We start from the raw sequence: 57671 nt of genomic DNA on the forward strand, positions 1-57671 counted from the left end.
AAAAAAAAGCCACCCTAGATAGGGTGGCTTTTTTATGACTAATTCATAATCTCATTACTGAGACTTAAGTCTTAGTTCAATACGTTAGCAACAACACCAGCGCCTACAGTACGGCCACCTTCACGAATAGCGAAGCGTAGACCTTTGTCCATAGCAATTGGGTGGATAAGCTCTACGCCCATCTCAACGTTATCACCAGGCATGACCATTTCAGTACCGTCTTGTAATTGGATTGCGCCAGTTACGTCAGTGGTACGGAAGTAGAACTGTGGACGATAGCCGTTTAGGAATGGTGTGTGACGACCACCCTCTTCTTTTGACAGTACATATACTTCAGCGTCAAATTTGGTGTGAGGCGTGATTGAACCTGGCTTCGCTAGTACTTGGCCACGTTGTACGTCTTCACGCTTAGTACCACGTAGTAGTACGCCACAGTTTTCGCCAGCACGACCTTCGTCAAGCATTTTACGGAACATCTCTACACCAGTACAGGTGGTTTTTTGAGTGTCACGGATACCAACGATTTCGATTTCGTCACCAACTTTTACGATACCAGATTCAACACGGCCAGTTACTACGGTACCACGACCTGAGATTGAGAATACGTCTTCGATTGGCATTAGGAATGCTTTGTCAACGTCACGCTCTGGCTCTGGTATGTAGGTGTCTAGTACGTTTAGTAGTTCTACAACGGCTGGTTGGCCGTATTTTTCTTGTGAGCCTTTTAGGGCTTCAGTAGCAGAACCGTGGATGATTGGGGTGTCATCACCTGGGAAGTCATAGTCGTTCAATAGTTCACGAACTTCCATTTCTACTAGTTCTAGTAGTTCTTCGTCATCTACCATGTCACATTTGTTCATGAATACGATGATGTATGGTACGCCAACCTGACGTGATAGCAAGATGTGCTCACGAGTCTGTGGCATTGGGCCGTCAGTTGCTGATACAACTAAGATTGCGCCGTCCATCTGAGCGGCACCTGTGATCATGTTTTTAACATAATCGGCGTGACCTGGGCAGTCTACGTGTGCGTAGTGACGTGTGTCTGTGTCATATTCTACGTGTGAGGTGTTGATGGTGATACCACGTGCTTTTTCTTCTGGTGCTGAGTCAATAGACGCGTAGTCTTTTGCTTCGCCACCAGAGGTGATTGCAGCTACGGTTGCGATTGCAGCGGTAAGGGTGGTTTTACCATGGTCAACGTGTCCGATGGTACCGACGTTGACGTGTGGCTTGCTACGTTCAAACTTGGCCTTTGCCATGGGTATTTCCTCTTTTTTTAGCTACGGTTGCGATTGCAGCGGTAAGGGTGGTTTTACCATGGTCAACGTGTCCGATGGTACCGACGTTGACGTGTGGCTTGCTACGTTCAAACTTGGCCTTTGCCATGGGTATTTCCTCTTTTTTTGGTGAATGATCAATAAAAAGCTGTTTAATGGCTCATAATAAAACTAACTCATCATAAACCTAGCTATCAACCGCACGAACCACTGCTTCTTATCAAACAGCACTTCGAACTAATTTTTGTATCCGTTATTATACGCCGGCTTATCCTCAATAGTCATACATCTCTTGCTCGAAACCTATTTTTCTATTATCTAAAGAGGTCTTAAATATGCTACTGCTTATAACCGTTTAACGGCTCGATGTGCAAAGCTATTATATCAGCTAGATGACATCATCAAACAATCCGTAAAATCCGTTAACATATGAAAAAGCAATCCAATCCCAATGATGTTAAAAGGCTTACGAAAAAAGAGCAAAGCAACATATACCAGCATCGCATAATACGTATGTAGCGGATGAAAATTAATGCTACATCTATTAGCCTGAAAGATCGGGTCTGCTACTAAGTGATCCAAATCAACTAACATAGTCGCAAGCAATATCAGATATGCTTTTTTCCACTCTTTCTTAAAAAATACAACTGCGATAACGAGAGGGAAACCAAAATGCAAAAAGTAATGTATAAACGTTTGCATACTCGTTTACCAGTTTTAATTCTGTTGATATCGAATCATCAAAAGCAATATTTATTAATATGCTGACAGCACTAAAAGGCAACACCTCAGTGTCACCTTTAAATCGTTACCTGTCGTACTAATTTTATATGTTTCAATATTTTATATTTTCGATATCGACGCAAAGCTATATATAAATAGCAAAACAAGCATAGAGGATTTACATAATAAATGGAGCTCATATCGAGAATTGAACTCGAGACCTCTCCCTTACCAAGGGAGTGCTCTACCGCTGAGCTATATGAGCGTATAGTGTAAACCTTTGAGCTGCACTAAAAAAAATATCACGATACAGTAGTAATAACTGATGTCGTGATGAATAATTAATAGGCTTTGCGATGGTGTATATATGGAGCGGGTGGCGGGAATCGAACCCGCGTCATTAGCTTGGAAGGCTAAGGTGTTACCATTATACCACACCCGCATTTACTCTAATCTTAATAACTCTAGTTGAGAGTTAGAAACTATATAGAGCATGCTTGGCGCTATAACAAACTTTTAAAAAAATATGGTGGTGGGAGAAGGATTCGAACCTTCGAAGCTTTCGCGACAGATTTACAGTCTGTTGGGTTTGACCGCTCCCCAATCCCACCTAAGGGTGCTTTGAACAAAAATGACTCTCATTTAAGACAAATTCATAAAAAGCTACTTTAAAAGAGATGGTGCCGACTGCCGGGATCGAACTGGCGACCTACTGATTACAAGTCAGTTGCTCTACCAACTGAGCTAAGTCGGCTTGTTCTCTCTAAAGTGGTGGCTATTCTATCAAATATTTTGAGATGCGCAAGCCCTTTTTTATCTTTTTTTTTATTATTTTAATAATAATATTCAAGCTACTGATTACGTTGTTATTTTTTTGATAGAAAAATAACAACGTAATTGCTCTTCTGATCTGTTGTGATTATATGCGCTGCATAGCTGGCTATATAACTAGCGAATGCGTAGTCCATTACAGGCCATTTTTACCGCTTTGACCAACGCCAATGCTTTTTTATTGGTTTCATCCCACTCCGCTTCTGGCACAGAATCAGCAACAACACCTGCGCCTGCTTGGATATGGATTTCACCGCGGCGCATCACTGCTGTACGAATAGCAATGGCGGTATCCATATTGCCATTCCAACCTAGATAGCCCACTGAACCACCAAATACTGTCCGACGTACTGGCTCTATCTCATCAATGATTTGCATCGCGCGAATCTTGGGCGCGCCTGATAGTGTACCCGCTGGAAACGTGGCACAAAATACATCTAGCGCGTCTTTATCAGACCTTATCATACCCTCCACATTGGACGCGATGTGCATGACTTGTGAGTAGCGCTCAATAAACATCTTGTCTGTAACTTTGACACTGCCATATTCACAAACACGGCCGATATCATTGCGACCCAAATCAATAAGCATTAAGTGCTCGGCAGTCTCTTTTTCATCAGTGAGCAGCTCTTGTTCAAGTGCCAGATCCTCCGCTTCATTCTGACCACGCTTGCGCGTCCCTGCTAGTGGCCGTACGGTGACTTTACCGTTTTCGATACGGGACAGGATTTCAGGAGAAGCGCCAATGATATCAAAGCGTTTGTGATCATCAAGCGTATAGCCATGCACCAAAAACAGATACGGCGATGGATTTAGATAGCGTAATGCACGATAGACGGCTAGAGAGTCGCCTGTGTAATCTGCCGTCAACCGCTGTGCTGGAACCACCTGCATGACGTCGCCTGCTGCGATATAGTCTTTTATTTTCTTAACGTCGCTGCAGTACTTTTCCATACCGGTTTGCGAGATAAATTTTGGTGTGGGCATCACTGGCGCGGACAAATTGGACGGTTCTGCCAACTTCTCTTCGATTTTTTCCAACTCACGGATAGCTAAGCTGTAGCCCTCCTCGGTTTGACAGTCAGCATAGACGATGATCGATAAGGTATTTTCTAAATTATCAAAAACAATGACACTCATGGAAAGCATCAGCCACATATCTGGCATTGACATTGGATTGGGTGCGTCAGATAGGCCCACACTAGGCTCAATGATACGTACCATGTCGTAACCAAAGTAACCGACTAGGCCGCCGCTAAAACTTGGCATGGTGGGCACATCTTCAGAAGTCGGCATTCGATACTGCACCATCAACTGACGGATATAATCAAAAGGATTCTCTACTGCTGCTGTATCGATATGATCGTTCCGCTTGGTAGTCATATTGCCATCAGCGTACTGTAAAATAAGATCACTACCCAAGCCGATCATCGAGTATCTTGCCCAGCGCTCACCGCCTACCACAGACTCAAACAAATATGCAGAGCCGTTTAAATCACGTACTTTGGAAAACACAGACACTGGCGTCTGTGCATCCATCAAACGTTTTTTGACTAAGGGTGCATGACTAAAACCCCGATCTTTAAACGCTTGATATTCTTGGAAAGTCATCATAGTAACGCTCTCTTAGCAGCAGAATGGCAAAAAATAAAACAGTGGACTGAACCATAAAATATAGCGCCAACACCGTATTTGAATGTTAGCGCTATAAAAAGCAGTTTGTCTGAATGACGATTCATACAGCAGTTAAGTTCAGGCCTCAACCTTCATAAACTAACTGAGCTAACGGACTGCTTATCAATCAGGATAGCTATGGATAAACGCTCGTATTCAAACTACGGATCGATGTCCCTACATAACGCCCATGTTAAATAGCCATAATGCCAAGCCAATAATCAAAATGACAGCAAATACCCATATAAACCAACCACCGCTAGATTTTTTCTCTACTTGTCCTGTATGAGCTGGATTACTGATTTCTTGATCCATGGCATTATTGCCTTGGGTGCCAAGATCATGATCCCGCCCTAAATTTGCCGTACCCGAAAACTGCGCGGTCGCTGCTTGCTTGGCTTTTAAGACATCAGGATCGGCTTCTTCTTGTAATTCAGTCTTTGTCGTTTTGTCGTGCTCTTCACTTACTACTGGTTTTTCATTTACTACAGGTTCTTCACTTACTGTTGGCTGCGATACTGATGGTTCATCATCAGTAGATACTGTTGGGGTCAACGGCTCTGCAGTCGTCACAGCTTCTGACTCCGTTACAGTTGACTCAGTCGCCGCTGATACAGGCGTTTCAGATACAGGCGTTTCAGATACAGGCGTTTCAGATACAGGCTCTGACTCTTCTGGTGCTGTTTCAATCGATGCAGGCGTAGCACTTTGTGCAGCCGACAAGACATCCTCAATACCAGTCTCTTTAACTACTGGCTCTTGAGGCACTGGTTCAGCCACTTCCGCTCTGTCAACTACAGGCGCACTTGCTGAATCTACTACGGTGTTTGAAGTAGTATCGACAGATGGACTCTCTGCATCCTCTGCAGTGGGTAAAATCTCTTCAATATTCGTTTGCTTTACGATTGGCTCGCTGACGATATGCTCTTCGATGATATATTCATCATGCAAATTCTCAGTAGTTTCTGCTGGGGCAGTCTCATCACTGACACTACTTACTGTATCGTCCTTTATGACTGGCTCTAGTGTCCCATCTGCTGTAGCAGCGACAGGCGCTTGTACCTGAAAGCTAAAGCTTGCAAATCCAAGCGTATCCTCAGCCTGTAGAAGGTTTGATTCGTTGCCCGCGATACGTCGATCATTGATAAAGGTACCGTTAGAAGAGTCTAAGTCTTTTACGTATAACTGACCATCAAGTATGCTTAGAATGGCATGATTGCGAGATACTTGCTTGCTGCCGAGTACCACATCATTGTCACCGCCGCGACCTACAGACAAGCTATCCTCGACTGTCAGTGTCAGATCGCCCAGTGCCTCTGTTAATGCATTTAATTGCCATGTGCTGGCTTGTGCTGCCGTGCTCACACTATCTGTATTATCCGTCATCTTGTTACTCCTTATTTTTTCTATTAATTTTCAAACGATTTTAAGCAAATTACTGTCAATTTTTATTCACTGATCACTCTATGATAGAGAGCATAATTAGTGGTCATGTGCTTGATCTATTTTGGTATAAAGTGAGGCTTGATGACCTTATCAAGCTGGCTATACGGAATGCTCAATACCGGCATACCGTAGGCGTATGGACCGATAGAATAGTGCTGATACCGAATGTTAATCCCTGTCTCTGTCAAGGTCACATTGTCGCTCAACATAAACGGCCAGCTTTTCTCATAGCTACTGACATCATCAGCGACGGTCTTTACCCATGCTTTATACGCATCATGCGCGAGTGCTTCAAAACGAGGCTTTTTGCCTTTGATCAGCATGTCATCAAGAGTGACTTGTTTTTTGGTGGTCAGATCAAACGTTAGATACTCGCTATAAGGCATGCCGTGTGCACCACCAGTAAAGACGTAGGAGTTGATTTCGAACAGCTCAAAGTTATTGACGTGACCCAAGTAATCAGGCGTCACCATCAAGCTATAAGCCCACGAAACCTCTTCAGGCATATCTTGAAACTGCGATGTCGCAAAGTCATTAATCGCAGCAGTTACGTCTTCCTGGCTGCTTTTCGTCTTAATAGGTGCTGACTCAGTTGGCTTGCTATTCACCACCAAATTATCAATACGTGCATTGACTGTCTTATCTATCCAACCATGATTTGTCTTAAGGTATTTAATCTCAATTTCTGGGCAATTATCACGCTCAGTACACATCTTTTGAATTTTTTCTGGTAACTGATAATCGAGATACTCTGCTGAGCTGATAAGGCTACCTGCATTTGCGGACAGACTAGCGGCACCCATCAGTAAACCGCTTGCTAAGAGACCAATTCGCCGTGTACGCCCTACTCTGCCTAAAGAAATATGCGTCAGCGTGAACCTATTAAGATGAGATTGAACCATAGCTTTCATGCATCCTCTTTTATAAATATAAAATGTTGTAATACATTCTACCGTAACAATGACGCTGTATTGTAGGAACACTGTTTGTGTTTTTGAAGTGTTGCTATAGTCGGTTCACTATAAAATCGATACAATAAGATTACACGCTATTTTGCGCAGCCTCTGGAGACGTAGTCACAGCAAGCAAGAAAAATAGCGTTTAATCAAATGAATTTATTATCCTGTATCGTTTTTATTTAGACTTAACTATAATCACTCAAAACCTCTCTTGACTCATTTGCCGCATAAATAACGGACAATAAAAAAGACACGGCTAGCGTGTCTTAATCATTGAACAATAAGCGATGCAGGTATATTTGATACAAATAATCTTAATGCTCACGCGTGCTGCTAAAGGTGATCTCTGGATAACGATCTTGCATCAATTGTAAGTTGACCCGTGATGGCGCAAGATAAGTCAGATAACCACCACCATCGATTGATAACTGGTCATGGGCTTTTTTCTTGAACTTTGCCAAAGCCACGTCATCATCGCAGTGAATCCAGCGTACAGTGGCAATCGATACTGGCTCAAAGGTACATTGCACTTTGTATTCTTCTTTGAGACGATGCGCGACCACTTCAAACTGTAGCACCCCAACCGCGCCCAAGACCAAATCATTATTGATTTGCGGCATAAATACCTGCGTGGCACCCTCTTCACTTAATTGCTGTAGTCCTTTTTGCAGGGCTTTTGATTTAAGCGGATCTTTTAGTACCACGCGGCGGAACAATTCAGGAGCAAAATGAGGAATACCGGTAAAGCTCAGCTCCTCGCCTTCAGTGAAGCTATCACCGATAGAGATCGTTCCGTGGTTATGCAAACCAATAATATCGCCCGGATACGCCTCTTCTAATGCTTCACGGTCGCCTGCCAAAAAGGTCAAGGCATCGGCAATACGAACGTCTTTACCCAGACGCACGTGCTTCATTTTCATGCCCTTCTCGTACTTGCCAGAGCACACGCGCAAGAAGGCGATGCGGTCACGGTGACGTGGATCCATATTTGCCTGGATCTTAAAAACAAAACCTGTGAAATCGGTCTCGGTTGCTGATACTTTACGCTCAGTCGTTGGATGGGCTTTTGGTGGTGGCGCGTATTTGACCAAGGTATCGAGTACCATATTGACACCAAAGTTACCCAATGCCGTGCCAAATAAAACTGGCGTCATCTCACCTGCCAAAAACGCCTCTACATCGAACTCTTCTAGCGCCATCTGTACCAGCTCGAGTGACTCCTCAAAAGCATCAAACATCAGCTGACCTAGACGCTCGCGTATATCAGGATAATCATAGCCTTCGCGGGTCTCAGAGACGGTCATCTTGCCGCCATTGCCTTTCTCGTATAAGTAGGTTTTGTTTTCTGCAAGGTGATACACTCCAACAAAATCCTGTCCCATACCAATCGGCCACGTGACGGGCACGCATTTAATCTTTAGTACCGCTTCGATTTCACTCAGTAGCTCAAGCGGCTCACGAATCTGGCGATCGAGCTTGTTGACGAACGAAATGATTGGCGTATCGCGCATGCGACAAACTTCCATCAGCTTGATGGTTCGTTCTTCGACACCTTTTGCGCCATCGACCATCATCAGTGCGCTATCCACGGCAGTCAACGTACGATAGGTATCTTCACTAAAGTCGGCGTGACCTGGGGTGTCTAGTAGGTTGACCATGTGGTCTTTGTACGGAAACTGCATGACAGACGTGGTGATTGAGATACCACGCTCTTGCTCCATACTCATCCAATCTGAGGTGGCATGACGATCGGTCTTACGGCCTTTGACTTCGCCTACGACCTGAATCGCTTGTCCCCATAACAACAGCTTTTCAGTCATGGTGGTTTTACCAGCATCGGGATGCGAGATAATGGCAAAGGTGCGGCGCTTGGCCACTTCTTTGGTTAGTTTTTTTGGATCTACGCTCATAGTTTTCAGCTTCAACAGTTGTGTCATTTAGAAGTTAATCTAAATAAATAAAATCAATAATGAGCGTATTGTAGCCGATTTCGCGTTAGGGTGCAGAGTTCACGCACAAAAAACACGCTCTATCAGTCAGACAAAGCGTGTTAACAAAATTTTTAACCGTCAGCGTAGGGCTTGCTTGATTTTAATAATAGCGCTTGATTTGCTCCGTTATAAAGTCTCCTGCGACCTCATTGACAAGCGTACAATCTACCACGCCAAAGCGGCTATCTATATTTGGATCGGTGCTACCTTTGGCAACATAATTTGCCTCATAAATATCCTTCCCATATTCAACACCACTATATTCATAGGCAGGTTGATTTTTGTATTCAAAGAACATCACTTGCGCCGCTTTTTGCTTATTTGCTATACCAACACCAAACTGAGAGGTCATATGATCTCTGTCGTCACTAAAGCGTTGTTTAGCAGCTTCGATCCATTTCTCCAATGACGAATAGCCTGTCTTATTTTTGTCATTGAAAGCCAAAAATGAGCGCTCGCTTGTCACGACTGGAATGTAACAAACGGAGCCTTCAGGGAAAGCAACATCGGATGGAATTTCTGAGTAGTTGCTCAAATCGGTGAGAATACCGCGGCGCTCTTCAATACTCGTGCCCGCGCTATAACTGCGGGTCGTTAAGCCCGACAAGTTCAGTGTTTGATAGGTGGTTTGATAGTCCAGTTTGTTATTACTGTTTTTTTCATAAATAGGACGCTTGACCGTGCGACCATTGACTTCGATGTCTTTGTTTTCGAGTCGACCTTCGAAATTATCTGCCAATATGGTTCTGTCTAAATCATTGAGACTCTGGTTGCTATAACTGTTGATGAGATTGGTGGTTTTGATCTCGCGTGCGCCTGTACGATAGGTCTCATCGATGCGTGCAATGGCAGTATCGTTGGCCTTACTATCGTAACTATTGGCAAAGCTCGTCAACGTAATATTGTCGCTATCAGAACCATAACTGGCGTCATCTACTTCACAGCCTATGAGCGCAAGCATTGTCCAGAAGAAAACACCAGATATCGCAACCACTCTATTCATCGAACAATGTCCTTATGATTTAGATTTTTTATCACCCAATTTGATGATATTAATATGACCAACCACATGGCTTTGGTCATTTTGTTTATTAGCACCAGCAGGTATTGCTACTGTAGAGAGCTCCAAAAGTCATATTTACAAACTTGTCGTAAAGATTTACTACCGACTTACTGAGCTGTTTTAATGATTTGTTATCCTAGGTTGGTTATTTGGCTTTACCACGAAAATCTAAAAACCAAAACAAAGGATGTGTTATGAAAACTTTATATTCAACCAAAGCGACTGTTACTGGCGGCCGTGCAGGTTCAGCAAGCTTAAGTGACAATGACCTGACTATAAACATGGTACCACCAGGCTCTGGAAAAGAGGGCAATAACCCAGAACAGCTATTTGCCATGGGATACAGTGCCTGCTTTGATGGCGCCCTTGCAGCTGTTAAGCAAATGGAAAAAGCAAAGTTTGATTCAACCACTTCAATTGAAGTAGATTTGCTTCAAGGCGAAGGCCATGACTATAAACTGGCTGCTAAAATTCATGTCATTGGTGAAAATACAGAATTGTCAGCTGACGAGTTTCAACAGTTGGTCGAGAAAGCGCACCAAGTGTGCCCATATTCTAAAGCCACACGCGGCAATATCGATGTTGAAGTCACCTCAGAAGTAAAGTAACGCATTATGAGACTCATTATCAATGATTAATTAAGAAAGTAGTTAATTAAAAATACGTTAATTATAGAAGAACTCAGCTGGTCTGGGTTCTTTTTTTGTTTGAAATTTTGGTGTAAAAATAAAACTGCCAGAACATCTCGTAACGGTTAAGCAGTTCGGCACGCACTGTTTTTATCGTTATAATAAGGACATATTTTTATCTAATAGCTGATAAGTGACTTTTATGACTGATAATATAGCTGACAATACCGCCGATCACGACCACAACTCCCATCAAGCACTCGATCCTAAAACCTTACCGAATTTTGACGACATGCCTAACGTCGCGCTGATGGATACCAGTCATGTAGACAAAGATCAGCCGCCCTTTATCTTAGTCGACGGCTCGTATTATCTGTTTCGCACCTATCATGCCCTCCCAAAGACCATGCAAAACTCGCAGGGTCTAATCACCAATGCGATTCGCGGTACCTTGAATGCGCTGCTAAAACTGATGCGTCGTTATCACCCTACTCATATGGCTGTATGCTTCGATACCAAGTCACCGACTTTTCGCCATCATATGTCGTCTGACTATAAGGCCGCTCGTCCGCCTATCGATATAGAACTGGTAGAGCAAATTCCTTATATTCATCGTTTGGTTAGCGCCTTGGGTATTCCGCTATTACGTATTGAGGGTGCAGAGGCCGATGATATCATCGGTACACTTGCCTATCGTGCTGTCGAGCAAGGTCACCATGTGGTCATCTCAACGGGTGATAAAGACATGATGCAGTTGGTTAATGATTGCGTCATCTTAGAAGACAGCTTTACTGGTAAAGTCACGGATACACCAGCGGTAATCGATAAGTTCGGCATTAACCCAAACCAAATGATTGATTTTTTGACGCTTATGGGCGACAGCTCTGACGGTATCAAAGGCGTGCCAGGTATCGGTAAAAAGACCGCCAAAGACTTGTTGGTTGAGTATGGTGACATCGACAACATGCTCAAGCACATTGGCTTTATCAAAGGCCGCGGCGCAAAAGGTTTGATCGAACATGCCGATGACATTCCTTTTAACAGAAAGCTTGCTACCATCGTCACCAATTTGGAAATCGGCCAAGACTGGAACGACTTAAAAATAAATACCGACCCTTGTGCGCATATAGAGGAGCTTCGCGCCCTATATACCGAGCTTGAATTTAGAAATGAGCTGGCATCTCTTGATCATCCAAACCACCCTGCGAATGGCGCGCAAAGTGTCGCTGATAGCCAAGCCAATGCTGAGTCACAAGCGCAAGTTGCCAAATCACTGCAATCGACCAACACTGATAATATGACGGGCAGTAACCATCAAGATAAAGCGTGGCACACTGTGCTCGATGAGCCAGCATTTGATAGCTTGGTCGAATTATTAGAAGCAGCGCCGCACTTTGTCATTGATACCGAAACCACCAGTGTTCATTGGCGCGAGGCGCAAATCGTCGGGCTGTCTTTTGCGGTGCAAGCGCATGAAGCCTATTATATTCCGCTCACCCACCGCTTAGAAGGTGATGAGCTAACAGCGAAACAACTCGACCGCGATACCGTACTGGCGCGCTTAAAGCCTGTGTTAGAGAATCCAAATATCGGTAAAATCGGACAGCATCTAAAGTATGATGCGCATATCCTTGCTCACTATGATATTGACTTAGTCGGTGCGATACATGAGCAGCCAAATAACTGGGCGATGGATACCATGCTGGCAAGCTACGTCATCAATGCGGCAGCGACTCGACACGGTATGGACGATTTGGCACGCCATTATCTGCAAACGCAGACCATTAGCTTTGAGGAAGTCGCAGGTAAAGGCGCGAAGCAAGTCACCTTTGACCAAGTGGCTATCGATATCGCCAGTGACTATGCTTGTGAAGACGCTGATATTACTTATCAGTTATTTGACGTGTTCAGCGTTGAGCTGGCAAATGATACCAATAATGCCAAATTGCTACACGAGCTCGAGATTCCAACGGCAGAGATACTTTGCCAAATGGAGGCACATGGTATTCTCATCAAACGCTCTTTCTTAAACGAGCTATCAAAACGCTTTGATGAAGAAATCATCGCCCTAGAAAAACGTGCTTATGAAGTGGCTGGCGAAGAGTTTAACTTAGGATCACCGAAGCAGCTTGGTGAGATGCTGTTTGACAAGCTTGGCGTGCCGGGCGGCAAAAAAACCAAATCTGGTCAATACTCGACTGGTGAAGCGGTTCTATCAAAAATCGATCACCCATTAGTCGATATCACCTTAGAGTATCGCGGGCTGTCTAAGCTAAAAAGCACCTATACCGATGCACTCGATAATGTTGCAGATGCTGAGACCGACCGCGTGCATACCAGTTACCATCAAGCACTGACCAGTACTGGCCGTCTGTCATCAACTGATCCTAACTTACAAAATATTCCCATTCGTACGGCGACGGGCCGCCTGATTCGCCAAGCCTTTATCGCCCCAGAAGGTCGCGTGATCTTGGCCGCGGATTATTCACAAATCGAGCTTCGTCTCATGGCGCATTTCTCAGGTGATAAGAACTTGACGCATGCCTTTAACGAAGGCCTAGATATTCATGCTTCGACTGCTGCTGAAGTGCTTGGCAAGGATGTTGCGGACGTTACCCCAACTGAACGCCGTAATGCCAAAGCCATTAACTTTGGTCTGCTATACGGGATGAGTGCCTTTGGACTTGCCAAGCAATTACAGATGAGCCGCGGTGAAGCGCAAGACTATATCGATATGTACTTTGAGCGCTATCCGGGTGTCAAAAACTATATGATTAATACGCGTGCTAGCGCGTACGAGCAAGGCTATGTCGAGACGATATTAGGCCGTAAACTCTATACCCCTGATATCAATCATAGCAATCGTATGGTCAAGCAAGGCGCTGAGCGTGCCGCAATCAACGCGCCGCTACAAGGATCTGCCGCTGATTTGATTAAGCTTGCCATGATTGCCGTTGATAAGGTATTGCCAAAAGATCAAGCCAAAATGCTGCTGCAAGTCCATGATGAACTGGTGTTTGAAGTGGATGCCGATAAGGTAGACGCGGTTAGCCAATTGATTACCGATGCCATGCAAGATGTCTTGACGACTACGGCCGTAGATAAAGGCTGGCATGTCGACTTTGCTGTACCGTTACTGGTTGAGACTGATAGCGGTCAAAACTGGGATGAGGCGCATTAATCATTGATTTGGTCAACTTAGAACGCTAGCGAGCTTAAAGATATTATGGGTTATGATGGGTTTTGAAACCCACTGTATCATCTATATAAACAACCACTTATGACTACTTGGTTATATTCTATGACGTTATTATTACCATATTGGGTTATAATAGCGTCATAGTAGATTATGCATATTTCGTTAGATGTTTTTTGGTTTAGAGTGAGCCTACGGGCTCACTTTTTTGTTTTTGACACATTTTTTTGATACGCAGGAGCCAGTTATTTTGAGTTCAGATGGCATTATTGAAATTCCTGGTATGATCCTATTGTTCGTCTGTTTGCTGCGTTGCATGCAGTACATTGCACAAAGTCACGTTAAACAAATTCGGGCCTTTTGGCTGGCAGGGCTACTTGTGTTTGTCGCTGTGATTCGTCGCGAGCTGAATTATTTACCAGACTTATTAGTGCCAAGTAATTTTTCTTTCTTAAATCAGTCTTATGATTGGTGGGAAGACAGTGTACTGACTGTCATTTATCTCGTCGCGCTTGGTTTATTGGTTTATTCAAGACATTACCTATGGGCAGTGTTAAAACACGTGCCTGTCTCACTCTATCTCATCGTTACCGCGCTGGCAATCATACAGTATATGGGAGAGAACGCCATTATGTTCCCGCATACCTTTGGAGAGATTGTAGAAGAGCTATCTGAAACTGCGATTTACGCGATTGCCTTGACCTACCTATGGCGATTTAAGCTGGCTGATTATGAATCGTGTCTGACACAGAAGTTCAATTATGAGCTCAAGCATGTCAATCATTAGTACAATCATTATCATGCTCTCTCTTTACTGACATCATAAGAAAACTATAAACGACCCTATAATGACAAGCGGCTGCTCCATATGAGTGGCCGTTTTACTTTTTGGCAATCGCCTTACATTTTTTGAACATCCTGTGACACCTTACTACTAGTGAAAAACGTCATAAGCGTACACACTGATAAACATATTAATAACATCGCAACGCACAATATTATAAACAGTTGGTGCGATACTCTCACTTCTAATAAATACAATAAAGGATCAACTATGGAAAACTCAAAGAACCCATTACCAGAAGAGATGGATCATATCGATGGCAATCGCCGCGACAATAATGACAGCAGGGATAACCAAGACAATCAGTTGGTTGATTTAGACAACCAAATGCTACACACAATCGATAACGATGATGTCATCGACAATAGTGCAGGATTTGACAATTCAGAAGTCGGTAGTGCTGCTACGCAAGGACTAACGCCTATGCATCGCCAAAACATAGATGAATCACGTGTCGATGAGATTTTGGTGCAAGACAATCTTGATGACAACGATTATCCAGATCCGGCAGATATCGCTGATAGGGACGCTGCAGAACGTAGCAATGATGACGATTTTTAGAAATTAGCACCGCGGTTGATATAGCCCTTTAGAGCGAAAAAGCACGCTTAATATCGTTAAGCGTGCTTTTTTATGACTTATCATTTAACTAACAGTAATAGATATTCTCAGCTGATTATACCCATCCATCAAGTGTGCCAGCCCAGCCTTTTACAAGAGGCAAGCTCAACGCTTCGAGCAATTCAATGTGTGTCTCATCAAGGTTTAGCGCAGGAATATAGTGATACTCTTGCCCGCCTGCGTTTAGAAAATTATCACGGTTTTCAATGGCCAACTCCTCTAACGTCTCAAGACAATCCGCTGAGAACGCAGGACTAATGACTTGTACTGAGCGCACACCAGATTTGCCCCAATCTTCTAATACCACATCGGTATATGGCTTCACCCACTCTTGCTTACCAAAGCGTGACTGAAAACTAATAATCCATTCATCGTCTTTTAAACCAAGTGCATGTGCCACTTGCGCCGCTGTACATTTGCAACGCTTAGGATACGGGTCGCCTTTATCTGCATAAGGCTGCGGAATGCCGTGAAAGCTGAACATTAACTTCTCAGGCTTGCCATGTTTCTCTTGGAAACGGCGTATCGAGTTAGCCAATGCCTGAATATATAAAGGATGCGCAAAGTAGTCTTTGACAATGGTATAGTTTGGCAAGTTACGTTGCTTGAGTGTCCATTTTGTCAGCGCATCATATACCGCACCGCCTGAAGAGGCTGAGTACTGCGGAAATAATGGCAAGATGACAAAATGATCCACGCCTTCTGCGCGCAGTGCATCCATCACATCAGGCAGTCCAGGATTACCATAGCTCATCGCAGGATGCACAGAGACGCGAAATGGCGCTACGCTATTGGCCAGACGCGGCTCTAGTAGCTCCACTTGGCTCTTTAGGATTTTACGAATCGGTGAATCCCCTTCCCAAATGCTCGCGTAAGCCTTTGCGACACGCTTAGGACGGCTTGGTAGGACAAACAAATTCAAGATAATGGCCCACAAAAACTTGGGAATCTCGATCACTCGTGGATCTGACAAAAACTGTTTAAGATAGCGTCGTACGGCAGGTGCCGTTGGCTCATCTGGCGTACCAAGGTTGACTAACAGGACAGCAATACGTGGAGGCAATTCAGGTTTCATAGCAGCACTATTTATCAGCAGTAAGTTATTAGAAGTCGTGTCATCATAAAGGTACCAGATTGCTCATACACCTTTGTGCAAACACCGCATTAGTGTAGCATTTTATCCCTTCATAACGCATGGCAAAAGCGCACTTGTACAATTTGCTACGCAGTCGCCAGCCTTCTATCATTTACCCTTTACTATTTAACGCGATAAAACGGCGTTTAAAAGACTTGCTCGGCGGTTGTACTCCTACGCGCATCACCATACAATAGGCAAGCCCAGTTTATAAAAACGGTGTAAGTAAAGTAGTCTGTCAACACCTTCCTATTTTGCTCTTATTTTATTGATGATTGTTGTCTTGCGAGGTAGCTTTGAACGCACGCTCTGATAATACCAGTGACCAGTCCCCTAATTCTCAAACTCACGTAAACAGCTCAGCCAATACTACTGCTGGATCTGTGGGTGTGATTACGCCACAAAAATTCCATTTTGCTGAGCCATTGACCTTGGAATGTAACCGTACTCTGCCCTCATTCGATTTAATGGTAGAGACTTACGGCACGCTCAATAGCGATAAATCAAATGCGATTTTGATTTGTCATGCGTTATCGGGCAACCATCACGCGGCAGGATTTCATAGCGTTGATGACAAAAAAGCGGGCTGGTGGGACAATATGATTGGCCCCAACAAAGCCATCGATACCAATCAGTTTTATGTGGTGTGCGTCAACAACATCGGTAGCTGTTTTGGCTCAACAGGCCCAACAACTATTAATCCCGATAGCGTTAGTTCAATTGACAGTATCGATTCAAGCGATAGCAGGGGAAATAACAGCAATGAGCCACAAGTCTACGGCCCTGACTTTCCGCTCATCACGATTAAAGACTGGGTAAAAACCCAAGCCATGCTCTCAGATCGTCTTGGCATCGATGTCTGGCATGCCATCGTCGGTGGTTCGATGGGCGGGATGCAAGCGCTGCAATGGTCCGTCGACTATCCCGATAGGCTAAAACGCTGCGTGGTCATTGCCAGTACGCCGAAACTGTCTGCTCAGAACATCGCCTTTAACGAAGTCGCCCGTCAGTCTATATTATCCGATCCTGATTTTAAGGATGGACGCTACATACAAGCTGGTACCTACCCTCGTCGCGGCCTGATTTTGGCACGGATGGTTGGTCATATCACTTATTTGACTGATGACGCGATGAAAGCCAAGTTTGGTCGTGACTTAAAATCTGGCAAGTTTATGTATGGCTACGATGTCGAGTTTCAGGTTGAGAGCTATCTGCGCTATCAAGGTGAGCGCTTTAGTGAAAACTTTGATGCCAATACCTATCTACTTATGACCAAGGCATTAGATTATTTCGACCCGACACGTGACTATTCATCAGCGGTAGCAAAAGACAATACAGAGTCGGCCGTCCCATTAGAAAACTCTATCGCGGCGTCAGTCGAGTCTAGCAAAGCCAATGCGCAGAATGAGTTAGAAGATGCGGTAGCGACGATTGAAGACATTGAGTCTGATCGACAGCAAGAGCTTTCTGCGTTCAAAGCGGCATTCGCCCATACACAATGCCAGTACTTGGTTGTGTCATTCACCACCGATTGGCGCTTTGCACCAGAACGCTCGCAAGAAATTGTCGATGCGCTGATGGCTACTGGCAAACCTGTTAGCTATATTAATATTGATGCGCCGCATGGCCATGACTCTTTTTTATTTGACATTCCTCGCTACATGGGTGCTGTTAGAGGATTTTTGACAGCGCCATTTATTAACCCTAGCCGCCCAGCCACAGGAGAGCGCTCATGAGAATGGATCACCAACTGGCAGAGCGCTGGATCGCACCGCAAGCACATGTACTTGATTTGGGCTGCGGTAATGGCGAGCTGCTCGCGCACTTACAGCAGAAGTTAGGCGTCACTGGATACGGGCTTGAAATTGATGAAGACAAAATCAACGAAGCCATTGGCAACGGCTTATCGATTGTTGAGCAAGACCTAAACGATGGCTTAGCACGCTTTGCCGATAACAGCTTTGATACCGTGGTTATGGCGCGTGCGCTACAAGCGGTAAAAGCGCCTGATGTGCTGCTGCTCGATATGCTACGCGTCGCCCGAGAGGCGATCATCACATTCCCTAACTTTGCCCATTGGCAAAACCGTCTTCATTTAGGGCTTAAAGGGATGATGCCGGTGTCTGAAGCACTGCCTTATGAATGGTACAACACCCCCAATATTCATCTATGTACGTTTAAAGACTTTGAGCAACTGTGTGCGCAGCATGATATTCATATCGTTAATCGCTTTGCGGTAAGCGACTCTGATAAAGGTCATTCCCCACTGATGACGGCATTAATTAGACAGGCACCCAATCTACTCGCAGATGTCGCTATCTATCGAGTGACAAAGAAAAAAACGAAGTAATGTCAGATATTTAATTTTTGCTCAAAAGGATAAAATGACCGTTATTGCTGAACCTTTTATCTTAGCAAATTGTTAACTAATGATTGTCTTATAGTAACTCTATGATTTTACTGAGGACAATCAGGTACAAGCAGCTATTAAATCTTGTAATTAGTATTTGAGTTTCGTAAGTTTGGGTGTTAAGCTAGCAAAATGTTGTCAGTTATCCCACTATTACGACCGTTTGTCTAATTAGTTGGGTTAAATCGATGATACAAAATTAAAAACTCTATTGCTGATGATTAGGTAATTCATCTCGCAAGATGTCACCTAATTGTTATCGCCGTCTAACTGTCTTTAGCGAGACGATGTTTAGCGGTACAATTTTCTTGCGTATTAACTGCCTAATTTTGGAGCTGCTATGAAATTATTAAAAGCCGCATTGTTTACTGCCTTATTTTCTTGTGCTGGTTTGGCCAATGCTGAGTTAATATCAAACGTACCGCTTGATACTTCACGCTTTGAGCTGATGCCTGTGAGCGAGCTGTCTAGTCGTGCTGCCCAAGGTAACGATCATGCTCAGTTTTATCTAGCCAAGCGCTTGCAAAAAGGCGAAGGTATTGCTCAAAACACCCAGCAAGCTATCCAGTGGTACACCAAAGCCGCTCAGCAAGGCGTTGCTCCTGCTCAGTTAAACCTTGCTATCATGTATTTACGCGGTGAAGGCGTACAACCTAACTTGCAGCAAGCGCGTCTTTGGCTAGAGAAAGCCGCGATGCGTGGCGACAACCGTGCCAGCTATACACTTGCATTGTTAGATGAAAAACAAAAAAATCTGGTAGATGCCTATAAATGGTATGACTTGGCTGCCCGTGATGGCATGCTCGACGAAAAAGTCCGTAACAAAGCGCGCGGCAAAATTGGACAGTTGGCATTGAACTTATCAAGCTCAGACATCGCCAATGCACGTAACCAAGCGGATCGCTGGTTCCAGAGTAAGTAAACTCTAAACGAACCTCAAAAAAGATTAAGTTGATAATAAGAAATCCAGCCTTTGAGCTGGATTTTTTGTTTTTATCTTATAATCAAAACATTTATTATTTCAGCTCCTATCAAGCTGAGCGACCTAAACTATTCAAAACCCTGCCAAAATTTGCTACACTACGCGCGCATTCATCAATCCCACAATTTTGTTAATGCTTTAAATTGAAAAGATACTTTAAACCCAACGCACTAGGTTTGCGACCTAGCCAGCAGGAGAAACACATGAGCACCACTCAAGATAGTAATATCAAAGAAACCGTGGTAACTGACAATCAATCAGCCCCCGCCTACGATAGCCTCACTAACAATATCGTTGTTGCCGCACTTTATAAATTCACACGCTTTACTGACTTTGAGCAGTATCGCGAGCCGATTTTGAATACCATGCTAGATAACGATGTCAAAGGCACTTTATTGCTGGCAAGCGAAGGCATTAACGGTACGATTTCTGGTACGCGTCAGGGTATCGATACCATCCTTGACTATCTGCGCAATATCGAAGCGATTGGTACGTTTACTTTCAAAGAGTCTTATACCGATGCGCAGCCGTTTTATCGCACTAAGGTAAAGCTCAAAAAAGAAATCGTCACCATGGGCGTAGAAAACATCGACCCACTACAATCGGTCGGTCGCTATGTAAAGCCTAGCGAATGGAATGCACTGATCTCAGATCCTGAAGTGACTCTCATCGATACACGTAACGATTATGAAGTGCAAATCGGTACGTTCCAAAATGCCGTCAATCCAAACACTGAAACCTTCCGCGAGTTTCCAGAATACGTATCAAAAGAGCTCGATCCAGCCAAGCATAAAAAAGTGGCCATGTTTTGTACAGGTGGTATCCGCTGCGAGAAGTCAACTGCCTATTTGCGAGAGCAAGGGTTTGAAGAGGTCTACCATTTAGAAGGTGGTATCCTAAAATACCTAGAAGAAATCCCAGCCAGTGACTCTATGTGGCAAGGTGATTGCTTTGTCTTTGACAACCGTGTATCGGTCAATCACAACTTAAAAAAAGGTAATTATGAGCAGTGTTTTGCCTGCCGTATGCCCATCACTAGCGATGACATGCAGAGCCCAGCCTATATCAAAGGCGAGTCATGCCCGCATTGTATTGACAAAGCCACAGATGAGCAAAAAGCGCGTTTCCGTGAGCGCGAGCACCAAATGCAACTGGCCAAAAAACGCGGTGAAGCCCATATCGGTAGTGACGTGATGGATGTCATAGAAAAACGCAAAGCGGCCAAGATTGAAGCGCGTCTGCAAGCAGAAGCGGTAAACAACGCTAAAGCCAATTAAACCTAGCATTAGTACAATAAAACAGAAGTAAAAAAGAGAGGCTCTAATCAATAGAGCCTCTCTTTTTTTGTGATAAATCTTCAATGCGTATCAAAACTATTAGCACTGATATAGTTAATCCAATTTAAAAGCAGATTGACTATATTAGAATAAGATACGTACGCGGATAGTCTCTTCTACATCTTTTAATTGATCGAGTGCAGCAGTCGAATCGTTGTAGTCAACGTCCATGACTAGATAACCGACATCGCCTTCTGTCATCAGGCTCTGTGCTAGGATGTTGATACCTGCTTCAGCAAACAGACGGTTGATCTGAGACAGTACGCCTGGCACGTTTCTATGAATGTGTAGCAGACGATGCGAGTTTTCTTTGAACGGAATAGAAACTTCTGGGAAGTTCACCGCCGTCGCCGTATCACCTTGGTCAGAATATCTGACAAACTTATCAGCGACTTCAAGGCCGATATTAGCTTGCGCTTCTTGTGTTGACCCACCGATATGCGGCGTCAAAATCACATTATCAAACTTACGTAGTGGTGATTCAAACTCTTCGTCAGCTGATTTTGGCTCTTTTGGGAACACATCGATAGCCGCGCCCAAAATTTTACCAGACTCAATTGCTGCCGCCAGATCATCAATCTCAACACACGTACCGCGAGCCGCATTGATAAAGTAGCTGCCTTCTTTCATCTGAGCGAACTGCTCAGCTTTCATCATATAGCGCGTGCTTGGCACATCAGGCACATGCAATGTCACGATATCAGCCATTGATAGTAACTCTTCTAGGCTACCAACTTGTACCGCATTACCTAGTGGCAATTTGGTCACAGCATCATGATAGATGACTTTCATACCAAAGCTTTCTGCTAGCACAGACAACTGCGAGCCGATAGAACCATAACCGACGATACCGATAGTCTTGCCGCGCACTTCATGTGAGTTAGTCGCAGACTTACCCCAGCCGCCGCGATGTACGGTTGCGTTCTTTTCAGGAATACCGCGATACAGCATAATCGCTTCAGCCAATACCAGCTCAGCTACCGAACGGGTGTTCGAGAATGGCGCGTTAAAGACAGGAATACCTAAGTCACGAGCGGCATCTAGATCGACTTGGTTGGTACCAATACAAAAGCACCCAATGCCGATAAGTTTGTTTGCATGCTCAAGTACATCGCGCGTCAATTGAGTACGCGAACGAATACCGATAAAGTGAGCATCTTTGATCTTTTCGATCAGCTCTTCTTTGTCTAACGCGTGACTGATATTCTCGATGTTGTGATAACCAGCACCCTCCAATACTTTTAGGGCATTGTCATGTAGACCTTCAAGCAATAAAAACCGGATTTTGTCTTTTTGTAGTGATAACGCCATATGAGAACTGTCCTATATTTGTTTTATAAGATTATCTGTCGGATAATCTGTGATGGATGAAACGAAAACAGTCCCGATATCTTACACAAAATTTGACGCCGATGTTAGCAGATTAGATGAATTATTGATTATCAAGCCTGAAAAATTTTTATGCTATAGTGAATCATTCGGTTTGAAATCAAACAAACCACTTTTTATTATTTGTCTCATTTTTTATTTAGAAACTATCACCCACTTATTGCCATCACGAGCCGACTCCTCACTGAATTTATAGTCATTTCGCTATATAATAAACAGTCCCAACATCGTGCTTACGCTAATATTGAGATTTGACCATGACGCTAACTACCGAACAGTCCACCTCCCAAGCCCATACCAACGCTGTGCAAACGATCCTAAGCTCACTGACTGACACCCATCAATTCGACCCCAGCCAAATAAAGACCGACGCAGAGAGCTTAGAGCACTGGGGCAAAGACTGGACCAAACACTTCGCCCCCGCCGCCGCCGCCATCGCCTTCCCAAAGACCACCGAACAAGTCCAAGCCATCGTCCTACTGGCTAATGAGCATAACGTCGTCCTCACCCCTAGTGGTGGTCGTACCGGACTCTCAGCAGGCGCCGTCGCCGCCAATGGCGAGATCGTTGTCAGCATGGATAAAATGAACCAGATTGGACAGTTCTATCCAGCGGACCGCATGGTCGAGATTGAAGCGGGCGTTGTCACCGAACAGCTACAACAGTTCGCCGAATCAAAAGATCTCTACTATCCTGTCGACTTTGCCTCAGCAGGCTCTAGTCAAATGGGTGGTAACATCGGTACCAATGCGGGCGGCATCAAAGTCATCCGCTATGGCATGACCCGTCAATGGATCATGGGACTAACGGTTGTTACGGGTAAAGGGGATATCTTGCACCTCAACCGAGGCATGGTGAAAAACGCCACTGGTTACGACTTGCGTCAACTGTTTATCGGTGCTGAAGGTACCCTTGGTCTTGTCACTCACGCGCAAATCAAACTTGAGCGTCAGCCACAAGACTTAAATGTCATGGTTCTGGGTATGGACAACTTTAGTGACGTCATGAATGTGCTCTCTGCCTTTCAAGCCCAGATTGATTTGACTGCGTTTGAATTCTTTGATGATGTAGCGGTTGATAAGCTCATGGCACATGGTCAAGTACAAGAGCCGTTTGAATCACGTACCAAGTTTTATACTTTATTAGAGTTTGAAGCCCCCTATGAGCCAATCATGGAAAAAGCCATGGCCATCTTTGAGCAGTGCATGGAAGAGGGCTGGGTGGTTGATGGGGTGATGAGTCAAAGCCTTAGTCAGGCGGCAGAGCTGTGGAAGCTGCGCGAATATATCTCTGAGACGATCTCTGTGTTCACCCCTTATAAGAACGACGTGTCGGTACTCATCAGCTATGTACCGGAGTTTATCGCTGAGATTGATCATATCGTCGCCAGCAACTATCCAGACTTTGAGGTGTGCTGGTTTGGTCATATCGGTGATGGTAATTTGCATTTGAATATCTTAAAGCCTGATAACATGAGTAAGGATGATTTTTTTAGTGAGTGTCAAATTGTCAATAAATACGTGTTTGAGACGGTACAAAAATATGGCGGGTCGGTCTCTGCTGAGCATGGCGTGGGTATGACGAAGAAGCCGTATCTGCAATACAGCCGCAGCGAGACTGAGATTGATTATTTGCGTAAGGTGAAAAAGGTGTTTGATCCAAACAACATCATGAATCGTGGTAAGATTTTTGATATGTGATTGGTAGGCCAACGATTTATCTCAAAAAAAAAGACGCTAACCCATAGGCTAGCGTCTTTTTTTATTCATCAGATCATCGTTTGTAAAGGTACATGGTTTACCAGTATAGCAACATCAACCCCACTACCAGCAAGATACTAAGAAACCCTTGGACAATCAAAAAGGCTTGATGCGGTGCCGCCATATGGCGGAACATATTGCCTAGCGCATTGTAAGTAATGCCCGCTGCCTTGATATGTGGCTGGGTATCGAAATTTTTGATAATTTGCAAAAATTGCTCAGTACGATCAGGTGACCAACCGTGCGGCGCAAATGGTAGAAATGGTGACAACTGCGCTGCTTGCTCTTTGGTTGCAGGCGACCATAGCCAGCGCTCCAAAAACAGCAGACGCATGCGCCAGTCTGAGAAGCTGCGATGATTAATCTCTTGTAGTAAAAGCACTTCGATATTTTTGTGACGACTATCAGCAAAGATACGTTCTTGTAGCGCAAAGACATGTCTTTTTTCGCCTTCGATGCACTGCAAAAACTGACCATTGCCATAACATAATGTACCAGTAATACCATGCTGCTCATTATAATCGCGAGCATGGGCCTCTATATCCTCAAATATAGAGGTATTTAGGCGTGAACCGAGCGTTAGCGTACTGACATAGACCAATTGAACCAGTACTGATTCTTGTATTGCATCCCATTGCTTGATTCTATTGCTACGAGTTAAGGGCATAATAAAATAATCCTAAAAGCCGATAACGCCGGCCAAATGAAACAAGCAAAACGATACTATGCCTGAAGTAGATAAAGCTGCAGACTCACAAAAACGTAGCAAATAGTTACTACGTGAGACTATTATTACTTATATAGCTTGCTATCATAGCAAGCAAAATGAATGATACTGATAGATATTACTTAGATTTTATATTTAGATAATAAATAGCAAAACAGTCGCCGTTGTAAAGGCATTGGACAACCCTGTATTTCGTTATTAACAATCCAATAAAAAACCAAGTGATACGGCAGGCAATGATTACTAAGGTTTATTCCTCTATATCAGTCAGAATAAACCTCAAATACACTGAGCAACATGTCATAAAATATTGCTATAACCCATTGTAAATAGGGTAATAATTATTGTAAAGGCTATATCTGACTACTGGAATATTCTTATTGGTTTTTTTCATAAAAATTGACAAAATCGAGTGCTTAGGATCATTGCATTACGCATACTCAAATTTAGTAGAGATTTAATATAGGAATATCATGAGTAAAATCGAAAAAACAGATGACTTTCATCTCACGATCGCTGAGATCAAGAAAAAAGACTACCCCCAACTAAAAGCCTTGATGGATCGCGTCTACGTCAACCTAGGCGGCGCGTGGTCAAAAAACACCATTCATACGCTCATAGACGCCTTTCCTGAAGGGCAGATTGCGCTGTTTGACCATGATCAATTAATTGGTATTGTACTGTCCATGCGTGTTGATTATGCCAAATTTTCTAACCCGCATACCTATGATGATTTGATCGGGCAAAAAGAAATCATTAGAGACAACCCTGAGGGTGATGCTATTTATGGTTTGGATGCGCTGATTGACCCTGATTATCGTGGCTACCGTCTCGGTCGCCGTCTCTATGACGCACGCAAAGAGCTGTGTCGTCAGCTCAACTTCCGCGCTATTTTGGCGGGTGGCCGCATTCCTAACTACCATAACCACCAAGACTTAAGCCCAGGCGAATATATTGACGCTGTTGAGAGCCGCGAAATTCACGACCCTGCATTGTCTTTTCAGTTGTCAAACGGGTTTATCGTCAAGCGTATCTTGACCGCTTACCTACCAGATGACAAACAATCGAAAGGGTTTGCCACCTTGCTTGAGTGGTCAAATATCTATTATGAGCCAAAAGATTATAAGCCCAATACGCGTAAATCTGAGGTGCGTATCGGTGGTATTCAGTGGCAGATGCGTGAGGTCGAGTCGCCAGAAGAACTGCTCCAGCAAGTGGAGTTCTTTGTCGATGTGATGGCCGATTATAACTCTGACTTTGCTTGTTTGCCTGAGTTCTTTAATGCGCCGCTGATGGGCTTGTGCGAGTCTACTGACCAAAACATCGCCATTCGCTTTTTGGCCGATTATACCGAATGGTTTAAAAATGAAATTTCGCATTTGGCCGTCAGTTACAACGTCAATGTCATTACAGGCTCTATGCCTTTATTAGACGAAGACGATACCTTGTACAATGTCAGTTATCTGTGCCGCCGTGATGGTACGGTTGAAGAGCAACGCAAAATTCATATCACCCCGCATGAGCGTAGCGCGTGGGTCATTGAAGGTGGCGATAAAGTACAGGTCTTTGACACCGATGCGGGGCGTATTGGTATTTTGGTCTGTTATGACGTTGAGTTCCCTGAACTTGCACGCCTGTTAGCACTTGATGATATGGATATTTTGTTCGTGCCTTTCTGGACAGATACCAAAAACGGCTATTTGCGTGTACGCCATTGTGCCCAAGCACGTGCCATTGAAAACGAATGCTATGTCATGATCTGCGGCTCGGTAGGTAACTTGCCACAAGTCGAAAGCTTGGATATTCAGTACGCACAGTCGTCTATCTTCTCACCGTCAGATTTTGCATTCCCACATGATGCCATCATGGCAGAGACCACGCCCAATACCGAGATGATTTTCTTCTCTGATGTCAACTTAGATAAGTTGACTCACGTGCGTCACGAAGGCTCAGTGCACAACCTGATCGACCGCCGTGATGACTTATTTAGTTTAAAATGGAAACGTAAATCCAAAGTTCCTGCAAGCAAATTAAGTGACGAAGAACGCCGCGAAAACTCAGGCAGTGTGCTTACTGGTGATCCATTGCAGAATCGTGCGCAAAAGCCATAATAACGTATCTGCTATAACTCCCTACTGACTTTTTAATCCAATAAACGGCTGCATCATCAGCCGTTTATTTTTATCTATCAACACATAAAAGTATAAAAGCAGCCCCTATGACGACTGATATTGGCATCGACAAAACCCTCGAAAAACCGAAAAAAACACCCAAACAGCGCATCCTGTCTGTGCTTAAGACAGCACTGCTCTATGGGGTGATATTTTTGGTGATTTATAGTGTGGTCAACTGGTGGCGACAGCCTGTCATGCCAGCCGATCCGCAATTGCAATTAATGGACTATCAAGGGCAACCGGTGGATTTGGCCGAGCTGAGTCGCCAGCAGCCAACACTGATATATTTTTGGGGGACATGGTGCTCGGTCTGTAGCGTCACATCGCCAACGATAAATAGGCTAGCAGCGACAAACGATCATGCTGTCATCACTATCGCTGTGCAGTCAGGCTCAAATCAAGAGCTACGCAGCTACCTCGATCAGCATCAGTTTGACTTCACCGCGATAAATGACCAAGAAGGTGATATCTTTGCGGATTGGCAAGGACAAGTCACACCATCCTATGTGGTATTAGAGAATGGCAAGATGACACAAGGGCTAACAGGTATTCAGCCACTATGGTCGTTAAAACTGCGCTTATGGTTAGCATCGGTTTTTTAGCGGCTGAACCTGACTTTATTTTTTAATAAATTATCTTGCGAAGAGGTCATCGTTATACTTTCATCAACGACATGCAACGTAGATAAACAGTTGATATTGATCAAAATGAGGATGCAATTGCTCAGCTCTTTTTACCCTACTCTTTTTGTCATATAATAGCTGCCGATCTAAATATTTTTTTGAATTATTTTTACTAGCATATTTTATGTTGCAATCGTCTCGTTACCATTTATTATTGACGTAACTATTTGTGGACTAATGAGCAACAATGGGTATTTATTGACATGACGGTTGATAAACCGACTATGATGAGCAATATACCTACTATTATTAGTAATTAAGTATTATCGACACAGCATTAACCTCAGCACTATATTGAAATACGTTGAACATCGAGCCTTGTAGCCGGTTTTAACCGACACACAAACCTACCTTTTAAAAAGATACCTTCTATGACTGATAAAAGCACTGACACACCAAGCCAAGATTACAAAGACACGCTGAACCTTGCGGATACGCCATTTGCGATGCGCGCAAACCTTGCCAAGCGCGAGCCAGATTGGTTAGCTGCTTGGGAAGCAGATGACGTGTACGGTAAAATTCGTCAGGCGCGTGCTGGTGCGACTAAGTATATTTTGCACGATGGCCCTCCATACGCCAACGGTCAGATTCACTTGGGTCACGCGGTCAATAAAGTACTAAAAGACATTATTGTCAAATCAAAAACCTTGTCAGGGTTTGATGCGCCTTATGTCCCTGGTTGGGATTGTCATGGTCTGCCAATCGAACAAAAAGTCGAAGCCAAAGTCGGCAAAGTCGGTCAAAAAGTGTCTGCTACCGAATTCCGTGGTCTATGCCGCGAATACGCCAACACTCAGATTGAACTACAAAAGGCAGATTTCAAGCGTCTAGGCGTATTCGGTGATTGGGACAATCCTTATCTGACTATGAACTTTGCGCAGGAAGCCAACATCGTGCGCGCGCTTGCCAAAATCTATGACAATGGTCATGTGACTCGTGGTATGAAGCCAGTCAACTGGTGCTTGGACTGTAGCTCAGCTCTCGCGGAAGCTGAAGTAGAGTATCAAGACAAAGTCTCTGACGCGATCTATGTCAGCTTTGATGTACTTGGCACGGATAAAGTGACCGCATTGGCAGGTATCGCAGACAACATCGCTGCGGTTATCTGGACGACCACGCCGTGGACACTGCCTGCTAACCAAGCCATCTCAGTCCATCCTGAGCATAACTATAGCGTGGTTGCGACCAAAAAAGGCAACCTGCTACTAGCAGCTGATCTTATTGAAACTGCGCTAAGTGAACTCAAACTTGAGAATAAAGGCGTCCTCGCGACCGTATCAGGCAGTGAGCTTGAAGGATTGAGCGCTCAGCATCCATTGATTGAAGACCGCCAAGTGCCGCTCATCTTGGGCGATCATGTGACCACCGATAGTGGTACTGGTTTGGTACATACTGCACCCGGTCATGGTCTCGACGATTATATCGTTGGTCTAAAATACAACTTACCAGTGGAAAACCCAGTGAGCGGTACGGGCGTTTATCTAGATAGCGCGGCAGTATTTGCAGGCGAGCACATATATAAAGCCAATCCAAAAATCATCGCTGCCCTACATGACAATGGCCATCTAATCAGCCATACCAAAATTGAACACAGCTATCCACATTGCTGGCGTCACAAGTCACCGATTATTTTCCGTGCGACCCCGCAGTGGTTTATCAATATGGAAACCCAAGGTCTACGTGCTCGCGCCCTTGCTGATATTCCATCGGTCAACTGGACACCTGCATGGGGGCAGAATAGAATCGAAGCGATGATGAATGGTCGCCCTGACTGGTGTATCTCACGTCAGCGTACGTGGGGCGTGCCGATTACGTTCTTTACGCACAAAGAAACAGGCGAGCTGCATCCAAATACGCTTGAGCTGATGGAAACTGCGGCGCAAAAAATCGCTGAGGGCGGTGTTGAAGCGTGGTTTGACGCCAGCTGCGAGGACTTCTTAGGTAGCGAAGCGGCTGATTATGACAAAGCAACGGACACATTGGACGTGTGGTTTGACTCAGGCACGACGCATTTCGCCGTACTTGAGCAACGCGATGAATTGACCAACCCAGCTGACATGTATTTAGAAGGTTCTGATCAACATCGCGGCTGGTTCCAAACGTCATTACTGACGTCAGAGGCCATGTATGAGCGCCCACCGTTTAAGCAAGTACTGACCCATGGTTTTGTGGTCGATGAAAACGGTCGTAAGATGAGTAAGTCATTGGGTAATATCATCACGCCGCAAGAAGAGATCAACAAAACGGGCGCGGACATGTTGCGTCTGTGGATTGCGTCTAGCGACTATCGTTATGAGATGAGCGCAGGTAAGACGGTGTTTAAAGGCGCGATCGATATGTATCGCCGTATTCGTAACACCTTGCGCTTCTTACTGGCCAATACTGATGACTTCAATCCTGCAACCGACAGTGTACCGATGGACGAGCTGGTCAGTCTTGATAAATTCATCATTGAGCGCGCGCAAACCGTACAAGCGCAAATCATCAGTGCCTATGATGCAATGGACTTTCACCAAGTCACCCAGCACGTGACCGCGTTTTGCTCGCAAGACTTGGGCAGTTTTTATTTAGACATCATCAAAGACCGTCAGTACACCACCCAAAAAGACGGTCAGCCGCGCCGCTCTGCCCAGACGGCAATCTACCATATTGCTCATGCGCTGATTCGCTGGATCACACCGATCTTATCATTCACGGCGCAAGAAGCGTGGGAAGTGCTGAACCAACGTGAGGCTGATAAAGGCGGCTACGTGTTTACCCAAGAGTGGTACGAGTTCCCAGCGTTTGAGCTAAGTGCTATCAGCAATGATGACTGGCAGCGTATTATGTTTGCCAAAGACATGGTAAACAAGCACATCGAAACCGCACGTGGTGAAAAAATTATCAATGCCAACTTATCTGCCGATGTGAGCCTATACGCTGACGGTGCCATGTATGAAAGTCTAGCCAAGCTTGATGAAGAGCTTCGTTTTGTACTCATCACTAGCAACGCAGAACTAAAGCCAATGAGCGAAGCACCTACTGATAGCATCGTACAGGTAGATGAAGCAACCGAAACGAATACAGAAGAGGCTGTAGATCTAGTGGTACAAGTTAGCGCTGCCACTGGTACTAAATGCGTACGTTGCTGGCACATCCGTGATGATATCGGCACAGATAGCGCACACCCTGAACTATGCGCGCGCTGCGTGACCAACGTCAGTGGTGACGGCGAGGTACGTCATTATGCCTAACCCAACGGATTCATCTGAAAGCCCGCATGACTCGCAGGTTGAGGTTGATCATTCGCCTAAGCCTGCTCATGCGACCACAGGTAGCTCAACCACGCCTAGAGGCCGCCTGAGCAAGTCAATAAATAGGACACCAAAACTGGTGGCTAACGGTACTCGTGCTTTTATTTGGTATGCACTGGCGCTGATTATCATTGTCATAGATCAGTGGACCAAGTGGCTGGCAGAAACCAAGCTGACCTTTCATGATCCAGTGCCCGTGATTGAGCCATTTCTCAACTGGACACTTGCTTATAATTACGGCGCAGCATTTAGCTTTTTGGCAGATGCTGGCGGTTGGCAGAAGTGGTTTTTTTCAGGACTGGCATTACTCATGTCACTGTTTCTGATCATCTATTTACTCAAAGCACCTCGCAAAGCCACGCTACTCTCGCTTGGACTTGCCATGGTACTAGGCGGTGCGCTTGGTAATTTGATCGACCGCTTACTACATGGTCATGTGATTGACTTTATCCATGTGCACTATGCTGATGTTTGGCATTATCCGATTTTTAATATTGCAGATATTGGGATTTCTCTCGGTGTTGTACTGATTGTCATCGATATGCTGTTTTTGGAAAAGAAGCGTGAAATGCCACGATCATAACCGTCTATAGCTAAAGATATTAATTTAATTGATAAATAAAAAAGGTGGGTTACGCAGTCGTGACCCACCTTTTTTTGTCTGTTTTTGACGATTGAATATATATGTTAATTTGACCTATCTGCACAATCTCTATTCATGCACCCACAACCCCTGCTCACCGACAAAGTAAGTATGAGTATCTGCTACCTCAATGTTATATACCGTCATAGTAAGAGGACCTTCGCCCTCTACCCAATCTATAGTATCAGGATCTTTCCATTCACCTTGACGAAAACCAAAGAACTTAGCATGTTCACGTTTATCTTTAGGTGTTTGTTCTAATAGGCGTTGCTCCCATTCTGAGTCAGCTTGCCACAATTTATTTATCCATGTTGGTGCTGGATCCGTATAAAGTTCATACCTTCCTGTTAATAAATTAACGTATGATCCTTTGAGTTCGCCTGTTTCATCACCAAAGCTTACCTGATAAGCATATCCTTTTTTATTTGCATGATACATAGGTATTATGCCTTCATATCTATAGTCATACCCACCTCCACTATCAGTTGTAAAATAAGTATTATCCTTAGTCACTAAGATATCTTGAGCGTTCAATTTATCTGCTCTCACCCAACCTCTGTTTTGTGTCCAAAAGGGATGATCTGCTGTCATTAATAGAGGTTCAGGCAATATCTGTTGTTTCTTTAACTTACGTCTTAGATTAACTCTATCTGCCAAATTCAATTGTGGATTTACATAAGTATTAAAATACATCATGAAAATTGATGCATCATTAGTTGTCGTCCGAGTTATCCTCTTGTAAACCAGATCACCCAAACCATCAGCTGCCTTAGACAACACTTTATCGCCAATTTTTAGTTGTTCTATTGGTGCTAAACCTTTTTCAGTATGTACTAAGGTGCCACCAACGAAGCCTGACGTATTCATAATCACGTTATCCATATGTGTGTCTTAGTTCTCATTTATAGCAACGCTGATAATACATCAGTTAAAGCCCCTAACCCACCACCTGCCAATAAAAACAGCAACCCTGCCATATTAATGACAACGGTCAAATAATAAGTCACTCGAAACTCAGGCTTTTGTGATTTGTGCCGCAGATACGTCTGAGCCAATAACGCCCCTACCCAACCGCCAAGCGCACTCAGCACGTGTAATGTAAACTCAGGTGTACGCCAGTCGCCACTTTGAGCAGCAGCTTTGTCTTTGGCATACATGGCGTAAGTGATCACGCCCAACGCTGCGTACCAAACCACCACCAGCCAGCTTAGTTTACCTGTCGCTGCTAATAGAGCTAAAACACCATAAAAAGCCAGTCCAAGAAACGAGCGTTTCTTTTGTTCTGCTTCAAACTCTGCTTGCTGACTGCGTTTTTGGTTGCGCTGACGGATTTGCTGATTTTTTTGTGCCATTTTTTGTTGTACAAAGTGCAACTCTTGTACTTCTGTTGCCCGCAAGCGCCCTTGATCGTCTTGTCCGATACTAAAGACGACTTGCTCGCCAACATTGGGACGGCGCTTTGCTCTAAACTCACTCACGTGAAAGAAGATTGAATCCCCTGCTTCGGTTTCGATAAAGCCAAACCCTTTATCGTCCTGCCATTTTTTGACAGTGCCTTGTTGTTTATTCACCACCGACACCTCATATCTTTTAGAATTGCCAATTATAGTACCTCATCTACGTTACATTATTGACGCTTACATCTGGCCTTAGATGGCTTATTATTTCTTACACTATAATACGGCATCCAGATTCCTTATTCTTTTATTCCAGCAACCGATGGCTTTTTATTATGACTCAATCTCAATTTATTAATCCAAATGAAGACACGCGCATCACCTTTGGTAGCCTTGTTAGCCTACACTTTGAAGTATCACTAGAAAACGGCACGGTCATTGACTCAACGTTTAGTCGTGATGCGCCCGTCTCTTTGACTATCGGCGATGAAAGCTTGTTGCCAGGGTTTGAGCAGGTACTTATGAATCTACGCGCAGGCGACACGCGCACAGCTCACCTTGAGCCAGAGCAAGCATTTGGTGACTGGAATCCTGAAAACATCCAACATTTTAGCCGTACTCAATTTGCGCTCGTCGCTGACAATCCAGAAGTCGGTATGATGGTTGAATTCGAAGACAAAGGCAAAAATACCTTGCCCGGTACGATCAGCGCCATTGATGATGACCAAGTCGAAGTGGACTTCAATCATCCGCTGGCTGGGCAAGACGTATTATTTAAAGTAAAAATCTTTAAGGTCACACCACCTGGCGTCACTGGTATACAACTTATGTAGTTGTCCAAACGCACAATCCACAATAAAAAACGAGAAAGGACAATCGAATGCAATATACAACGTTACCGCAATTCGATGAAAAAGTATCTAAGATCTGTCTAGGTACGATGACTTGGGGACAGCAAAACACCAAGGCTGAGGCACACGCCCAGATGGATATGGCACTGAGTGAAGGCGTCAACTTTTGGGATACAGCAGAGATGTATCCATCACCACCAGATAAAGACAGACAAGGTGATACCGAACGATTCATGGGTACTTGGTTTGATAAAACCAAACAGCGTGACAAAGTCATCCTTGCCAGCAAAATATCACCAATGGATTTTTTGCGTGATGGTCAAACACGCTTTAACGCGCAGCATATCAGCAGCGCTATTGACGGCAATCTTGAGCGCTTGCAAACCGATTATATCGATATTTATCAGCTGCATTGGCCTGAACGTCAAGCGAACTTTTTTGGTCAGCGCGGCTATACAGAGGACATGGCAGCACAGTCATTAGATGACTTAACGCCATTTTTAGAGACCATTCAAGCATTAAATGATGAAATCAAAAAAGGTCGCATTCGTGCTTATGGTTTATCAAACGATACGGCATGGGGACTCATGCGCTATCTATGGGAAGCGGACAAAAATGGCTTGATCGCGCCTATCACGGTGCAAAACCCATATAGCCTATTAAACCGTTTATACGAAGTTGGTATGGCTGAGATTGCCCATCGCGAAAACGTGGGGCTACTTGCTTACTCGCCACTTGGTTTTGGCGTATTGTCTGGTAAATATCTCGATGGCAAGCGTCCAGATGGCGCACGCTTGACGATGTATGATCGCTATGCCCGTTATACCAATGAGCAAGCGGTATCAGCGACCGAGCAATATGCAAAGATCGCCGCTGATGCTGGGTTGGACATGGCGCAAATGTCATTGGCTTTTGTCAATTCACGTCACTTTGTCACCAGCAATATCATTGGCGCGACGACAACCGAACAGCTCAAATCAAACATTGATAGTGTCAATGTGGAGCTAACAGCAGATGTATTGGAAGCGATTGAAGCGGTACACGCGCAGCATCCCAATCCATCCCCTTAGTTCGATCTAGATCAGCGGTCTATAAATTGCTACACCTGCATTTATTATAGACACAAAAAAGGCGCAAATCGCAGTCATATATATAACTCGCGATTTGCGCCTTTTTATTAACTAAGCTAGTTTAGCTATAAATAATCAATCTTCAACGGGTACACGAAGTACTCGTGAATGCAGTTCTGCCAACCCTTCTTGCATACGTGCTTGCAACAAATTGGTCAGCTCGCTTTTGGTACAGCCTTTTGGATCTATCGGTGCCAATGGCAATACATACGCGGTGACATCTTTGCTATCGAGCACTTTTTTCATGCTGTCGGTCATTGTCATCTTGCCATAGTATGGCAGCGCGTCGCTAAGCGTGCCATCTTTATCGACATAAGCGATAACAATGGGTCTGATAGGCACATCAGCATCTATCGCTGACTGGAGCAATGTCCCATGAATACGCTTGATTTTTTTGCCACTGGTGGTGGTCGCCTCAGGGAAGAAAATCACCGAAAAACCTTTGGCTAAAAAATCAGCAATCTGTGATGACACTGAGCCTGCATCACCGGAGCCGCGCTCGATGAAAAGCGTGCCTGCCGCATGCGCGAGCTTACCGAACACAGGCCACTCACCAATCTCAGCTTTGGATAAAAAGAATGCTGGACTCACGGTACCAACGATAGGAATATCCATCCATGATACATGATTCGATACCCACAGGCCGTGATGCTGCTTTACTGGTTCGACTTCAACGACCTTTACCCCAAATGAGCCTGCCATCTTGCGACAAAACGTCTGAATATAGCGTGGCAGTTTTTCGCGTGGTGGCTGCTTGAATGCCCCAATGCGTTGAGCGGCACGCATACCACCAGCGATGGTGGTGGTCATGCCAGCAATTTGCTTACCGCGTCCCAACTGTCGTCTGAGTGAAAAGCTTGATTTAGCTTGGCTCATCTTCGCCCTCATGATTAAATAACGGGTGTTTAATAGTCAAAAAAACGAGCCCAGTATAACAAAGTTCATACGCTCAGTGATAGGGTGTCCATTCAGTGGGTGCTCACTTTTATACAAACGGGCAATAAAGCAGATTTATAAAAAATTAATCCCAGTCATCGCTGTAACATAAAACCATCGCTAATTGTGCTCATACCCTTTAATATCAAGTGATAAGACCACATATAGATACTCATATGAACGCTATGCCAAGCCTTATTGAGCTGCTGATAGCGAGACATTTACTTTATTAAATAGGTGATACTCTTTGGATTATTTTGAAAGACATGAAGGTGGCGAGCGCGCCATTATTGTACATTTAGACATTCGCCAAATTCAAGATCCTGACGATCTAGGCGAGTTTGAACTACTAGCAGATTCAGCAGGTGCCGATCGCTTGGCACTGGTCACAGGCTCACGTGCACGCCCTGACGCCAAGTATTTCGTTGGTAGCGGTAAAGCGGAGGAAATTGCAGAACTGGTGCGCGAGCATGATGCGGATATTGTACTGTTCAACCATAATTTATCGCCCTCACAAGAGCGTAATATCGAAGCTTTGGTGAAATGCCGTGTACTGGATCGTACTGGTTTGATTTTAGACATTTTCGCTCAGCGTGCTCGTACTTACGAAGGTAAGCTACAAGTAGAGCTGGCGCAGCTGAACCATTTATCGACACGTTTGGTCCGTGGTTGGACGCATTTGGAACGTCAAAAAGGGGGTATTGGCTTACGTGGCCCCGGCGAAACCCAGCTTGAGACCGATCGTCGCTTGCTACAAGTGCGCGTCATGCAGCTCAAAAGTAGAATTGAGAAGGTCAGACAGACTCGTGCTCAGGGCCGGGCACGTCGCCAAAAATCAGACGTACCCACTATCTCACTGGTTGGTTATACCAATGCGGGCAAATCCACTTTATTTAATCGCTTAGTCGATGAAAATATCTACGCAGCTGATAAGCTATTTGCGACACTCGATCCAACGCTACGCCGCTTAGACTGGCAAGGTGTGGGACGTGTAGTCTTGGTTGATACGGTAGGTTTTGTCCGTCATTTGCCGCATGAATTGGTTGAATCCTTTCATGCAACGCTAGAAGAGACGCTAGAGGCGGACTTATTATTACACGTCATCGATTCTTCTAGTGAAGATATGCATGAGCAAATTCAGGCGGTCAAAGAGGTACTGGCTGAGATTGATAACGATGTGCCGGTACTCAATGTTTATAATAAGATTGATTTGACTGACGAGCCTGCACGTATTGGTTATGCTAGCGAAGGTCAACCTAATCGTGTCTATGTGTCTTCTAGAGAGAACTTAGGCATAGAAGAGTTGTCATTAGCCGTGCAGCAGCTACTAACTGGCACATTGACCACTTTTGATTTGACGCTACCCTATCATGCAGGACAGTTAAAAAATACCTTGTACGAGCTTGGTGTTATTGAAGAAGAAAGCTATGATGATAGCGGCCATGAGTGCTTGACGATTCGCTTGCCAAGCGATAGACTAAGACAACTACTCGGACAAGCCAATCTCAAGCCCACCGATGTATTACCGCTTGCACAAGCAACATTGCTGATGCCAGTACTTGAGGAATTTGAGCAGCCCGACGAACATGAAGTTGAAGAGCCGACGATGACAGCAGAAGAAGAAAGAGCATTTGACGAATTTAATGCGCTCAATTCACAAACCGCTGATTCTGAAAAATAGTCGCTGCTGAAAAACGATTGTTGACGTCAATAGATAAGTAAACCTTTGATTCATACTGTTAGACAGCAATCTTTTATACAGTAGGTTAAAATAGCATAGACGATATCAATCGATATCGTCTATTTTTTTTGAATGTGTCTACAAGCTTTATTAGTAAGCTTATTCTCTATATAATCAACGGTTATACATTCAACAAATATTGATAGGTAATACTCGCCACTCAAAAGTTGAAATGTCACTACTGTCTATTATCAGCGTTCATAATATTATTTTTCACGTTATATTATTGATACTATCGCCCGCTCGTTTTTATAAACTCATCACCTATATCTGACTTGGCCACACTGCTTATGAAGCCTGCCCACTCCTCCCATCTCCCGCTATGGATTTCGTTAATTTTAACGTTGATTATGGTTATCGTTGTCCGAGAGACGGCTGTGGTTCTTTGTCAGTTGGCAGGTATCGAAAAAGCCGCCAATATTGTCGGCTTGGTGGCAATGTTTGTTATCTTGATGATATGGCGATTGCTCAAAGGGTTGCCTAACTGGCTCACTCAAGCCAGTAACACCCTCCTCGTCGATAGTGGTTTTGCATTTCTGCCCGTCTCAGCGGGTGCAGGCTTACTGCTATTCGCGCTAGGAGATGAGCTGTTGGGCGTGATGGTCACAATGATAGTAAGCACGCTCATACCGATGTGGGGACTCGCGCTACTGGCCAATCGCTGGTTGAATCAAGATGCCAATGCCGACAGCGGCACGACTAATCAGCAAAAGGAACAGCCGTGAGCTGCGGAGAGATATTATGACTTTTGACAGCGTATTTATGGCGACCTTAGCAGCCGTACTCCTAACCTTGGTGGCACACGTCATTGCACGTGTGTTAGCGCGTAAATTATCATGGTTACCAATGGTAATTACCGCGCTCGTTTTGGTACTGGTCTTCTTATTTTTATTGCAATGGGATTATGACAACTACTACAGCGCGGCCAAGCCTATATTCGATCATCTATTAGGATATGTCACAGTACTTTTGGCGGTGCCACTAGCCGCAATGAACTTTAAAGGACTGCCTGTCAAAAAGCTCTCGTTGATCGTTGCTATTGCTAGTGTCATTGGCGCCCTACTGCCCATGTCATTGGCTTATCTATTTTCATTGAGTCACGACAGCATACTTGCTTTTGCTACCCGTTCTGTGACTACTCCCATTGGCCTCAGTGTTGCAGACTTAATCAATGCGCCATTAGCACTGGCGAACCTGATCATCATCGTCTCAGGTCTCATTGGCGGCGCTGTCGCCCGTTTTTTGTTTCGCGGTATCAATGATGATCGAGCTAAAGGTCTTGCACTTGGACTGGCTGCTCACGCATTTGGTACAGTAGAAGCGTGGCAAATCAGTCACACAGCGGGACGTTATGCAGCATTTGGCTTGGCAGTGAACGGGTTGGTTACTGCAGTTTGGGTACCTATCTTTATCAGTGCTGTCGGTATCTAGACTGATTTTGCTTACCGCTTTGACAGATGACTGAGCACTGTTTCATCATTTCAATCATTATTTTTATTGTTATTGCTTACTCAGTAACGAGACTAATAGACATGACATTTGGCTCATCCAACCATTGTCATCACCTTTGCATTTTAGAGAATTAAAATAAGGTATGCATCAAAAAAGTGCTTGCCTATAATCCAATATAAACAGATATTTAACAATCTTCAAAAATATAGCACTTTGATTTATTTAAGTTTGTTTAACGATAAAAATTTGATTTTACAACTTATTTTGTCAATCTGATGCGGTAAAAAGTTATTATATGTTATAGTAAGCAACTATTATTTTTTGTATCTATTGCAAGTGGTTCTTGTTAAACGTGGTATTTGCTAGGTGGCTATATCGATGACGAGCTATAAAATCCTGCAACCCCGATGACCGCTTAAGCGCGTAAAATGACGTGTCTATAGGCAAAACAATTTGCTATTATTCGATAAAAAGTGATAACACTATGATAAATACTGCTACTTTGATTATTCGCTGTTTGTCTCCTATTTTATTAAGTGCGATTGCCCTCTCTACTTTTTCTACTGCTGCCAACGCTGGCAATATGTATATCTATAAAGACAAAGCTGGGCAAGTACTACTGACCAACGTCAATCCTAGTGGCAATTTTGATAAATTCACTAAGAAAGTTAAAGTCACTTATTATAAAGACTCTAAAATGTATGACGGCATTAATAGTAGCAATGGCTATGGTAGCAGTGCCGCTAGCAAGAGTGGTAGCCGCAATGCTTACGACAGCTACATTCGCGCCTCTGCTGAACGTAATGGCGTAGATCCTGCCCTTATGAAAGCAATGATGCATACCGAATCCGCTTTTAATCCCAATGCTCGCTCACCTGTCGGTGCGCAAGGCCTCATGCAGTTAATGCCAGCGACGGCTCGTCGCTTTAATGTAAGTAACCCTTGGAACCCTGCAGACAATATTGAAGGCTCAGCCAAATATATCGCTTGGCTCATGCGCCGTTTCAACAACAATGTCGAACATGCAGTAGCTGGCTACAACGCTGGGGAAGGTAATGTCGATAAATACGGCGGTATCCCTCCTTTTAAAGAAACCCGTAACTATGTGCAAAGAGTCATGAGCCGTTATCATAGCTTGTATAAGAATGATGCTGGGCTATCTGGCGCCAGTATGAGTGTCAGCAATCAAACGAGTAGCACCATTAACAGTGGATTGCGCAATGTCAGTTACGGCACTAGCAATAATGTAAATAGTGCCAGCTATGCTAACTCAGCTTATGATGCTTTACGCTAAGCCAGAGCTAAGCTAGAAATGAAATAGACCGGTGACCTAAAAAGCCAGACACAAAAAAGCCCGTTAAGAAATTAACGGGCTTTTTTGTGCTTGGACGCTTTATATCTTGATAGGTCATCAGTTATAAAGATAAACTGTGAGCGCTGAATCAGCACTCACAGTTTTTTCCAATATGACTTAGTTCTTACTTGGTGCTTACTTGTTAGCAGCCTGAGTTGCAGCAACTTCAGCAGCGAAGTCTTCTTGCTTCTTCTCAATACCTTCACCAACTTCTAGACGTTTGAAACCAAGTACTTTTACGCCTTCAGCTTTTAGGACATCACCAACTTTTTTGTCGTTGTCCATAACGTATGGCTGACGTAGCAAAGTTACTTCGTCTAGGTACTTACGTAGGCCACCTTCGATCATTTTTTCAACGATGTTGTCAGGCTTGCCAGACTCTTTTGCTTTGGCTTCGATGATGTCTTTTTCGCGTGCCAATACATCAGCAGCAACGTCTTCATCATCGACAGCAACAGGGTTGAATGCTGCAATGTGCATGGCAAGATTTTTGCCAGTGTCAGCGTCGCCACCTTCATAAGAAACCACTACACCGATACGTAGACCATGACGGTATGCAGCGATGTTAGCGCCTTCAAGTACTTCAACACGGCGAACCTGAATGTTCTCACCGATTTTTTGTACCAAAGATACACGTGCTTCTTCAACAGTCTGACCATCACTATAAGGCAATTCAGAGATAGCAGCAACATCAGTGACGTTGTTTTCTAGTGCAACGTTAGCCACTTTTTCTGCAAATGCTGTGAAGCTGTCGTCTTTTGCAACGAAGTCAGTTTGGCAGTTAACTTCTAACAAGAACGCTTTGCTGTCGTCTTGAGCGATGATGATAGCGCCATCAGCTGCGATGTTACCCGCTTTTTTAGCTGCTTTTGCTTGACCAGATTTACGTAGGTTATCAATGGCAACCTCAACATCACCGTTTGATTCTTCTAACGCTTTTTTACATTCCATCATGCCAAGACCAGTACGGTCACGCAATTCTTTTACCATTTTGGCAGATACTTTTACTTCTGTCATAAGAGTCACCTTAGTATAGTTATGTATAAGAGGAATTAATGTCTATTCGATATCTTAATGTTGCTTTAAATCTAGCAAGACCGCTCATTTTGAGTCATTACTAATATAGCCATCAATGATGTCAAAAAGATAAAATCTTAAAAACATAGCGCTATAGCCAGTACGAACGATAATACTCGCCCATTAGCTACTCAGTTATGTATAACGGCCTCATTAATAATGCTCTATTCAATAACAAGGCATGACGAGTAAAACTACATCATGCCTATTATGAGCTTATACGCTGTTCATAACATTATATGGATGCTGATAGCTACACTATCAAGACATCCTTACAAAGTTAAACTTTTTAACTCAGCTATTTACTCTGCTGGAGTTGCAGCTTCTTCTGCAGCTGGTGCTTCTTCAGTAGCAGGTGCTTGCTCAGCTTTACCGCCAGCTTGAGTTTGTGCGTATTCTTTACCAGCGATGATAGCATCAGCCATAGAAGTTACGTACAAAGTCACAGCACGGATAGCATCATCGTTAGCTGGGATGATGTAGTCAACGTTGTCTGGGCTAGAGTTAGTATCAACGATACCGATAACTGGGATACCTAGGTTTTTAGCTTCTTTAATAGCGATTGCTTCGTGATCTACGTCTACAACAAAAATAGCATCAGGTAGGCCGCCCATGTCTTTGATACCGCCTAGTGAACGCTCAAGTTTTTCCATATCGCGGGTACGCTCTAGCGCTTCACGCTTGGTTAACTTCGCAAAAGTACCGTCTTCTGATTGCTTCTCTAGCTCTTTTAGACGGTTGATTGACTGGCGTAGTGTTTTCCAGTTAGTCAACATACCACCTAACCAGCGATGGTCAACGTATGGCATACCAGCACGAGCTGCCTGCTCACGTACGATACCGCTTGCAGCACGTTTAGTACCAACAAATAATACTTTGTTTTTCTTAGCAGCTAGGCCGTTTACGTAAGTCAACGCTTCGTTGAACGCTTTTACGGTGTGCTCTAAGTTGATGATATGGATTTTGTTACGTGCGCCAAAGATGTATGGACCCATTTTTGGGTTCCAAAAACGTGTTTGGTGACCAAAGTGAGCGCCAGCTTGTAGTAAGTCGCGCATTTCGATTTTGGTTGGATTCTTTGTAGCCATGAGAATATATCCTATTGGTTGGGTTATGCCTCCACATCACAAAAACAGCCTATTTGGCGACACGCATCTGCTACTGACTAGTCTTTATTACTAAAGCCCTAATGGTTCGCAAATTAATCAAGTCGCCAAACACCCAGCAATTTTTTGCCATGATGTGTGTGTCATTGGTTGGTTTCAAAAATAAGCCATTGTACGTTTAAACTAATTATATCTAAACTGTAAAAATAGCTGCGCTGTATTTTATCACATAATACCTTAAAGTCTCCAGCAGTTTATTCATAGTGCCTCAATGCGTTACAGACACAGTAGATCGGTAGTGCAATAAAAAAAGCGACACATTCGTATCGCTTTTTTATTTCTGGCTTTAGACTTTATATGAATGGTTCCATATTAGATTATGCAATACAGATACCAATCACAGCCTTGTAACCGCGCCATGTGAATGGCGTGATATAGCTTTGGCGATCTCTAGGTAAGTAAGACACACTTGGTGCGCTTTCAACAATCTGTGGCGTAGAGATAATGAATTCAGAACCAAATTCTGTACGGGCATTACCAGAGATAGTATTGGCCATTTCACCCAGCAAGTCTTTCATCATCGTGATCGAAGAGTCAGGCTCACCCATCACATTTATCACTTCTCGCAACATTACGCTTGGTGCGCTGACATAGACACAGCCTTCAAGAGGCCCTGATATCTTAATGACACCACTATAATCAAAACCAATCGCCGTTTTATTGTTGTTCAAATAAGGGGTATCGATAGACACCTCTGAGCCGTCGATCTGCGCAAAGAACGCATTGATCGAGCTTAGAAACACACCCAACTTTTCTACTTTAAACATAATATATTAATATCCATCTGTATTACGTGGCAGCAGCATTAGTCCTGCAAACAAACCACAATCTCGCCAACTTGTGAGTGCCAAGTGATGGGAATGATAAAAGAACGCTCATCGTTCGGCAACACAATACTTTGCGGTGCGCCTTTGAACACAAACGGCACAGAGATATGAAACTCAGAGCCGAACTCTTTACGCGCATTACCCGAAATCGTGTTGGCAACTTCACCAGCCAAATCGATGTAGTTTTCCTCACTCTTATCGGTCTCGCCCATGCTGTCCAATATTGAAGACAGTAATTGACGAGTTGCCGAAAAATATACCACGCCTTTTTGTCCACCTGATATACCAATAACGCCTGTATAATCGTGGACTTTTGGCTGTTTGTTTTCTAATAAGTAAGGAGTGTCAGCAATTAGCTCTTCTCCACCAAACTGATTAAAATAGTTACTAATAATACTCAAAAAAATCTGTAGCTTTTGTTCTTTCATAATGGCATCTGCTTTAATCGATGAATGGTATTAGTCTTGCATCAGCTCATACAAAGACTCCACGAGCTCCTCTTCTGAGAAAGGCTTGCACAAGAAACCGCTGGCACCTAGTGATAAAGCTTCGATACCAGTGGCCTTATCAGACAACGCTGATACGACCAAAATACGTACATCAGGATCAATCGCAATGATTTTTTCGATACACTCAAGTCCGTCCATTTGTGGCATGGTCAAGTCCATGGTGATCACGTTAGGACGATGAATGTTAAATTTTTCAATGGCTTGAACGCCGCTAGTCGCTGTTGCAACCAGCATAAACTTTCCTGAGTCGTATGCGCGCTGAATACGGTTTCTGATAATATTTGAATCATCAACAATCATTAATTTATGCATAACTTGTCTATTACCTTTAATGAAATGCTTGTCGTCCCTGACAATATGTTTACTGTTTTTAATTAAGCTTTTGGTAACGTAATGACAAACCGTGTCATTTGACCCAGCTCACTATTTACGTTCAGCTTACCATTGTAGTCTTTTACTTGCGCTTTGATGATATCCAGTCCAACGCCGCGTCCACCATCTTCATCTGCGTTTTCTTTGGTTGAGAAGCCAGAAGAAAATAACTGCTTGAGTAAATCGCCTTGACTGAGCTGGCTTGCTTCTTCCTCACTAAAGCGACCTTCTTTGCTTAGCTTATTACGGATGCTGTCATAATCGATACCTTGGCCATCATCTTGCACTACTAGTATGAAATCTGAACCGTTATCTTGTACTTCTAAGTCAATCGTACCGACTTCAGGCTTACCAGCCGAATGACGAACACTTGGTGCTTCGATACCGTGCACAACTGCGTTTCGTAGTAACTGGATACTGATTTCTTTAATTGGCTTGGCAAGATGCTCTGGTATGTGAGTTTGCGCCAGTGTCGTGCTTTTTAGCTGTACTTGCTTGCCTTGTCTAGCGGCAATCTCTTTTGCAAAGTCATTGTAAAAAGACAGTCGATCATCATTGCTTTCACCGTCTAGATCAATATCTAAACCGCCATCAGTGCTGATGCTACTCGCTGGCTGACTATTTACCGCAGCTGTTTTTGCCACGCTGTCTTTTAAAGCAGAATCGCTTAATGGGGCTTGCGTATTGGCTGTCGCCGCTTTAGGCGGTGCTGAGCGGTTAATACGTTCACCCAAGGTCGCAATGGTATTTGATAGACTTAGTAAGTCATCTAAGTGTACTGCCAACTGTAAGAAATCATTACCCGATAGCTGGCCTTGATTTTGCAAGGCATGCAATTTGTCTTCTGCTTCTGACGCAATTTTAGTAAAGCTATGCAGTTTTAGTGCCGATGCCTCACCTTTCAAGCTGTGCATTTCACGATAGATCGCATTTAGTTTGCCTTCAAGCTCGTATTGTGAGCTACCAGGATTTTTCAAGATGTTGTTCATACGCTCGATATGCGCTTGGGTGTTGCTAATGAACTCATTAATGATCTTTGGATTTACATTCAAGATAGTGGTTAACATCTCAATCTGCATATCGTTTTGCGAGCGTTCTTTTTCTAAACGCTGCTCTAAGTAAACAGCATCTGACACGTCATTGACGTTGACCAAGATACGTGCGATGTCTTTGTCTTCATAAACACGTGAGAATTTAAAGTCTAAGAAGCGATTGTTAAGTCCTTTATCATCAGAGCTGTTATGTAGCATCACTTTGTGCAAAGGATTTAGAGAATCTACCAATTTTTCTTTAACTCGAGGATTATAAAGCTGCTCAATGAACTGCTGAGTGGTCTTAAGATCTTTGTCAGAAATACGACCACGCAAGACGTTGGTAAAGTTTTCTCCTGCTAGCCTATCAGAACCAACGATACTGTTTAGCGCGCGCGAGTGCTGCTGACCAATATTTAAGTCTTTGTCCAGTAGGAATAGGCCCGTATTTACCGTTTCCATAATCTCTTGCGTTTCGCGACGAGCAGCAAATGCCTCAGCATCGGTCTCACGTAAGCGGCGTACAAAGAAGAATACGAAGATCAAGAAGTAAGCAAAAATCGCAACAACCCCAAGTGCCTGAATTAGACGAATGGTATTGGCTTGGCGCTCTGCATTACTAAATACGTCGCGTGTCAGATTATCTAGCGAGTCGTTGATCAGCAAACTGGAGGTTTTGGCTTGCTCATAAGCTAATGCCAGCTCATCTGAAGAATCAATCCGGATATCACCAGCAGTTTCTAAATAATTGACAATTAGTGGTTTTAGAGTATTCCACTCTTCCCGTGCCTCTTCTAAAGCTGCCAACTCACCCGCTGTCTTGATACTAGGAATATTATAAACAGTACCTGCGGCATCGGTATATTTCGAACCCTCACGCATACTGATAAGCAATTGATCGATTTCTTGAGTGTTACTCTCCAACCTTTCCCTAACACGCTTTTGATGGGGGGAGTTAATATGCTCCCCCACACTACTTTGCAAGTCAAACAGATCCTTAATAATCGCTTGAGCATTATTAGCTGTTTTATTAGATATATTTACAAGTGTTGTATTACGTTCAAGAACACTTGATGTATAAAACGTAAAGGCGAGCAACACCCCAATCAATGCCAAGAAGGCAGCGATGGACAGAATCAAACCTCGGTAACGGGAGCTACCATTTTGAGTTGATACAGTCATAGCATATTCCTTTTAATATAGATAAATTCATATTTATTATTTATTTAAAAATAATACGTTCCATCACTATTACGCTTAAGACTACTGCAACATTTGTTGTTGCTGTAAAGACGTCTTTGTCAGATCTGTACCAAACCATTTAGTGGTTAATTTGGCATAGGTGCCATCTTCTTGAAGCTCTTTAAGGCCAGTATTTACTTTTTTAAGTAAGTCAGGGTGGCTTTTATCAATCAAAAATACTTTTCGAGCACCCTCTGCTTTGATACTTTCATAATCAAAGTATAGTGGCTGGAGGCTTGGTAAGTCGTTTAGGGTATAGCGAAGTACACCCGAATCATCTACTACAGCATCAACTTTGTCTTGCGCCATGGCTTCTACTGCTGCAAACGTGGTTGGGTACTGTTCTACAGATTCAGTTTTGTACTCTCCCTTAGCAAAATATTCATAAGGCTCTGAGTTACTCAAAACACCTAGTCTGACGTTACCTAAATCGTTTAAAGACTGGATATTTAATGATTTATCTAGATATACAATACTAGTAGGGAGCGGTGCATAGGGATTTGAAAGTAGATACTTACTAGCTCTTTCATTACTATAGGTCAAACCTGCCGCAATCATATCTCGGCTTTTGTTATCCAAGTTATTGAATAACCCTTCCCAAGGATCGTTATAAACCTCGATTTTAAACCCTTGATTTTCGCCAATATGTTGCATTAGCTCGATATCGAATCCAGTTACATTTCCATATTCATCCTTAAACTCATAAGGCGCATAATTGGCTTCAGTACCCACTTTGATGACTGGAGCAGTATCCGGTAAGTTACTTACAAAACTGTCTTCATTTTTTGTCACTGGTGTGCCAGCTGTATTGGTATTTTCTGTGGTAGAAGAATTACCACAACCAAATAAACCGACGCTTAATATAACTGGTAATACTCGATATAACTGCATCATGTTTTGTCCTTAAAGTTGCAACGCTTGTTGTCTTAACATCACTGTATGGTAACTGTCAGTTTCAAAAAACCTTACATTGTAAACATAAAGTTACAATCTACACTAATTTTTTTCTAATTGAAATATTTCTGATAAATTTGTTTGGTGACAACAAACTATTTATTTTCAATCAACTACGATTAAACATGACACCTCAGTCATTATAAGGCGTGTCTTATAAAAGCATCAGGCTCTGCATTACCACGCGTAGCGCTCATGTATCAGAACCCTTTTATTAAGACAAAAAAAACACCCAATATTGGGTGTCTCAAAAACTTGCAGCCGCTACTCTGCGTCATCGAGGTCTAAATTACGATCTATCTGCCAGATTAAAAACGCACCCAAGCTCATCAGTACAAAAAGTGCAATACCGATTTTTAACACTGGATTGAGAGGGAATAAGTTTAATAATAAACCACCAAAAATACCCACTGAAAACATCAGCGAGCCTTGCAGCGCGCTTGCCATACCCGCACGCTGCTTTTGAAAAGCCAGCGCAATCGCTGAGGCGTTTGGCTGGGTCAATCCCAAGCCTGCAATACAAAAGAAAATACACGCCAGCACCAGTGGCAACCAAGCATCGGTCCCCAAAAATATACCGACAACAAACAATGTGCCTGCAGAGAGCACCTGCATCATCGTCCCAAAGCGTAATATGCTCAAGATACGAAAGCGATTGGTCAACCACTGATTCAGCTGAGTCAAACCCACAAAGCCCGCCGCATTCATCCCAAACAACCAGCCAAAGTGCGTGGCCGAGACGCCATAAGTGTCCATGATTAATTCAGAAGCTGAGCTGATATAGACAAACATCGCACCCATCAACAACCCGCCACCAATCGCTGGATAGTTGAAGGTTGGATCTTTTAATAAATCCCAATACTGACTAAGCACTTCTTTTGCAGGACGCACATTACGATTTTCTTCGGTCAATGTCTCAAAAAAGAAAAACTTAGTAAGCAATAAATTTAGGGCACCAAAAGCGGCCAAAAACCAGAAAATGGAATGCCAATCAAAAAACTGTAAAAATAGTGCACCAAGCGACGGCGCTAGTATGGGTGCCAGACCCATGACCAAAATCATAATCGAAAAAGCTTTTGCGGTTTGCTTGGCGGTTAGGCGATCTCTAATAGCAGCGCGAGTCACCACTGCCCCTACACAAGCGCCTAATGCCTGCATCGTTCGCCCTACAAATAATACATATTCATTGTCAGTGGTCGCACAAAGAATGGACGCAATCACATATAGTGTCATGCCTATGTATAAAGGCTTAACACGGCCGACACGATCACTAAAAGGGCCATAAAATAACTGCCCGAATACCAAACCCAAAAAATACGCTGGCACAGAGTTGGCCATAAATGCCGTAGATACGCCAAAATCATCTGCCATTGATGGTAGCGCAGGCAGATACATATCAATGGATAAAGGCCCTACCGCAACCATTAATCCTAGCATCATAATCCATGCAACAGGCAGATCAGCAGAACGTACTCGTTCAGAGGCGATAGGTTTATTTGGTAGAGAGGACTTTGGGGCAGACATAGTTAGACCATTTATATAGTGATGATTACTTAAGCGCTTGTAAGATGCATGAAATAGATATTTTTAACGACAATAGTGCATCTTTATCTAAATCTGTGCAAGCAAACAGTGTTATATCGTGCTGTCCACTCGGATTTCAATAGCCATAAGGGACTAATGAAACAAGCCTTAACAACTAAAAACAATCAACGTAATTTATCAAAATATGTCTGGCGTACTTTTAATCTAAGTACTGAGGCCGAAATTGTCTCAGATAAAATCCTTAAGACAATATCTACCAAAATTAAAGAACGTTAGCGGAACTGACGTTTGCTAAACACCGTGCTAGCTTGCTTTGCTTTTCTCAGAGCAAGTTTACGATTGCGTCCAAGCATCATCTTAATTTGCCAGATTTTTTCTTTATATAAGGTAGTTGCAGGCTGCTCATACATCGCATTGATTACGCGTTTGCTCGCTAGCACAGCATCAGGAGAACGCTCAGCAAACTCAGCCGCCAGCTGCTGTGCTTGCTCAAGCGGCGTCTCACTACAATGACTGATTAATCCTAATTCTTTGCCGTCATTGGCATTGATGATGCGCGCCGTCATGGCAAGCTCTTTGAGAACGTCTTCTCGTACCACCCCAAATGCCGATTGCGTCAATCCCATGTCCGGTACCAAACCCCATTTGGCTTCCATAATAGACAGCTGGCAATCCGGATGACTAATACGCACATCGCAAGCCAATGCTAGCTGTAGCCCAGCGCCAATACAGTAGCCTTCTAGTACCGCGATGACAGGTACTGGTAGATCACGCCACACCAAGCAGACACGTTGGAATGAGCTTTGCCAAGGCTTAATCAGCTCCCAAATAGCAAAGGCTTGGTTTTTGGGATGGTTTAAATCCCCTAAATCAATACCTGCACAGAATGTGCCTTCTGCACCATTTAAAATAACCGCGCGTATCGTTTTGTCTTTGCTAATGCGCTCTGCCACCATAATCAGCTCATCTATGACTTGAAAGCTCATGGCATTTTTTTTATTTGGACGATTTAAGGTGACCGTTAATATATTGTCTACGACATGCACTTGTAATGTTTCATACTGGTAACTGGCAACCACGTTCATAATAATCCTTATTAATGAATAAAATAACTATAGGGCGTGTTGAACATTCGACCATGGCACTGACAGCGACTATTTTTTAGGCGATTCGATGTTAAAAATAATAAGTTTAGTCATTCTAAGCGCTTATTTTTAACGATGAAACGGCAAAAAAGAGTCCTGTCCCCTGCTTTTATCGTTGGGGCTGATGCTAAAATTGCCCCATACTGCGTTGCAAATCTCGCTAAGGCATCTGCATTATCGTCGCTTTGTGCCTTGTCTGGAACCATTTTAGCGATCAGCAGTGCCTATTTGCGAATGTTCAACACGCCCTAGTAATGATGGTCACAATATTAGCAGGCTTAACCCTACTCTACCGTAGCAATAACTGACTGCTACGATACTGTATCAAGCGTCTGCCTTTTAATATTCGCACATTATCTGACCGCTAGTGATCGGTATCGTATGCAATTCACTTATTACATCGCATAATAACGGTCCGATTACCTGCTCTAAATCATTTTCCACGTCATGTCATTTTCGCTCAAACGATGATAATTAAGCTGCGGATAAGATGATAAATCTACCTTTTGCAGGTTGTCTAGCGCCGTTAATAATGCCTCATAATAAGGCTCAATCATTGCAAATTGCACAGGTGTCGTATGCTGTACATTCAGCAGACACTTATCTTCCAAATCTTGGCTGGCCTGACGTAGCTGCGGCACTCCTGTATAACGGCTGCCGCCCAATATGCGATGGGCGATTTGTGCCAATAAGTTACGATCACGAGCTTCCCATGCTTGAGTCAGTGCTTGCTTTTCCTCGTTAATCGTATCGAGCATCATAATGATGAGCTTGGCTGCTAAATCAGGTTTGTTTGCTGAGCGAGTAAGCGCATCTTGCCAGTCTAAAATATCAGACGTATCCATTGTACTGAGGTTTTTTTGATGGAGGTTGTGATCCGTTTGCTCATATAGCCTTTTGTCCATATTCGCTGTTATGTCTTCAGCAGAATTATCTGTCGGTTCTTTTGGTGGATATAATAATGATTCTTGCCCTTGCTTGTATAAACGTAGGCTCTCATAGCGAGGCTGGTTCTCACGGGTGGTCTCTCGTCTATAATCGTCACGTGGCTGACTGTCACGCAAGTAGTCATCACGGATTTTTTTCAGTGATAATGGTCGAGTGACTTTTGGCGGTTCTGTGATTTCAGTCCTATTACGAACGCGTTCGTTGTCTTTGACCATCGGATAAATTGGGGTCTTTTGATCCGAGAGCGGCGTCGATTGTTCTGTGAGGTGTATATTTTCGGAGTCGGTATTTTGTAAATCGATGCTTTGCAAATTAGAAGCTTGCAGATCAGTATCAGCCAATGCCGTTATTTGCGGTGTGATGCTTTTCCGGCCTAGCCACTTTTGGAGTACTTGCAATAACTGAGGTTGGCTAATTGGTTTGCCAACGTAGTCATTGATACCGCTGGCGATCAGCTTGTCGCGCTCATCCGCTAAGCCATGTGCGGTGAGAGCAATAATAGGAATACGGCTATCAGCCGCTTCAATGCTCCGAATTTGCTTCGCTGCTTCATGACCTGACATACGCGGCATTTGGATATCCATAAATATCAAATCGATATGATTTTTATCTTGAGTAGCTGTTTTATCGTCATTTGCACTCTCTTCAGCATACAGGGAGGTGCTGGATTTTTTATTGACATCATCGCGTGTCTCGGCTTTTGAGAGTTGCGTTTTATTCGACAGACTCTGCTTATCGTTTTTAGCAGATTTGACATTTTTGGTTTGCTGTTTACTGATAATTTCTATGGCATCAAAGCCGCTACTCGCTGTAATGACTTGTATGCCAAGCTCGCTCAATAGCGCATCAAGCACCAACAAATTTGGTAGATGATCATCAACTGCCAGCACGGTAATCCCTTTCCAGCGCGGCTCTTGTAAGCTCTTTGGCATGCTACGGTTTTGTGTATCAAGCATTGCATATAGCTGTCTTTTGTCCAATGGCTCATACAAGATATTGGCTTGATAGCGGTTTAGCAGTGTTTGGTCAGCTGCCACTTGATAGCCAAACACAGCAAGTTTGCCTTGATAATGGAGACGGATTTGCTTGAGTAACGCCATCATATCGTCTTGCGTGTCATCATCGACGATGACCCAATCCCAAAAGTTGCCATGCTCTTTGAGTGACTCAAGCACCCCCGGTAATGAATTGGCTTGGGTGAGCTTAATCGGCAAGTACTGCAAGCTGGCCTTCAACACTTGTATTGAGGCCGTATGACTGATCCAAACCAAGACGTTGAACTCATCTGTCTCGCTCGCAAGCGGTGCCAATACTGGCAGCTCAATGGTCTGACCAGTTGGTGCCTCTAGCACATCGACATGGGCTGGCATACGGAACCAAAACGTCGCGCCTTGGTTGGCGATGTTCTCTTGAGCATTGTCATGAAAGCCGATATCGCCGCCCATCAGACGCGTTAATTGCTTGGAGATAACCAGACCCAACCCCGTACCACCATACTGGCGCGTGATTGACGGATCGCCTTGGCTAAAGCTCTGAAACAGCATTTTTTGATCAGCAAGCGAGATGCCTTTACCACTGTCTTGCACGCTAATCATTAGATAGTTATCACGGTGATCATCCAAGCTGACCCGTACGACCACATCGCCACTATCTGTGAACTTGATGGCATTACCAACGATATTGGTCAATACCTGCTTGAGGCGCAGCGCATCGCCATTGATACGCATTGGCACATCGTTATAGAACAAGACAGCCATGCGCAGCCCTTTCTCGGCAGAGACAGGAGAGAGCATATCAACCACATCATAAATGGTGTCATACAAATCAAACTCATGACGATCAAGCACCAACTTGCCCGCCTCAATCTTAGAAAAATCCAAAACATCATTGACCAAAGCAAGTAGGTGAGCTGAGGATTTGCGGATAGTCTGTACGTATAAATCCTGTTCAGGATTGAGCTCACCGTGACGCGCTAATAAGTTAATAAAGCCATCGATACTGTTCAACGGCGTGCGCAGCTCGTGGCTGATGTTGGCCAAAAATGCGGATTTGGCTTGGCTGGTTGAGATGGCAGCATCACGCGCATTTCGAATAGAGATGTTTTGCATTTCCATCTCATCAAATGCCAAACGCAGATCGTCTTCGGTTTGCTCGGCATGATCCTTGAGCTCCTGAAAACTTCTATGGAGGCGACGAAATGTCTTGACCAAATCTTGCTGTAATAAATTAAGCTCACCATCTGACTCTACTGGTACAGGCTGATATAAGTTATCAACATGGGTACGTTGTAATTGCAAACGCAGCTCATAGATAGGTGCAATCCAACGCTTTGAGTAAATATTTAAGCTGAGTAATAAAATCAGAATGGTAAACAGACCGGTAATCACCAGCGCCATCGCGATACGATAACGGGCGATATAAAGTGGCTCGTTGTCCATATCGACCAGTAGCCACAACGTCTGCCCCTCAAACTCACCCAACACGCTGCCATATGCCGTGCCTACAGGCGTTGGTTTTTGCGATAAAAACTTTGCTGAGTCACTGATTAGCGGCCATTTCTCGTTCAGACCATAGCCTACGGTCGCCAATACTTGATTGCCTTCATTGATAACAGCAATACGCTGTACATGCTGCTCAGACTGCATACGCCCGAGTTTATCCTGTATGCTTTCGAGCGTTGTCATCGCACTCTGTGATGCCTCATCTGTGCTGCTTTTTGATTGCTGACGTTCTTGCTCCAACAAATCAGGAATCAGCTCTGCAATGACTGGTGTATAACGAATCAATACCGCCTCAGCCAGTGCCTCTTGCTCTGAATCGCTCGCACGCATGGTTTCGTGAAATACCAAAATCCCCCCTACCGCCGCCAACACGCAGATGGGTAAAAACACCAATAGGATCAGCTGACCATAAGCGCTACTGGTATTAAAACGTTTTTTATATGCCATGCTCGCTCTACTCTCTACGAAAATGCTGTCTGTGAATTTTGTTACGGTCTCTACGCTACCATAAAAAATGCTTAAGCTTGCTAGCTTGTTTTTTAAAGATACGCCTTTTATGGTTCAAGATTATCTTAACAGGATTCTATAAATCGCGTTTACCCATTCAAGGTGAATGAAACACAAACTTTGACCAATATGGCTTTAAGCAAACCTAACAAATATACATACGTTACTAAACGGCATGGTTGCGGCACCATAAAACCTGCTTTTGTCCCTAAAAAAATTGCCAGTAAAAGGCGCTTTCATCAAGTATTATTCTTTTATGCAATAAGCGCAACTAGCAACAAAATGATATAATGACGCAACTTTTTATTTGCCACACTAGATGGTTTACCCTCATGATGAATGAGAGCGTACGCTACTGCCGTTAAGTTTTGGTTTATCTGTCACTATAAGCCAATACACAAAACGCTTGTCTCAAATGATGATCAGACAATAAAAAATAGTGATTCGATCACAGCCTATCGCCCAAAAAATATTTTAGAAAATAAATAAGGATTTCTTATGTCCGCAACGGCCATGTCAAACGCTAACTTTATCACTCAAGTCACCACGCTTGCCGATTGTGTCGGTCAAACGCCATTGGTTAAATTGCAGCGCCTACCTGAACAAGAGCATATCGAAAATGGCGCCACATTATTAGCCAAATTAGAAGGCAATAACCCTGCTGGCTCTGTAAAGGATCGCCCTGCTTTTAATATGATTTATCAAGCAGAGCAGCGCGGTGATATCAAACCCGGCGATACATTGATTGAAGCCACTAGCGGCAATACTGGCATTGCATTAGCTATGGTCGCGGCGATGCGCGGTTATCCAATGACATTACTGATGCCAACCAACTCTACTCAAGAGCGTAAAGATGCCATGATTGCTTACGGCGCGACGTTGATTGAAGTCGATGAAGGCATGGAAGCGGCGCGTGATTTGGCATTACAGATGCAAGCCGATGGTAAAGGCATCGTACTGGATCAGTTTAACAATCCTGACAACAGTCAAGCGCATTATCTCACCACAGGGCCTGAGTTGTGGGCGCAAACTGACGGTAAGATCACCCACTTTATTAGCTCAATGGGTACCACTGGCACCATCACTGGTGTCTCACGTTATCTAAAAGAACAAAATCCAGACGTCAAAATCATTGGTTTGCAGCCTGATGAAGACGCTTCTATTGCTGGCATCCGCCGTTGGCCTGCTGCATATATGCCGGGTATTTTTGATGCAGACTTGGTCGATGAGATCATGGATGTCGATCAGCGTATCGCTGAAGTCTACATGCGCAAACTGGCAAAAACTGAAGGTATTTTTGCTGGAGTGTCCTCAGGTGCAGCGGCATGGGCAGCAACGCAAGTCGCCAAAAATAATCCTGATGCCGTCATTGCCTTTATCGTCTGTGATCGTGGAGACCGTTATTTATCGACAGGTTTATACAATGTTGATGACAGTCATATCGATAATGATGCAGATAACGCAGCATAGTAAGCTTATAAAAATGCAGGATTCTTTATGTCACAAGCTCTACCGTCCGACCCTATACTAGTTTTCGATATCGAGACGGTCGCCGATATCGATGGCGCACGGCGTATTTATCCGCAGTTGGCTGCACTGAATGATGAAGACACCTTAAGCGCACTGACAGCCATCCGCATGCAGGAGGCAGGACATGATTTTATGCGCTTGCCATTGCAGCGCATTGTCTGTATCTCGGCACTGTATATCAAGGATGGTAAGTTATCGTTGTTTTCATTGACCGCGGATAAGTTTAGCGAAAAAGACATTCTTGCCAAGTTTTTTCGGGCATTCAGTGATCTTGAGACCTTGCCACAGCTCATCAGTTGGAATGGTTCAGGTTTTGACATACCTGTACTGATATATCGCGCTATGCAATATGATTTATCAGCGCCATGGCTGTTTGAAGAAGGTGAACGTATCAAAAATATGCGCTTTGATAACTACGTCAATCGCTTCCATACACGTCATCTTGATTTGATGGACAGATTTAGTCAGTACGGTGCCAGTCGCCGCGAGGCCATGGATATCGTCGCCAGTTTATATGGATTACCAGGCAAAACTGACGTTGATGGTAGCATGGTGGGCGCGCTCGTCAGTAGTGGTGATTGGCAGACACTCTCCATCTATTGTGAGTCTGATGTGATGAACACTTGGCTCATCTATCTTCGTTGGCTACGTCTGACAGGAAAGCTGTCCTCACCAGATTTTGATGCGTGGCAACAGCAGAGCTACGACTATCTAGCACAATATACCCAAGCCGATGGTAGTCCACGACATCAAGAGTTTATTGCTGACTGGTCATCGGCACCCAAATTATAGAAACCGTATTATTAGCAGTTTATTATTCTCCTCTTATAGTTATTTATTATTAAGGCAGGTTTATGCAACCCACCGACTCCAAAACCTCAATAGCCAATTCTGCTCCGCAGAACGGTGTTACTCAAACGAATGATAGCCAAAAGATTGCCATTCCACCCAGCAAGAAAAAATCTAAGCCATCATCAAAAACGCGCCGTCGTCTAAAAGATGCAGAGCCGATTCCATTTAACATTGATGGTTTGTCACATGATGGTCGCGGTGTTGCCATCTATGGCAATGGTTTTGGGGTTGATGATGGCCATGCTGAAGATAAGCATGGCAAAAAAATATTTGTAAGCTTTGCCCTACCGGGTGAAAGCGCACTGGTAAAAATCACCAATAGCCGTGCCAGTTTTGAGGAAGGCGATGCAATCAGCATCACTGCCAATCCAAATCCTGAGCGTGCTGTGCCGCCTTGCCCACATTTTGGTGTTTGCGGTGGCTGCAACTTACAACACTGGCAGCCCGATGGGCAGATAAATTTTAAGCAGTCCGTACTTGCTGAGATGCTCATGCATCAAGCCAATGTAGAACCTGATAACTGGCTAGCACCTGTCGTAGGTGATCGTCTTGGCTATCGCACCAAGGCTCGTCTAGGCGTGCGCTATGTCGTCAAAAAAGAAACCGCGCTGGTCGGCTTTCGTGAGCGCTCAAGTAACTTTTTGGCAGAGCTCAATGAATGCCATATCTTAGACCCACGCATCGGTTTTGAGATTGAGAACTTAAAGACGCTCATCAGCACGCTAGAGAGCCGTGACAAGATTGCTCAGCTTGAGCTTGCGATGGGTGAGCAATTGCCAGAATTGCCTGACGGCAATCAACCTGTTGCACTAAT

The 57671-nt window shown here is 44.0% G+C and carries 46 protein-coding genes and 4 tRNA genes (1 of these 50 running past the window's edge); 22 read left to right on the forward strand and 28 right to left on the reverse strand.

The annotated features are described in order from the left end of the window. Window positions 1–71 precede the first annotated feature (71 nt). From tuf to HL061_RS06115, 12 genes are all read right to left on the reverse strand, one after another. Window positions 72–1262 carry an elongation factor Tu gene (tuf, locus tag HL061_RS06060; protein WP_071002260.1) on the reverse strand — a complete coding sequence of 397 codons (1191 nt, stop codon included), beginning with the start codon at window positions 1260–1262 and terminating at the stop codon, window positions 72–74. Next, the gene (locus tag HL061_RS06065; protein ID WP_290127444.1) at window positions 1243–1389 is read right to left on the reverse strand and encodes a GTP-binding protein; all 147 of its coding nucleotides are present in this window, start codon (window positions 1387–1389) and stop codon (window positions 1243–1245) included. The genes tuf and HL061_RS06065 overlap by 20 nt, the downstream gene beginning before the upstream one ends. A gap of 275 nt (window positions 1390–1664) precedes the next feature. After that, entirely contained in the window at window positions 1665–1982 is a 318-nt protein-coding gene (locus HL061_RS06070; RefSeq protein WP_071002261.1) for a DUF6122 family protein, read from the reverse strand. A gap of 211 nt (window positions 1983–2193) precedes the next feature. Further along, window positions 2194–2268: transfer RNA gene (locus tag HL061_RS06075), tRNA-Thr, on the reverse strand. A 103-nt stretch (window positions 2269–2371) separates the two neighbouring features. Next, window positions 2372–2445: transfer RNA gene (locus HL061_RS06080), tRNA-Gly, on the reverse strand. 85 nt (window positions 2446–2530) lie between these two features. Continuing rightward, window positions 2531–2614, reverse strand: a tRNA-Tyr gene (locus HL061_RS06085). 67 nt (window positions 2615–2681) lie between these two features. Beyond that, window positions 2682–2757: transfer RNA gene (locus HL061_RS06090), tRNA-Thr, on the reverse strand. A gap of 194 nt (window positions 2758–2951) precedes the next feature. Then, window positions 2952–4448 carry an anthranilate synthase component I gene (gene trpE / locus HL061_RS06095; RefSeq protein WP_071002262.1) on the reverse strand — a complete coding sequence of 499 codons (1497 nt, stop codon included), beginning with the start codon at window positions 4446–4448 and terminating at the stop codon, window positions 2952–2954. A gap of 237 nt (window positions 4449–4685) precedes the next feature. Next, on the reverse strand, window positions 4686–5894 hold the full coding sequence (locus tag HL061_RS06100) for an FHA domain-containing protein (protein WP_071002263.1): 1209 nt from the start codon (window positions 5892–5894) through the stop codon (window positions 4686–4688). Window positions 5895–6010: 116 nt separating this feature from the next. After that, window positions 6011–6865: a DUF3298 and DUF4163 domain-containing protein gene (locus tag HL061_RS06105; protein WP_083328872.1), complete on the reverse strand. Its 855-nt coding sequence runs from the start codon at window positions 6863–6865 to the stop codon at window positions 6011–6013. Window positions 6866–7227: 362 nt separating this feature from the next. After that, a complete protein-coding gene (locus HL061_RS06110; protein WP_252962625.1) occupies window positions 7228–8823 on the reverse strand; it encodes a peptide chain release factor 3 in 1596 nt (531 codons plus the stop codon). A 181-nt stretch (window positions 8824–9004) separates the two neighbouring features. Next, on the reverse strand, window positions 9005–9907 hold the full coding sequence (locus HL061_RS06115) for a hypothetical protein (RefSeq protein ID WP_240365926.1): 903 nt from the start codon (window positions 9905–9907) through the stop codon (window positions 9005–9007). 254 nt (window positions 9908–10161) lie between these two features. Between HL061_RS06115 and HL061_RS06120 the strand changes: the two genes are divergently transcribed. The 4 genes from HL061_RS06120 to HL061_RS06135 all read left to right on the forward strand — a co-directional run bounded on the left by HL061_RS06120 (window position 10162) and on the right by HL061_RS06135 (window position 15197). After that, window positions 10162–10575, forward strand: coding sequence for an organic hydroperoxide resistance protein (locus HL061_RS06120; RefSeq protein WP_071002265.1), 414 nt, complete (start codon window positions 10162–10164; stop codon window positions 10573–10575). Window positions 10576–10888: 313 nt separating this feature from the next. Continuing rightward, a complete protein-coding gene (gene polA, locus HL061_RS06125) occupies window positions 10889–13777 on the forward strand; it encodes a DNA polymerase I (RefSeq protein WP_227517200.1) in 2889 nt (962 codons plus the stop codon). A gap of 265 nt (window positions 13778–14042) precedes the next feature. Beyond that, entirely contained in the window at window positions 14043–14579 is a 537-nt protein-coding gene (locus HL061_RS06130; RefSeq protein WP_252962626.1) for a hypothetical protein, read from the forward strand. A gap of 267 nt (window positions 14580–14846) precedes the next feature. Then, entirely contained in the window at window positions 14847–15197 is a 351-nt protein-coding gene (locus tag HL061_RS06135; RefSeq protein ID WP_252962627.1) for a hypothetical protein, read from the forward strand. Between the two features lie 115 nt (window positions 15198–15312). Here the strand turns inward: HL061_RS06135 and hemH are convergent, their stop codons facing one another. Further along, entirely contained in the window at window positions 15313–16332 is a 1020-nt protein-coding gene (gene hemH, locus HL061_RS06140; RefSeq protein WP_252962628.1) for a ferrochelatase, read from the reverse strand. Window positions 16333–16775: 443 nt separating this feature from the next. Between hemH and HL061_RS06145 the strand changes: the two genes are divergently transcribed. The 4 genes from HL061_RS06145 to HL061_RS06160 all read left to right on the forward strand — a co-directional run bounded on the left by HL061_RS06145 (window position 16776) and on the right by HL061_RS06160 (window position 21061). Further along, entirely contained in the window at window positions 16776–18128 is a 1353-nt protein-coding gene (locus tag HL061_RS06145; RefSeq protein ID WP_252962685.1) for a homoserine O-acetyltransferase, read from the forward strand. Further along, window positions 18125–18742, forward strand: a complete 618-nt coding sequence (gene metW / locus HL061_RS06150) for a methionine biosynthesis protein MetW (protein ID WP_058025768.1) — start codon at window positions 18125–18127, stop codon at window positions 18740–18742. Before HL061_RS06145 ends, metW begins: the two co-directional genes overlap by 4 nt. Window positions 18743–19142: 400 nt before the next feature. Beyond that, complete coding sequence (locus HL061_RS06155) at window positions 19143–19724, forward strand: tetratricopeptide repeat protein (protein WP_058025769.1); 582 nt, start codon at window positions 19143–19145, stop codon at window positions 19722–19724. Between the two features lie 263 nt (window positions 19725–19987). Further along, window positions 19988–21061 (forward strand): rhodanese-related sulfurtransferase, encoded by a 1074-nt coding sequence (locus HL061_RS06160; RefSeq protein ID WP_212563884.1) that lies wholly within the window; start codon window positions 19988–19990, stop codon window positions 21059–21061. 144 nt (window positions 21062–21205) lie between these two features. Here HL061_RS06160 and serA read toward each other — a convergent pair whose 3' ends face one another. After that, a complete protein-coding gene (gene serA / locus HL061_RS06165) occupies window positions 21206–22432 on the reverse strand; it encodes a phosphoglycerate dehydrogenase (RefSeq protein WP_240365924.1) in 1227 nt (408 codons plus the stop codon). A gap of 335 nt (window positions 22433–22767) precedes the next feature. Between serA and HL061_RS06170 the strand changes: the two genes are divergently transcribed. Further along, the gene (locus HL061_RS06170) at window positions 22768–24210 is read left to right on the forward strand and encodes an FAD-binding oxidoreductase (RefSeq protein ID WP_186475090.1); all 1443 of its coding nucleotides are present in this window, start codon (window positions 22768–22770) and stop codon (window positions 24208–24210) included. Window positions 24211–24307: 97 nt separating this feature from the next. Here HL061_RS06170 and HL061_RS06175 read toward each other — a convergent pair whose 3' ends face one another. After that, window positions 24308–24937, reverse strand: coding sequence for a BLUF domain-containing protein (locus tag HL061_RS06175; protein ID WP_186475091.1), 630 nt, complete (start codon window positions 24935–24937; stop codon window positions 24308–24310). A 533-nt stretch (window positions 24938–25470) separates the two neighbouring features. Here HL061_RS06175 and HL061_RS06180 point away from each other — a divergent pair. The 4 genes from HL061_RS06180 to lspA all read left to right on the forward strand — a co-directional run bounded on the left by HL061_RS06180 (window position 25471) and on the right by lspA (window position 31730). Beyond that, entirely contained in the window at window positions 25471–27108 is a 1638-nt protein-coding gene (locus tag HL061_RS06180) for a carbon-nitrogen hydrolase family protein (RefSeq protein WP_223334891.1), read from the forward strand. 107 nt (window positions 27109–27215) lie between these two features. Next, window positions 27216–27773 carry a protein disulfide oxidoreductase gene (locus HL061_RS06185; protein WP_240365921.1) on the forward strand — a complete coding sequence of 186 codons (558 nt, stop codon included), beginning with the start codon at window positions 27216–27218 and terminating at the stop codon, window positions 27771–27773. A 452-nt stretch (window positions 27774–28225) separates the two neighbouring features. Continuing rightward, a complete protein-coding gene (gene ileS, locus HL061_RS06190; RefSeq protein WP_252962629.1) occupies window positions 28226–31087 on the forward strand; it encodes an isoleucine--tRNA ligase in 2862 nt (953 codons plus the stop codon). Then, on the forward strand, window positions 31080–31730 hold the full coding sequence (lspA, locus tag HL061_RS06195) for a signal peptidase II (RefSeq protein WP_252962630.1): 651 nt from the start codon (window positions 31080–31082) through the stop codon (window positions 31728–31730). The genes ileS and lspA overlap by 8 nt, the downstream gene beginning before the upstream one ends. 129 nt (window positions 31731–31859) lie before the next feature. Here the strand turns inward: lspA and HL061_RS06200 are convergent, their stop codons facing one another. Together HL061_RS06200 and HL061_RS06205 are read right to left on the reverse strand one after the other, a co-directional pair. Beyond that, window positions 31860–32672, reverse strand: coding sequence for a hypothetical protein (locus tag HL061_RS06200; RefSeq protein WP_227517193.1), 813 nt, complete (start codon window positions 32670–32672; stop codon window positions 31860–31862). Between the two features lie 20 nt (window positions 32673–32692). Continuing rightward, on the reverse strand, window positions 32693–33361 hold the full coding sequence (locus tag HL061_RS06205; RefSeq protein ID WP_227517194.1) for a DUF1294 domain-containing protein: 669 nt from the start codon (window positions 33359–33361) through the stop codon (window positions 32693–32695). Between the two features lie 161 nt (window positions 33362–33522). On the opposite strand from HL061_RS06205, the gene HL061_RS06210 reads away from it, so the two are divergent. After that, on the forward strand, window positions 33523–34020 hold the full coding sequence (locus HL061_RS06210) for a peptidylprolyl isomerase (RefSeq protein WP_071002277.1): 498 nt from the start codon (window positions 33523–33525) through the stop codon (window positions 34018–34020). A 47-nt stretch (window positions 34021–34067) separates the two neighbouring features. Then, the gene (locus HL061_RS06215) at window positions 34068–35108 is read left to right on the forward strand and encodes an aldo/keto reductase (RefSeq protein ID WP_071002278.1); all 1041 of its coding nucleotides are present in this window, start codon (window positions 34068–34070) and stop codon (window positions 35106–35108) included. Window positions 35109–35243: 135 nt separating this feature from the next. On the opposite strand, the gene HL061_RS06220 is transcribed toward HL061_RS06215, so the two are convergent. Beyond that, window positions 35244–36044 (reverse strand): lysophospholipid acyltransferase family protein, encoded by an 801-nt coding sequence (locus HL061_RS06220; protein WP_252962631.1) that lies wholly within the window; start codon window positions 36042–36044, stop codon window positions 35244–35246. A gap of 307 nt (window positions 36045–36351) precedes the next feature. On the opposite strand from HL061_RS06220, the gene hflX reads away from it, so the two are divergent. From hflX to HL061_RS06240, 4 genes are all read left to right on the forward strand, one after another. Next, window positions 36352–37785: a ribosome rescue GTPase HflX gene (gene hflX, locus HL061_RS06225; protein ID WP_240365917.1), complete on the forward strand. Its 1434-nt coding sequence runs from the start codon at window positions 36352–36354 to the stop codon at window positions 37783–37785. Between the two features lie 350 nt (window positions 37786–38135). After that, complete coding sequence (locus HL061_RS06230; protein ID WP_238036449.1) at window positions 38136–38570, forward strand: CidA/LrgA family protein; 435 nt, start codon at window positions 38136–38138, stop codon at window positions 38568–38570. 16 nt (window positions 38571–38586) lie between these two features. Next, window positions 38587–39276, forward strand: a complete 690-nt coding sequence (locus HL061_RS06235; RefSeq protein ID WP_238036448.1) for an LrgB family protein — start codon at window positions 38587–38589, stop codon at window positions 39274–39276. Between the two features lie 505 nt (window positions 39277–39781). Next, entirely contained in the window at window positions 39782–40591 is an 810-nt protein-coding gene (locus tag HL061_RS06240; RefSeq protein WP_186475103.1) for a lytic transglycosylase domain-containing protein, read from the forward strand. Window positions 40592–40786: 195 nt separating this feature from the next. Here the strand turns inward: HL061_RS06240 and tsf are convergent, their stop codons facing one another. The 10 genes from tsf to HL061_RS06290 all read right to left on the reverse strand — a co-directional run bounded on the left by tsf (window position 40787) and on the right by HL061_RS06290 (window position 54415). Continuing rightward, the gene (gene tsf / locus HL061_RS06245) at window positions 40787–41668 is read right to left on the reverse strand and encodes a translation elongation factor Ts (protein ID WP_240365913.1); all 882 of its coding nucleotides are present in this window, start codon (window positions 41666–41668) and stop codon (window positions 40787–40789) included. Window positions 41669–42030: 362 nt separating this feature from the next. After that, the gene (gene rpsB, locus HL061_RS06250) at window positions 42031–42816 is read right to left on the reverse strand and encodes a 30S ribosomal protein S2 (RefSeq protein ID WP_186475105.1); all 786 of its coding nucleotides are present in this window, start codon (window positions 42814–42816) and stop codon (window positions 42031–42033) included. 395 nt (window positions 42817–43211) lie between these two features. Next, a complete protein-coding gene (locus tag HL061_RS06255; protein WP_093067793.1) occupies window positions 43212–43661 on the reverse strand; it encodes a chemotaxis protein CheX in 450 nt (149 codons plus the stop codon). Window positions 43662–43699: 38 nt separating this feature from the next. Next, window positions 43700–44149: a chemotaxis protein CheX gene (locus tag HL061_RS06260; protein ID WP_223334867.1), complete on the reverse strand. Its 450-nt coding sequence runs from the start codon at window positions 44147–44149 to the stop codon at window positions 43700–43702. Window positions 44150–44179: 30 nt separating this feature from the next. After that, window positions 44180–44542: a response regulator gene (locus tag HL061_RS06265; protein ID WP_058025789.1), complete on the reverse strand. Its 363-nt coding sequence runs from the start codon at window positions 44540–44542 to the stop codon at window positions 44180–44182. Window positions 44543–44604: 62 nt separating this feature from the next. Further along, a complete protein-coding gene (locus tag HL061_RS06270) occupies window positions 44605–46815 on the reverse strand; it encodes an ATP-binding protein (RefSeq protein ID WP_252962632.1) in 2211 nt (736 codons plus the stop codon). A gap of 81 nt (window positions 46816–46896) precedes the next feature. Further along, window positions 46897–47769: a transporter substrate-binding domain-containing protein gene (locus HL061_RS06275; protein ID WP_240365908.1), complete on the reverse strand. Its 873-nt coding sequence runs from the start codon at window positions 47767–47769 to the stop codon at window positions 46897–46899. Between the two features lie 324 nt (window positions 47770–48093). Then, window positions 48094–49353 carry a multidrug effflux MFS transporter gene (locus HL061_RS06280; protein ID WP_240365907.1) on the reverse strand — a complete coding sequence of 420 codons (1260 nt, stop codon included), beginning with the start codon at window positions 49351–49353 and terminating at the stop codon, window positions 48094–48096. A 293-nt stretch (window positions 49354–49646) separates the two neighbouring features. Further along, window positions 49647–50459, reverse strand: coding sequence for a crotonase/enoyl-CoA hydratase family protein (locus HL061_RS06285; RefSeq protein ID WP_071002289.1), 813 nt, complete (start codon window positions 50457–50459; stop codon window positions 49647–49649). Window positions 50460–50947: 488 nt separating this feature from the next. Continuing rightward, complete coding sequence (locus HL061_RS06290) at window positions 50948–54415, reverse strand: ATP-binding protein (RefSeq protein WP_252962633.1); 3468 nt, start codon at window positions 54413–54415, stop codon at window positions 50948–50950. 573 nt (window positions 54416–54988) lie between these two features. Here HL061_RS06290 and cysM point away from each other — a divergent pair. From cysM to rlmD, 3 genes are all read left to right on the forward strand, one after another. Then, a complete protein-coding gene (gene cysM / locus HL061_RS06295; protein ID WP_186475426.1) occupies window positions 54989–55945 on the forward strand; it encodes a cysteine synthase CysM in 957 nt (318 codons plus the stop codon). Between the two features lie 27 nt (window positions 55946–55972). Beyond that, window positions 55973–56797, forward strand: a complete 825-nt coding sequence (locus HL061_RS06300) for a 3'-5' exonuclease (protein WP_093067765.1) — start codon at window positions 55973–55975, stop codon at window positions 56795–56797. Window positions 56798–56859: 62 nt separating this feature from the next. Continuing rightward, a protein-coding gene (rlmD, locus tag HL061_RS06305; protein ID WP_083328877.1) for a 23S rRNA (uracil(1939)-C(5))-methyltransferase RlmD crosses the window boundary here: on the forward strand, window positions 56860–57671 show its 5' portion. The gene runs 742 nt beyond the window's last position; 812 of the gene's 1554 nt are visible here — the first part of the coding sequence; its start codon is at window positions 56860–56862; its stop codon lies beyond the right edge, outside the window.

It is taken from the genome of Psychrobacter sp. PSP, assembly GCF_024085615.1.
Lineage (GTDB): Bacteria > Pseudomonadota > Gammaproteobacteria > Pseudomonadales > Moraxellaceae > Psychrobacter > Psychrobacter pacificensis.

Bases quoted from the DNA above. Each gene is read 5' to 3' on its own strand.
- ileS (WP_252962629.1), top strand. From the start codon at position 28,226: ATGACTGATAAAAGCACTGACACACCAAGCCAAGATTACAAAGACACG.
- serA (WP_240365924.1), bottom strand. From the start codon at position 22,432: ATGGCGTTATCACTACAAAAAGACAAAATCCGGTTTTTATTGCTTGAA.
- metW (WP_058025768.1), top strand. From the start codon at position 18,125: ATGAGAATGGATCACCAACTGGCAGAGCGCTGGATCGCACCGCAAGCA.
- HL061_RS06215 (WP_071002278.1), top strand. From the start codon at position 34,068: ATGCAATATACAACGTTACCGCAATTCGATGAAAAAGTATCTAAGATC.
- HL061_RS06170 (WP_186475090.1), top strand. From the start codon at position 22,768: ATGACGCTAACTACCGAACAGTCCACCTCCCAAGCCCATACCAACGCT.
- cysM (WP_186475426.1), top strand. From the start codon at position 54,989: ATGTCAAACGCTAACTTTATCACTCAAGTCACCACGCTTGCCGATTGT.
- lspA (WP_252962630.1), top strand. From the start codon at position 31,080: ATGCCTAACCCAACGGATTCATCTGAAAGCCCGCATGACTCGCAGGTT.
- HL061_RS06100 (WP_071002263.1), bottom strand. From the start codon at position 5,894: ATGACGGATAATACAGATAGTGTGAGCACGGCAGCACAAGCCAGCACA.
- HL061_RS06275 (WP_240365908.1), bottom strand. From the start codon at position 47,769: ATGATGCAGTTATATCGAGTATTACCAGTTATATTAAGCGTCGGTTTA.
- HL061_RS06230 (WP_238036449.1), top strand. From the start codon at position 38,136: ATGAAGCCTGCCCACTCCTCCCATCTCCCGCTATGGATTTCGTTAATT.
- HL061_RS06235 (WP_238036448.1), top strand. From the start codon at position 38,587: ATGACTTTTGACAGCGTATTTATGGCGACCTTAGCAGCCGTACTCCTA.
- trpE (WP_071002262.1), bottom strand. From the start codon at position 4,448: ATGATGACTTTCCAAGAATATCAAGCGTTTAAAGATCGGGGTTTTAGT.
- HL061_RS06180 (WP_223334891.1), top strand. From the start codon at position 25,471: ATGAGTAAAATCGAAAAAACAGATGACTTTCATCTCACGATCGCTGAG.
- HL061_RS06290 (WP_252962633.1), bottom strand. From the start codon at position 54,415: ATGGCATATAAAAAACGTTTTAATACCAGTAGCGCTTATGGTCAGCTG.
- tuf (WP_071002260.1), bottom strand. From the start codon at position 1,262: ATGGCAAAGGCCAAGTTTGAACGTAGCAAGCCACACGTCAACGTCGGT.
- tsf (WP_240365913.1), bottom strand. From the start codon at position 41,668: ATGACAGAAGTAAAAGTATCTGCCAAAATGGTAAAAGAATTGCGTGAC.
- HL061_RS06160 (WP_212563884.1), top strand. From the start codon at position 19,988: ATGAGCACCACTCAAGATAGTAATATCAAAGAAACCGTGGTAACTGAC.
- HL061_RS06210 (WP_071002277.1), top strand. From the start codon at position 33,523: ATGACTCAATCTCAATTTATTAATCCAAATGAAGACACGCGCATCACC.
- HL061_RS06270 (WP_252962632.1), bottom strand. From the start codon at position 46,815: ATGACTGTATCAACTCAAAATGGTAGCTCCCGTTACCGAGGTTTGATT.
- HL061_RS06065 (WP_290127444.1), bottom strand. From the start codon at position 1,389: ATGGCAAAGGCCAAGTTTGAACGTAGCAAGCCACACGTCAACGTCGGT.
- HL061_RS06135 (WP_252962627.1), top strand. From the start codon at position 14,847: ATGGAAAACTCAAAGAACCCATTACCAGAAGAGATGGATCATATCGAT.
- HL061_RS06300 (WP_093067765.1), top strand. From the start codon at position 55,973: ATGTCACAAGCTCTACCGTCCGACCCTATACTAGTTTTCGATATCGAG.
- HL061_RS06240 (WP_186475103.1), top strand. From the start codon at position 39,782: ATGATAAATACTGCTACTTTGATTATTCGCTGTTTGTCTCCTATTTTA.
- HL061_RS06200 (WP_227517193.1), bottom strand. From the start codon at position 32,672: ATGGATAACGTGATTATGAATACGTCAGGCTTCGTTGGTGGCACCTTA.
- HL061_RS06285 (WP_071002289.1), bottom strand. From the start codon at position 50,459: ATGAACGTGGTTGCCAGTTACCAGTATGAAACATTACAAGTGCATGTC.
- HL061_RS06260 (WP_223334867.1), bottom strand. From the start codon at position 44,149: ATGAAAGAACAAAAGCTACAGATTTTTTTGAGTATTATTAGTAACTAT.
- HL061_RS06070 (WP_071002261.1), bottom strand. From the start codon at position 1,982: ATGCAAACGTTTATACATTACTTTTTGCATTTTGGTTTCCCTCTCGTT.
- HL061_RS06120 (WP_071002265.1), top strand. From the start codon at position 10,162: ATGAAAACTTTATATTCAACCAAAGCGACTGTTACTGGCGGCCGTGCA.
- HL061_RS06220 (WP_252962631.1), bottom strand. From the start codon at position 36,044: ATGAGCCAAGCTAAATCAAGCTTTTCACTCAGACGACAGTTGGGACGC.
- hemH (WP_252962628.1), bottom strand. From the start codon at position 16,332: ATGAAACCTGAATTGCCTCCACGTATTGCTGTCCTGTTAGTCAACCTT.
- HL061_RS06110 (WP_252962625.1), bottom strand. From the start codon at position 8,823: ATGAGCGTAGATCCAAAAAAACTAACCAAAGAAGTGGCCAAGCGCCGC.
- HL061_RS06255 (WP_093067793.1), bottom strand. From the start codon at position 43,661: ATGTTTAAAGTAGAAAAGTTGGGTGTGTTTCTAAGCTCGATCAATGCG.
- polA (WP_227517200.1), top strand. From the start codon at position 10,889: ATGCCTAACGTCGCGCTGATGGATACCAGTCATGTAGACAAAGATCAG.
- HL061_RS06105 (WP_083328872.1), bottom strand. From the start codon at position 6,865: ATGAAAGCTATGGTTCAATCTCATCTTAATAGGTTCACGCTGACGCAT.
- rpsB (WP_186475105.1), bottom strand. From the start codon at position 42,816: ATGGCTACAAAGAATCCAACCAAAATCGAAATGCGCGACTTACTACAA.
- HL061_RS06185 (WP_240365921.1), top strand. From the start codon at position 27,216: ATGACGACTGATATTGGCATCGACAAAACCCTCGAAAAACCGAAAAAA.
- HL061_RS06155 (WP_058025769.1), top strand. From the start codon at position 19,143: ATGAAATTATTAAAAGCCGCATTGTTTACTGCCTTATTTTCTTGTGCT.
- HL061_RS06280 (WP_240365907.1), bottom strand. From the start codon at position 49,353: ATGTCTGCCCCAAAGTCCTCTCTACCAAATAAACCTATCGCCTCTGAA.
- HL061_RS06115 (WP_240365926.1), bottom strand. From the start codon at position 9,907: ATGAATAGAGTGGTTGCGATATCTGGTGTTTTCTTCTGGACAATGCTT.
- HL061_RS06175 (WP_186475091.1), bottom strand. From the start codon at position 24,937: ATGCCCTTAACTCGTAGCAATAGAATCAAGCAATGGGATGCAATACAA.
- HL061_RS06265 (WP_058025789.1), bottom strand. From the start codon at position 44,542: ATGCATAAATTAATGATTGTTGATGATTCAAATATTATCAGAAACCGT.